At 71.5% G+C, this 42,437-nt stretch carries 43 protein-coding genes; 21 read left to right on the top strand and 22 right to left on the bottom strand.

From position 1 onward, the window contains the following. Positions 1–202 precede the first annotated feature (202 nt). Positions 203–808, top strand: coding sequence for a TetR/AcrR family transcriptional regulator (locus J7E86_RS19460; RefSeq protein ID WP_251019377.1), 606 nt, complete (start codon positions 203–205; stop codon positions 806–808). A gap of 12 nt (positions 809–820) precedes the next feature. Here J7E86_RS19460 and J7E86_RS19465 read toward each other — a convergent pair whose 3' ends face one another. Both J7E86_RS19465 and J7E86_RS19470 read right to left on the bottom strand, forming a co-directional pair. Then, positions 821–1,864: a DeoR/GlpR family DNA-binding transcription regulator gene (locus J7E86_RS19465; RefSeq protein WP_285439728.1), complete on the bottom strand. Its 1,044-nt coding sequence runs from the start codon at positions 1,862–1,864 to the stop codon at positions 821–823. Between the two features lie 92 nt (positions 1,865–1,956). Next, the gene (locus J7E86_RS19470) at positions 1,957–3,414 is read right to left on the bottom strand and encodes an NAD(P)H-quinone dehydrogenase (protein ID WP_215082981.1); all 1,458 of its coding nucleotides are present in this window, start codon (positions 3,412–3,414) and stop codon (positions 1,957–1,959) included. A 166-nt stretch (positions 3,415–3,580) separates the two neighbouring features. Here J7E86_RS19470 and J7E86_RS19475 point away from each other — a divergent pair, with 166 nt between their 5' ends. From J7E86_RS19475 to J7E86_RS19485, 3 genes are all read left to right on the top strand, one after another. Then, positions 3,581–4,018: a gamma-glutamylcyclotransferase gene (locus tag J7E86_RS19475; protein WP_116213584.1), complete on the top strand. Its 438-nt coding sequence runs from the start codon at positions 3,581–3,583 to the stop codon at positions 4,016–4,018. 122 nt (positions 4,019–4,140) lie between these two features. Continuing rightward, positions 4,141–4,962 carry a purine-nucleoside phosphorylase gene (locus J7E86_RS19480; RefSeq protein ID WP_215082982.1) on the top strand — a complete coding sequence of 274 codons (822 nt, stop codon included), beginning with the start codon at positions 4,141–4,143 and terminating at the stop codon, positions 4,960–4,962. 320 nt (positions 4,963–5,282) lie between these two features. Further along, a complete protein-coding gene (locus J7E86_RS19485) occupies positions 5,283–6,950 on the top strand; it encodes a phospho-sugar mutase (protein WP_308312646.1) in 1,668 nt (555 codons plus the stop codon). Between the two features lie 93 nt (positions 6,951–7,043). Here the strand turns inward: J7E86_RS19485 and J7E86_RS19490 are convergent, their stop codons facing one another. Continuing rightward, positions 7,044–7,694, bottom strand: coding sequence for a PH domain-containing protein (locus J7E86_RS19490; RefSeq protein WP_215082984.1), 651 nt, complete (start codon positions 7,692–7,694; stop codon positions 7,044–7,046). Between the two features lie 202 nt (positions 7,695–7,896). On the opposite strand from J7E86_RS19490, the gene deoC reads away from it, so the two are divergent. From deoC to J7E86_RS19505, 3 genes are read left to right on the top strand one after another with little or no spacing between them, the layout of a single operon-like run. Beyond that, a complete protein-coding gene (deoC, locus tag J7E86_RS19495) occupies positions 7,897–8,880 on the top strand; it encodes a deoxyribose-phosphate aldolase (protein ID WP_215083013.1) in 984 nt (327 codons plus the stop codon). Between the two features lie 5 nt (positions 8,881–8,885). Beyond that, positions 8,886–10,337, top strand: a complete 1,452-nt coding sequence (locus J7E86_RS19500) for an aldehyde dehydrogenase family protein (protein WP_215082985.1) — start codon at positions 8,886–8,888, stop codon at positions 10,335–10,337. After that, on the top strand, positions 10,337–11,227 hold the full coding sequence (locus J7E86_RS19505; RefSeq protein ID WP_215082986.1) for an aldehyde dehydrogenase family protein: 891 nt from the start codon (positions 10,337–10,339) through the stop codon (positions 11,225–11,227). The genes J7E86_RS19500 and J7E86_RS19505 overlap by 1 nt, the downstream gene beginning before the upstream one ends. 282 nt (positions 11,228–11,509) lie before the next feature. On the opposite strand, the gene J7E86_RS31195 is transcribed toward J7E86_RS19505, so the two are convergent. Continuing rightward, positions 11,510–12,199 (bottom strand): hypothetical protein, encoded by a 690-nt coding sequence (locus tag J7E86_RS31195; protein ID WP_251019379.1) that lies wholly within the window; start codon positions 12,197–12,199, stop codon positions 11,510–11,512. Positions 12,200–12,292: 93 nt separating this feature from the next. On the opposite strand from J7E86_RS31195, the gene J7E86_RS19515 reads away from it, so the two are divergent. Together J7E86_RS19515 and J7E86_RS19520 are read left to right on the top strand one after the other, a co-directional pair. Next, positions 12,293–12,949 (top strand): uridine kinase, encoded by a 657-nt coding sequence (locus J7E86_RS19515; RefSeq protein WP_215082987.1) that lies wholly within the window; start codon positions 12,293–12,295, stop codon positions 12,947–12,949. Positions 12,950–12,966: 17 nt separating this feature from the next. Beyond that, positions 12,967–13,440 (top strand): OsmC family protein, encoded by a 474-nt coding sequence (locus J7E86_RS19520; RefSeq protein WP_215082988.1) that lies wholly within the window; start codon positions 12,967–12,969, stop codon positions 13,438–13,440. A gap of 130 nt (positions 13,441–13,570) precedes the next feature. Here the strand turns inward: J7E86_RS19520 and J7E86_RS19525 are convergent, their stop codons facing one another. After that, a complete protein-coding gene (locus J7E86_RS19525) occupies positions 13,571–14,317 on the bottom strand; it encodes a SigE family RNA polymerase sigma factor (protein WP_215082989.1) in 747 nt (248 codons plus the stop codon). A gap of 192 nt (positions 14,318–14,509) precedes the next feature. Here J7E86_RS19525 and afsQ1 point away from each other — a divergent pair, with 192 nt between their 5' ends. The 5 genes from afsQ1 to J7E86_RS19550 all read left to right on the top strand — a co-directional run bounded on the left by afsQ1 (position 14,510) and on the right by J7E86_RS19550 (position 18,314). Next, on the top strand, positions 14,510–15,187 hold the full coding sequence (gene afsQ1, locus J7E86_RS19530; protein ID WP_184743397.1) for a two-component system response regulator AfsQ1: 678 nt from the start codon (positions 14,510–14,512) through the stop codon (positions 15,185–15,187). Between the two features lie 88 nt (positions 15,188–15,275). Further along, complete coding sequence (locus J7E86_RS19535; RefSeq protein ID WP_251019380.1) at positions 15,276–16,751, top strand: HAMP domain-containing sensor histidine kinase; 1,476 nt, start codon at positions 15,276–15,278, stop codon at positions 16,749–16,751. Next, positions 16,748–17,353: a hypothetical protein gene (locus J7E86_RS19540; RefSeq protein WP_308312647.1), complete on the top strand. Its 606-nt coding sequence runs from the start codon at positions 16,748–16,750 to the stop codon at positions 17,351–17,353. Before J7E86_RS19535 ends, J7E86_RS19540 begins: the two co-directional genes overlap by 4 nt. A gap of 89 nt (positions 17,354–17,442) precedes the next feature. Further along, positions 17,443–17,997, top strand: coding sequence for a VanZ family protein (locus J7E86_RS19545; RefSeq protein ID WP_215082991.1), 555 nt, complete (start codon positions 17,443–17,445; stop codon positions 17,995–17,997). Between the two features lie 104 nt (positions 17,998–18,101). Then, positions 18,102–18,314 (top strand): PspC domain-containing protein, encoded by a 213-nt coding sequence (locus J7E86_RS19550; protein WP_215082992.1) that lies wholly within the window; start codon positions 18,102–18,104, stop codon positions 18,312–18,314. Positions 18,315–18,407: 93 nt separating this feature from the next. Here J7E86_RS19550 and J7E86_RS19555 read toward each other — a convergent pair whose 3' ends face one another. Together J7E86_RS19555 and J7E86_RS19560 are read right to left on the bottom strand one after the other, a co-directional pair. Further along, entirely contained in the window at positions 18,408–18,782 is a 375-nt protein-coding gene (locus J7E86_RS19555) for an ATP-binding protein (RefSeq protein ID WP_215083018.1), read from the bottom strand. Between the two features lie 167 nt (positions 18,783–18,949). After that, on the bottom strand, positions 18,950–20,086 hold the full coding sequence (locus tag J7E86_RS19560) for an adenosine deaminase (RefSeq protein ID WP_215082993.1): 1,137 nt from the start codon (positions 20,084–20,086) through the stop codon (positions 18,950–18,952). A 103-nt stretch (positions 20,087–20,189) separates the two neighbouring features. Between J7E86_RS19560 and J7E86_RS19565 the strand changes: the two genes are divergently transcribed. Beyond that, the gene (locus tag J7E86_RS19565) at positions 20,190–20,969 is read left to right on the top strand and encodes an alpha/beta hydrolase (RefSeq protein ID WP_215082994.1); all 780 of its coding nucleotides are present in this window, start codon (positions 20,190–20,192) and stop codon (positions 20,967–20,969) included. Between the two features lie 19 nt (positions 20,970–20,988). On the opposite strand, the gene J7E86_RS19570 is transcribed toward J7E86_RS19565, so the two are convergent. Then, positions 20,989–21,999 carry a LysR family transcriptional regulator gene (locus tag J7E86_RS19570; RefSeq protein ID WP_215082995.1) on the bottom strand — a complete coding sequence of 337 codons (1,011 nt, stop codon included), beginning with the start codon at positions 21,997–21,999 and terminating at the stop codon, positions 20,989–20,991. A 62-nt stretch (positions 22,000–22,061) separates the two neighbouring features. Here J7E86_RS19570 and J7E86_RS19575 point away from each other — a divergent pair, with 62 nt between their 5' ends. Further along, the gene (locus J7E86_RS19575; RefSeq protein WP_215082996.1) at positions 22,062–23,402 is read left to right on the top strand and encodes an MFS transporter; all 1,341 of its coding nucleotides are present in this window, start codon (positions 22,062–22,064) and stop codon (positions 23,400–23,402) included. A 267-nt stretch (positions 23,403–23,669) separates the two neighbouring features. After that, positions 23,670–24,269: a hypothetical protein gene (locus tag J7E86_RS19580; RefSeq protein ID WP_308312648.1), complete on the top strand. Its 600-nt coding sequence runs from the start codon at positions 23,670–23,672 to the stop codon at positions 24,267–24,269. 69 nt (positions 24,270–24,338) lie between these two features. On the opposite strand, the gene J7E86_RS19585 is transcribed toward J7E86_RS19580, so the two are convergent. The 3 genes from J7E86_RS19585 to J7E86_RS19595 all read right to left on the bottom strand — a co-directional run bounded on the left by J7E86_RS19585 (position 24,339) and on the right by J7E86_RS19595 (position 26,114). Further along, positions 24,339–24,938 carry a Uma2 family endonuclease gene (locus J7E86_RS19585; protein WP_215082997.1) on the bottom strand — a complete coding sequence of 200 codons (600 nt, stop codon included), beginning with the start codon at positions 24,936–24,938 and terminating at the stop codon, positions 24,339–24,341. Between the two features lie 97 nt (positions 24,939–25,035). Next, positions 25,036–25,227, bottom strand: coding sequence for a DUF397 domain-containing protein (locus tag J7E86_RS19590; RefSeq protein ID WP_215082998.1), 192 nt, complete (start codon positions 25,225–25,227; stop codon positions 25,036–25,038). 8 nt (positions 25,228–25,235) lie between these two features. Beyond that, positions 25,236–26,114: a helix-turn-helix transcriptional regulator gene (locus J7E86_RS19595; RefSeq protein WP_215082999.1), complete on the bottom strand. Its 879-nt coding sequence runs from the start codon at positions 26,112–26,114 to the stop codon at positions 25,236–25,238. A 256-nt stretch (positions 26,115–26,370) separates the two neighbouring features. On the opposite strand from J7E86_RS19595, the gene J7E86_RS19600 reads away from it, so the two are divergent. Both J7E86_RS19600 and J7E86_RS32090 read left to right on the top strand, forming a co-directional pair. Next, on the top strand, positions 26,371–26,949 hold the full coding sequence (locus J7E86_RS19600) for an ATP-binding protein (RefSeq protein ID WP_215083000.1): 579 nt from the start codon (positions 26,371–26,373) through the stop codon (positions 26,947–26,949). Then, entirely contained in the window at positions 26,946–27,263 is a 318-nt protein-coding gene (locus J7E86_RS32090; protein ID WP_374223828.1) for a DUF6255 family natural product biosynthesis protein, read from the top strand. The genes J7E86_RS19600 and J7E86_RS32090 overlap by 4 nt, the downstream gene beginning before the upstream one ends. Here J7E86_RS32090 and J7E86_RS19605 read toward each other — a convergent pair. Next, the gene (locus J7E86_RS19605; RefSeq protein WP_215083001.1) at positions 27,188–27,718 is read right to left on the bottom strand and encodes a hypothetical protein; all 531 of its coding nucleotides are present in this window, start codon (positions 27,716–27,718) and stop codon (positions 27,188–27,190) included. The two genes, J7E86_RS32090 and J7E86_RS19605, sit on opposite strands and share 76 nt — an antisense overlap. A gap of 256 nt (positions 27,719–27,974) precedes the next feature. Here J7E86_RS19605 and J7E86_RS19610 point away from each other — a divergent pair, with 256 nt between their 5' ends. Next, a complete protein-coding gene (locus J7E86_RS19610; protein WP_215083002.1) occupies positions 27,975–28,829 on the top strand; it encodes an alpha/beta fold hydrolase in 855 nt (284 codons plus the stop codon). Next, entirely contained in the window at positions 28,820–30,085 is a 1,266-nt protein-coding gene (locus J7E86_RS19615) for a hypothetical protein (RefSeq protein WP_215083003.1), read from the top strand. Before J7E86_RS19610 ends, J7E86_RS19615 begins: the two co-directional genes overlap by 10 nt. Before the next feature lie 253 nt (positions 30,086–30,338). Here J7E86_RS19615 and J7E86_RS19620 read toward each other — a convergent pair whose 3' ends face one another. The 10 genes from J7E86_RS19620 to J7E86_RS19665 all read right to left on the bottom strand — a co-directional run bounded on the left by J7E86_RS19620 (position 30,339) and on the right by J7E86_RS19665 (position 42,294). Further along, positions 30,339–31,622 (bottom strand): thymidine phosphorylase, encoded by a 1,284-nt coding sequence (locus J7E86_RS19620; RefSeq protein ID WP_215083004.1) that lies wholly within the window; start codon positions 31,620–31,622, stop codon positions 30,339–30,341. 94 nt (positions 31,623–31,716) lie between these two features. Beyond that, positions 31,717–32,112, bottom strand: a complete 396-nt coding sequence (locus tag J7E86_RS19625) for a cytidine deaminase (protein WP_215083005.1) — start codon at positions 32,110–32,112, stop codon at positions 31,717–31,719. Then, the gene (locus J7E86_RS19630) at positions 32,109–33,395 is read right to left on the bottom strand and encodes an ABC transporter permease (RefSeq protein ID WP_215083006.1); all 1,287 of its coding nucleotides are present in this window, start codon (positions 33,393–33,395) and stop codon (positions 32,109–32,111) included. Before J7E86_RS19630 ends, J7E86_RS19625 begins: the two co-directional genes overlap by 4 nt. Continuing rightward, positions 33,392–34,507, bottom strand: coding sequence for an ABC transporter permease (locus J7E86_RS19635; RefSeq protein ID WP_215083007.1), 1,116 nt, complete (start codon positions 34,505–34,507; stop codon positions 33,392–33,394). The genes J7E86_RS19630 and J7E86_RS19635 overlap by 4 nt, the downstream gene beginning before the upstream one ends. Beyond that, positions 34,504–36,096 (bottom strand): ABC transporter ATP-binding protein, encoded by a 1,593-nt coding sequence (locus J7E86_RS19640; protein ID WP_215083016.1) that lies wholly within the window; start codon positions 36,094–36,096, stop codon positions 34,504–34,506. Before J7E86_RS19640 ends, J7E86_RS19635 begins: the two co-directional genes overlap by 4 nt. Before the next feature lie 240 nt (positions 36,097–36,336). Next, positions 36,337–37,362 carry a BMP family protein gene (locus tag J7E86_RS19645; protein WP_215083008.1) on the bottom strand — a complete coding sequence of 342 codons (1,026 nt, stop codon included), beginning with the start codon at positions 37,360–37,362 and terminating at the stop codon, positions 36,337–36,339. A gap of 142 nt (positions 37,363–37,504) precedes the next feature. Continuing rightward, a complete protein-coding gene (locus tag J7E86_RS19650; RefSeq protein ID WP_215083017.1) occupies positions 37,505–38,764 on the bottom strand; it encodes an amidohydrolase in 1,260 nt (419 codons plus the stop codon). A 124-nt stretch (positions 38,765–38,888) separates the two neighbouring features. Beyond that, entirely contained in the window at positions 38,889–40,040 is a 1,152-nt protein-coding gene (locus J7E86_RS19655; RefSeq protein ID WP_215083009.1) for a hypothetical protein, read from the bottom strand. 11 nt (positions 40,041–40,051) lie between these two features. Next, positions 40,052–40,978 (bottom strand): N-acetylneuraminate synthase family protein, encoded by a 927-nt coding sequence (locus J7E86_RS19660; protein WP_215083010.1) that lies wholly within the window; start codon positions 40,976–40,978, stop codon positions 40,052–40,054. 59 nt (positions 40,979–41,037) lie between these two features. After that, positions 41,038–42,294, bottom strand: a complete 1,257-nt coding sequence (locus J7E86_RS19665; RefSeq protein WP_215083011.1) for an acylneuraminate cytidylyltransferase — start codon at positions 42,292–42,294, stop codon at positions 41,038–41,040. Positions 42,295–42,437: the final 143 nt, after the last annotated feature.

Consider the following 42,437-nt stretch of genomic DNA (forward strand, 5'->3'; position numbering starts at 1 on the left):
GCGAAATCAAGGACTGACACCCTCACGTCACCCTTCCGTGGGCCCCGGCCGGATCACTCCGGCCGGGGCCCACGGCGTGTGCGGGGCCGTGGGATCCGGCCGCCTGCCGCCCGCCCGCCACGTCACGCCCGCCCCGCCTGGCATCCTTGGGGCGCGGGACGAAGGCCGCCGCTGGCGGCCACTGAGCGGGAGGACGGACGGAATGGCGACCGATACGGCGCAGACGTCACCACGGCCCATGCGCGCCGACGCACGGCGCAACTACGAGCGGCTGCTCACCGAGGCCCGTACCGCCTTCACCGCACACGGCACGGACGCCTCCCTGGAGGACATCGCCCGCCGCGCGGGGGTGGGCATCGGAACGCTCTACCGCCACTTCCCCAACCGCACGGCGCTGATGAGCGCCGTCTTCCAGGGCGAGCTCGACGGACTCCTCACTCGTTCGCGTGAGCTGCTGGCCTCGCCCGAGCCGTGCCGGGCCCTCGTGGACTGGCTGCGGGCCATCGTGGCCCATGCCAGTACCTACCGAGGGCTCTCACGGGCCCTGATGGCCGCGCAGACCGACGAGGCGTCGGCGCTGTCGCGGTGCAGCATGCCGCTGCGGGACGCGGGCAGCAGGCTGCTCGCCCGCGCCCAGACGGCCGGCGCGGTACGGGAGGACGTGGACATCGTGGATCTGATGCAGCTGACCAACGCCATTTCGCTGGCGGCGGAGCAGTCGCCGGACGATCCCGGACTGGCCGACCGGCTCCTGCTCCTGACCCTCAGCGGCCTGAAGACGGTGACCTCACACCCCGGGAGCGCCTGAGGTCACCGGGAATCACCGCCTCCTGGGGGCGAGGTCGGCCACCCGCGCCGACGAACCGTCGCCCAGGGACACCGCACTGCGGAGCTGGGGCCCCGGCTGGCCTCCCTGACCGGGCCCGGGAGGCTGACCCGGCCCCATGGGATGCGTACGGCGCTGACCGGGCAGCGGCGGGACGTCCCGGCGCCGCGAGGGCGGCCCGGCCTCCCCGCCGCCCGGGACGCCCGTCGGCCCCGAGCCCGACCCCGCGCCGGGCCCGGCGACCGAGATGTGAACGCCCTGGTCGGCCAGGGCCTGGAGCTCCGTGGCGGCACGGCCCTCGTGCGCGGGAGGCTCGTCCGTCACCAGCCGGGTGATCACGTCGGTCGGCACCGTCTGGAACATGGTGTCGGTGCCCAGCTTCGTGTGGTCGGCCAGCACCACCACCTCGGCGGCGGCCTGCACCAGCGCCCGGTCCACGCTCGCCGAGAGCATGTTGGACGTGGACAGGCCGCGCTCGGCCGTCAGCCCGCTCCCGGACAGGAACGCTCTCGTCACCCGCAGCCCTTGCAGGGACTGCTCGGCCCCGCTGCCCACCAGGGCGTAGTTGGAACCGCGCAGGGTGCCGCCGGTCATGACGACCTCGACCCGGTTGGCGTGCGCCAGGGCCTGCGCGACGAGCAGGGAGTTGGTGACCACGGTCAGGCCGGGTACGCGCGCGAGCCGGCGGGCCAGCTCCTGCGTGGTCGTACCGGCGCCGACGACGACGGCCTCGCCCTCTTCGACGAAGCTCGCCGCGAGATCGGCGATGGCCGTCTTCTCCGCGGTCGCTAGATGGGATTTCTGCGGGAAGCCGGACTCCCTGGTGAAACCGCCCGGCAGCACCGCACCGCCGTGCCGGCGGTCGAGCAGTCCTTCGGCCTCCAGCGCCCGCACGTCACGCCGCACGGTCACTTCGGAGGTCTGGACGACGCGGGCGAGCTCACGGAGCGAAACCGCTCCGTTGGCCCGCACCATTTCGAGGATCAATTGACGACGTTCTGCAGCGAACACGAAACCGACAGTAACGCCAACGACCATCCGTTTTCAGCAGCTTGCAGCAATTAACGGAAGTTGTCCGCTACTGAACGCAAGAGGTGGTATAGAGGCACTCCCGCGAACACCCTGCGTGACTACGCCTCGTGCTGCCCCTGCTGCGTCTTGCGGGTGTGCAACTGCCGCGCCACCTCGGCGAGGGAGCCGGACAGCGAGGGGTAGACGGTGAAGGCGTTGGCGATCTGCTCCACGGTCAGGTTGTTGTCGACCGCGATGGAGATGGGGTGGATCAGCTCGCTGGCCCGCGGCGCGACCACGACACCGCCGACCACGATGCCCGTGCCGGGGCGGCAGAACATCTTGACGAAGCCGTCCCGGATGCCCTGCATCTTCGCGCGCGGATTGCGCAGCAACGGCAGCTTCACCATGCGGGCGTCTATCTTCCCGCTGTCGACGTCGGCCTGGGTGTACCCGACTGTCGCAATCTCCGGATCCGTAAATACGTTCGCCGATACAGCCTTGAGGTTCAGCGGGGCCACCGCGTCACCCAGGAAGTGGTACATCGCGATCCGGCCCTGCATCGCCGCGACGGACGCCAGCGCCAGGACACCGGTGCAGTCTCCGGCGGCGTAGACGCCCGGAGCGCTGGTCCGCGACACCCGGTCGGTCCAGATGTGCCCGGACTCCTTCATCCGGACGCCGGACTCCTCCAGGCCGATCCCCGCCGTGTTGGGGATGGATCCGACGGCCATCAGGCAGTGCGTGCCCGTGATCACCCGGCCGTCGGCCAGCGTCACCTCGACCCGGTCCCCCACGCGCTTGGCGGACTCCGCCCGCGAGCGCGCCATGACGTTCATGCCGCGCCGCCGGAAGACGTCCTCCAGGACGGCCGCGGCGTCGGGGTCCTCACCGGGCAGCACCCGGTCGCGCGAGGAGACCAGGGTCACCTTGGAGCCCAGCGCCTGGTACGCGCCGGCGAACTCGGCACCGGTCACACCGGAGCCGACCACGATGAGCTCCTCGGGGAGCTCGTCGAGGTCGTAGACCTGCGTCCAGTTGAGGATCCGCTCGCCGTCCGGCAGGGCGTCCGGGATCTCCCGCGGGTGCGCGCCCGTGGCGATCAGCACCGCGTCCGCGACGAGCGTCTCCTCGGTGCCGTCGACGGCCTTGACGACGACCTTGCGCGAGCCGTCCGGAGCCTGGTGCGGCTCCAGCCGTCCGCGGCCCCGCAGCACGCGTCCGCCCGCCCGGGTGACGGACGCCGTGATGTCGTGCGACTGGGCCAGCGCGAGGCGCTTGACCCGTCGGTTGACCTTGCCCAGGTCGACGCCCACCACGCGCGCCGCCTGCTCCAGATGCGGCGTGTCGTCGGCGACGATGATCCCCAGCTCCTCGTACGAGGAGTCGAAGGTCGTCATCACCTCGGCCGTCGCGATGAGTGTCTTTGAGGGCACGCAGTCGGTGAGCACCGACGCCCCGCCCAGACCGTCGCAATCGACGACGGTCACCTCCGCGCCGAGCTGCGCGGCGACGAGCGCCGCCTCATAGCCGCCGGGTCCGCCACCGATGATCACGATCCGAGTCACGTACTCCATTGTCCCGCACCCATCAAAGCGACTTCTCCCGGGGCCTCCCTCGGGACATACGTACCTCAATACGTACGTCCATCCGTGCGAGGACCGGCAGGAGGTTCCGGACGAACCTCCCTTCGAGCCTGCCATCCCAAATGCCGTTCCGCCTCACTCCCGTACCCTCGGAGCCATGTCGCTCTACGCCGCGTACGCCGGCAACCTCGACGCGCGGCTGATGTCCCGCCGCGCACCGCACTCGCCCCTGCGCGGCACGGGCTGGCTCGCCGACTGGCGACTGACGTTCGGCGGCGAGCAGCTGGGCTGGGAGGGGGCGCTGGCCACGGTCGTCGAGGCGCCGCGCTCCCAGGTCTTCGTCGCGCTCTACGACATCGCTCCGATGGACGAGGACTCGATGGACCGTTGGGAGGGTGTCGGCCTCGACATCTACCGCCGGATGAGAGTGCGCGTGCACACCCTGGACGGCGAGGAGCCCGCCTGGGTCTACGTGCTCAACGGCTACGAGGGCGGCCTGCCCTCCGCGCGCTACCTGGGCGAGATCGCCGACGCGGCCGAATCGGCGGGCGCGCCGCACGACTATGTGATGGAACTGCGCAAGCGGCCCTGCTGATGTTCCGGCCCGGCGGCGCGCCGATGACGAATCGGTCTCGTCACATGCCACAAAGCAACAATCGGAACACCGTGACCAGCGACATCTACGCGCGTAGGCGAAGAGCGGCTACCCTCGTCCGCGTGAACGCATCAGTTACTCCGGACATCCAGGCCGACCCGTACGCCGCGGCCGACACCGCCGCCGCCCGTCTGCGTGAGCTCACCGGCGCGGAGACCCACGACGTCGCCCTGGTCATGGGCTCCGGCTGGGTACCCGCCACCGAAGCTCTCGGCACCCCCGAGATCGAGTTCCCGGTCACCGAGCTCCCCGGCTTCCCGCCGCCGGCCGTCGCCGGCCACGCGGGCACCATCCGCTCGTACAAGGTCAACGACAAGCGCGTGCTCGTCTTCCTCGGCCGCACCCACTACTACGAGGGCCGCGGCGTCGCCGCCGTCGCCCACGGCGTCCGTACGGCGGTGGCCGCGGGCGTCAAGACCGTCGTCCTGACCAACGGCTGCGGCGGCCTCCGCGCGGGCATGCGCCCCGGCCAGCCGGTGCTGATCAGCGACCACATCAACCTCACGGCGACCTCGCCGATCGTCGGCGCGAACTTCGTCGACCTCACCGACCTGTACTCCCCCCGCCTGCGCGCCCTGTGCCAGGAGGTGGACCCGACCCTCGAAGAGGGCGTGTACGTCCAGTTCCCCGGCCCGCACTACGAGACCCCGGCGGAGATCAAGATGATCCGCACGCTCGGTGCGGACCTGGTCGGCATGTCGACCACGCTGGAGGCCATCGCGGCCCGCGAGGCGGGTGCGGAGGTCCTCGGCATCTCCCTGGTCACGAACCTGGCCGCGGGCATGACGGGCGAGCCGCTGAACCACGAAGAGGTCCTGCAGGCCGGCCGCGACTCCGCCACGCAGATGGGCGCGCTCCTGGCTTCGGTCCTCGACCGCATCTGATCGCAGAAGTACCTTTCCGCCCTCGGCGGGAGTAAGGGTGTTTGCAGGGCCGCTGAGCTTCACGCCTCGCAAACACCCTTACGCGTACCCGGCCCGCAGATGTAGGACCGGCGGGAGGGGGCGGGGCGGGGCGGGCCCGGCAAGGGGCGTAAAGCGTGATTTGCGGGCGGGGTTCAGGGCAACGAATGAGCATTGAGCAGCGCCCGTAAATCATGCAGCCCCGTAGGGCCCACCCCGCCCCGCCCCCGACCCACGACGCGCCCGCACCCCCCGAACCACAGCACCCGGCACATTTTTCTGACCCCTCCGGAGGAGAACCCGTGGAGCGAGACCTCATCGCGCAAGCCAAGACGTGGCTCGCCGAGGACCCCGATCCCGACACCCGCGAAGAGCTCGCCGCGCTCATCGACGCCGGGAACACCGCCGAGCTGAGCGTCCGCTTCGGCGGCACCCTCCAGTTCGGCACCGCCGGCCTCCGCGGCGAGCTCGGCGCCGGCCCCATGCGCATGAACCGCGCCGTCGTGATCCGCGCCGCCGCCGGTCTCGCCGCGTACCTGAGGAAGCAGGGCCACGCCGGCCGCACGGTCGTCATCGGCTACGACGCCCGTCACAAGAGCGCGGACTTCGCGATCGACACCGCGGCCGTCATGGTCGGCGCGGGCCTGAAGGCCGCGATCCTGCCGAAGCCGCTGCCCACCCCGGTCCTCGCCTTCGCCATCCGCCACCTCGACGCGGTCGCGGGCGTCGAGGTGACCGCGAGCCACAACCCGCCGCGCGACAACGGCTACAAGGTCTACCTGGGCGACGGCTCCCAGATCGTGCCGCCGGCCGACGCGGAGATCGCCGCCGAGATCGCGGCGATCGCGAGCCTGGACGACGTGCCCCGCCCGTCGGCCGGCTGGGAGACGCTCCACGAGACGGTCGTGGAGGCGTACCTGGAGCGTACGGACGCGGTCCTGACCAACGGCTCCCCCCGTGACGTCCGCGTCGTCTACACGCCCATGCACGGCGTCGGCCGCTCCGTGCTGACCGCTGCCTTCGAGCGGGCCGGCTTCCCGGCGCCGACCGTGGTCGCGCAGCAGGCCGAGCCGGACCCGAACTTCCCCACGGTCGCCTTCCCCAACCCGGAGGAGCCGGGCGCGATGGACCTGGCGTTCGCCACGGCCCGCGCGGCCGGGCCGGACATCGTCATCGCCAACGACCCGGACGCCGACCGCTGCGCCGTCGCGGTGCCGGACGCGGACTCCGTCGAGGGCTGGCGCATGCTGCGCGGCGACGAGGTGGGCGCGCTGCTGGCGACGCACCTGGTCCACAAGAAGGCGCAGGGCACGTTCGCGACGACGATCGTCTCGTCGTCGCTGCTGTCGCGGATCGCGGCCGCCGCGCCGGGCGCCGCGTACGAGGAGACGCTGACGGGCTTCAAGTGGCTCGCCCGCGTCGACGGCCTGCGCTACGCGTACGAGGAGGCACTGGGCTACTGCGTCGACCCGGAGGGCGTCCGCGACAAGGACGGCATCACCGCGGCCCTGCTGGTGGCCGAGCTGGCGGCGGAGCTCAAGGAGTCCGGCCGCACGCTGACCGACCTCCTGGACGACCTGGCCGTCGAGCACGGGCTGCACGCCACGGACCAGCTGTCGGTGCGGGTCGAGGACCTGTCGCTGATCTCGGACGCGATGCGGCGCCTGCGCGAGCAGCCGCCGACGGTCCTGGCGGGGCTGCGGGTGACGTCGGCGGAGGACCTGTCCAAGGGTTCCGAGTCGCTGCCGCCGACCGACGGCCTGCGGTACCACCTGGCGGGTGACACGGCCGGGGAGGTCTCCGGCGCCCGTGTCATCGTCCGCCCGAGCGGCACCGAGCCGAAGATCAAGTGCTATCTGGAGGTCGTCGTCCCGGTGGCGTCCGCGATCGCCCTGACGGACGCGCGCGCGAAGGCGACGAACGTCCTCACGGCGATCAAGACGGACCTGTCGCGGGCGGCGGGAATCTAACGAGGTCCACTACCTCGAGCGCCGGGCGGGCCGGAAATCCAGCCCGTCCGGCGTACGGCGTCCGGCGACGGGGCCTCAGGCCGCAACGGCGCCTCAGGCCACCGCGACCAGCACCACCATCAGCACCAGCCCCACCAAGCACGGCACGATCAGCTCGTAGGCCCAGCGCACCACCGGCGCCCCCTGCGCCCCCTCGCGGGACGCGTTCCGCTCCGCGAGCTCCCGCAGGTCCTCGATCGCCTGGTCCGAGGGCGCCCGCAGCGACTCCTCGGCGCCCAGCGCCGTGGCCGCGCTGCCCTCCAGCCCCTCCGCGATGGCCTGGTTACGCCGCCGCGCCGCCGTCTTCCGCCGGCGCAGGGAGACGGGGATGGACCACAGCTGGTACTTCGCGCCGCCCGCGAGCACCTCGCTGGAGTAACCGGCGCGGACCCCGTCCACGCTCGCCCACGGCAGCGTGATCGTACGGAACGGGTTGCGCACCAGCAGCCGGTCCTGGCCCGCCCAGACCGCCGGCCGCAGCGTGAAGGCGATGACCAGCGGCACCACGCACAGCAGCCCGGCGAGCGCCAGCCACGGCGTACGGCCGGCGCCCCGTACCACCGCGTCGCCGCCCAGCCAGGCGGCGAGGCCGAGCAGGAGCACGCCGCTCGCGATGCCGGCGGATGAGCGGTAACACCGGTCGGCGTACGCGGGGTCCGGTGCCTGCGGGGGCGGTGTGGCGGAGGAGTCGTCCGGGCTCGTCATGGGCCGATTGTGCACCACACCCGGACGGGGCCGGCCGCCGCGCGGTGGACGGTTCGCCGCCAGGGGCCCGCGGCCCGCGGTCCGTACGGCCGTGGCCCGCCGCTTCGCCCGCCGCGAGGCCGCCGCCGCGAAGTCGTTATCCAAAGCGGCCGGGCGAGGGGGTGACACGCGCTACGCGCGTAGATATGCTCATCTGGTGACCATGCCCACCACAGTTCCCGCACACGGCAATGACGCCGCGGGGCGGCTGACGGAGCTGGCGGACGTGACCGCCTCCGACAGCGCGCTGCGCCGCTTCCTGCACGGCCTCCCGGGCGTCGACGCGGTCGGGCTGGAAGCCCGCGCCGCCTCGCTCGGCACCCGCTCGATCAAGGCCTCGGCGAAGGCCCGGGCCATCGACCTGGCGATCTCGATGATCGACCTGACCACGCTGGAAGGCGCGGACACCCCGGGCAAGGTCCGGGCGCTCGCCGCGAAGGCCGTCCACCCCGATCCCACCGACCGTACGACACCCACGACCGCCGCGGTCTGCGTCTATCCCGACATGGTGGCGACGGCCAAGGCCGCGCTCGCCGGCTCGGACGTGAAGGTCGCGTCCGTGGCCACCGCGTTCCCGGCCGGCCGTGCCGCGCTGCCGGTCAAGCTGGCGGACACGCGCGACGCGATCGAGGCCGGCGCCGACGAGATCGACATGGTCATCGACCGTGGCGCGTTCCTCGCCGGCCGCTACCTCGACGTCTTCGAGGAGATCCGGGCCGTCAGGGCCGAGTGCGCCGACCGGGCCCGCCTGAAGGTGATCTTCGAGACCGGCGAGCTGTCGACGTACGACAACATCCGCCGCGCCTCCTGGATCGGGATGCTCGCGGGCGCCGACTTCATCAAGACCTCGACCGGCAAGGTCGCGGTCAACGCCACCCCGGCGAACACGCTGCTGATGCTGGAAGCCGTCCGCGACTTCCGCGCGCAGACGGGCGTCCAGGTCGGTGTGAAGCCGGCCGGCGGCATCCGCACCACCAAGGACGCGATCAAGTTCCTGGTCCTGGTCAATGAGACCGTGGGCGAGGAGTGGCTGGACAACACCTGGTTCCGCTTCGGTGCCTCCAGCCTCCTGAACGACCTGCTGATGCAGCGGCAGAAGCTGAGCACCGGGCGCTACTCCGGTCCCGACTACGTGACGGTGGACTGACCGACATGGCATTTGAATACGCACCCGCACCCGAGTCGCGCGCGGTCGTCGACATCGCCCCGTCGTACGGCCTGTTCATCGACGGCGAGTTCACCGACGCCACCGGCGGCAAGGTCTTCAAGACCATCAGCCCCTCCTCCGAGGAGGTGCTCTCCGAGGTCGCGCACGGCTCCGCCGAGGACGTCGACCGCGCGGTGAAGGCCGCTCGCAAGGCGTTCGAGAAGTGGTCCGCGCTGCCGGGCGCCGAGCGCGCCAAGTACCTGTTCCGCATCGCGCGGATCATCCAGGAGCGCTCGCGCGAGCTGGCCGTCCTGGAGACCCTGGACAACGGCAAGCCGATCAAGGAGACCCGCGACGCGGACCTCCCCCTGGTCGCCGCGCACTTCTTCTACTACGCGGGCTGGGCGGACAAGCTCGACCACGCCGGCTACGGCGCCAACCCCCGGCCGCTGGGTGTCGCGGGCCAGGTCATCCCCTGGAACTTCCCGCTGCTGATGCTGGCCTGGAAGATCGCCCCGGCGCTCGCCACCGGCAACACCGTCGTCCTCAAGCCGGCCGAGACCACTCCCCTGTCGGCGCTGTTCTTCGCGGACATCTGCCGCCAGGCCGGCCTGCCCAAGGGCGTCGTCAACATCGTCACCGGTGACGGCACCACGGGTGCCGCGCTCGTCGGTCACGAGGGCGTGAACAAGGTCGCCTTCACCGGCTCCACGGCGGTCGGCAAGGCCATCGCCCGTACGGTCGCCGGGTCGGACAAGAAGCTCACCCTGGAGCTGGGCGGCAAGGGCGCCAACATCGTCTTCGACGACGCGCCCATCGACCAGGCCGTCGAGGGCATCGTCCAGGGCATCTTCTTCAACCAGGGCCAGGTCTGCTGCGCGGGCTCGCGCCTGCTGGTGCAGGAGTCGATCCAGGACGAGCTGCTGGACTCGCTCAAGCGGCGGCTGTCCACGCTGCGCCTGGGCGACCCGCTGGACAAGAACACCGACATCGGCGCGATCAACTCCGCCGAGCAGCTGGCCCGGATCACCGAGCTGGCCGACAGTGGGGTCGCGGAGGGCGCCGAGCGCTGGGCGCCGGCCTGCGAGCTGCCGGAGAACGGTTTCTGGTTCGCGCCGACGCTGTTCACGAACGTCACCCAGGCCCACCGGATCGCCCGCGAGGAGATCTTCGGCCCGGTGCTGTCGGTGCTGTCCTTCCGCACCCCGGCCGAGGCGGTCGCCAAGGCGAACAACTCGCAGTACGGCCTCTCCGCCGGCATCTGGACGGAGAAGGGCTCGCGGATGCTGGCCGTCGCGAGCAAGCTGCGCGCGGGTGTCATCTGGGCCAACACGTTCAACAAGTTCGACCCGACCTCGCCCTTCGGCGGCTTCAAGGAGTCGGGATTCGGCCGCGAGGGCGGCCGCCACGGCCTGGAGGCGTACCTCGCCCCGTCGAACCCGAAGGGTGAGCGTTGATGAGCACCGTTGAGCGCTTGACTGTCTTCAAGACCTACAAGCTGTTCGTCGGGGGCAAGTTCCCCCGGTCCGAGAGCGGGCGGGTGTACGAGGTGACCGACTCCAAGGGCAACTGGCTGGCCAACGCCCCGATGTCCTCGCGCAAGGACGCCCGTGACGCGGTCGTCGCGGCCCGCAAGGCCGTCGGCGGCTGGTCCGGCGCGACCGCGTACAACCGCGGCCAGGTCCTCTACCGCGTCGCCGAGATGCTGGAGGGCCGCCGCGACCAGTTCGTCGCGGAGGTCGCCGACGCGGAGGGCCTGTCGAAGGCCAAGGCCGCCGCCCAGGTGGACGCCGCCATCGACCGCTGGGTCTGGTACGCGGGCTGGACCGACAAGATCGGCCAGATCACCGGCGCGGTCAACCCGGTCGCGGGCCCGTTCTTCAACGTCTCCGCCACCGAGCCGACCGGCGTCGTCGCCGTGCTCGCGCCGCAGGAGTCGTCGTTCCTCGGTCTGGTCTCCGTGATCGCCCCGGCGATCGCGACCGGCAACACCGTCGTCGTGGTGGCCTCCGAGAAGGCCCCGCTGCCGGCGCTGTCGCTGGGCGAGGTGCTGGCCACCTCCGACGTCCCCGGCGGTGTCGTCAACATCCTGTCGGGCCGTACGGCCGAGATCACCCCGTCGCTGGCCGCGCACCAGGACGTCAACGCGATCGACCTCGCGGGCGCCGACGCCGAGCTGGCGAAGGAGCTGGAGATCGCCGCGGCGGACAACCTCAAGCGCGTCCTGCGTCCACAGCCTGTGGACTGGGCCGCGGCTCCCGGCACGGAGCGCATGACGGCCTTCCTGGAGACTCGGACGGTCTGGCACCCCACCGGCTCGCTGGGCGCCGGCGGCTCGTCCTACTGAGCCTCCTCGCGTACGACGACGGCGGCGGTTCCCCTCACCGAGGGGAACCGCCGCCGTCGTCGTACGCGCGCCAGGCCGTGTCCGGCGGATCATGTGAGCGAGCACTGCGGGCCGTGTCGTGCGCACCACCGCTGCGCGGCGGTGTCCTCAAACGCCGGACCGGCTGAAAGCGGCTGAGCCCAGCGAAATCAAGCCCGTCCGGCGTTTGAGGACACGCCCGCAGGGCGCCCGCCGCCGCAGGCGGCGAAGAGAGCCCGCAGCCGGAGATCCGCCGGATACGACCTACCGCCGATCCGGCGCGGCCAAAGTGGCGACCGTGTGCTTCACCGACAGGTCCTTGAGCGAACCGCTCTCCTTGGCCGGCAGGCGGGCCGGCTTGGGCGCGGTCGGGGCCGTCAGGGTCTTGAGCGTGGCCGGCACGGACAGGTCCTTCAGCGAGCCGCTGCCCTTGTCGCCGGGGGAAGTCGCGGCGTGGGCCCGCCCGGTCTCCGGTACGGCCCTGACCGGCGCCTGGCCCTTGGCCGGGGTGCGGGGGGACGGGGCCTCGGCCCGCGGGCCCCTCAGCGCCTCCAGCCGGTCCGTCACCGAGAAGTCCTGCAGTGCGGCGCCCTTGGTGATCGGCTCGGTCAGCACGGAGGTGCTCACCGGCCTGAAGTCGGAGACCTGGGTGCCGACCGAGTTGTCGAAGGGGTCGCTGCCCGTACCGGCGAGCGGGTTCAGGCGCAGTGTCTTCATCGGGGTGAACGCGCCCTCCGACGACGCGCCCAGCGCCGTGTCGAGCCCCTGGGTGGCGGCCGGCAGCGACATCGTGCCCAGCGTGGTCTTCGGGGGGTGCGGCAGGGCGTTCGCGGCCCCGGCGCCGCTTGCGACGACGGCGGCCCCGGCCGACACGGTCAGGCCGAGGCTCATCAGGCCGCGCCGGCCGGCGAGCGAGGAGCGAGCGGGGCGTGCGTGTCGTGCGTGCGAGGCCATGGCCACCTGCCGGGTCGGGAGTCGTGCCGATCGACAACGCACCGTAGTGGAGCCGTGACGCTGGGCGCACCTTCCGACCCGGGGGGATCCCCCATGCGGCCCAATGCCTCACACTGGTGTCCCGTGACTCCCCACTTGACCCCCGCGCGCGTCATCCTGCTCACCGGACCTTCCGGTTCCGGAAAGTCGTCCCTCGCGGCCCGCACCGGGCTGCCGGTGCTCAACCTCGACGACTTCTACAAGGAGGGGACCGACCCGACCCTGCCGGTCCTCGCCGACGGCTCGGGCACCGACTGGGACTCGCCGCTGTCGTGGGACGCCGACGCGGCCCTGCGCGCGATCGACGAGCTGTGCCGTACGGCCCGGACGCACGTGCCGGTGTACGACATCGGCACCAGCTCGCGGACCGGGGAGAGCGCCCTGGACATCGGCCGCACCCCGCTGTTCATCGCGGAGGGCATCTTCGCCGCCGACATCATCGACCGCTGCCGCGACCTCGGCGTCCTCGCCGACGCCCTGTGCCTGCGCGGCCGGCCGGCCACCACCTTCCGCCGCCGGCTGCTGCGCGACCTGCGCGAGGCCCGCAAGCCGGTGCCCACCCTCATCCGCCGGGGCCTGCGGCTGATGCGCTCGGAGCGTGGCATCGTGGCCCGTCAGACGGCGCTCGGCGCCCACGCCTGCGGCAAGGAGGCCGCCATGGGCCGGATCGCCGCCGCGGCCGCCGGGCGGCGCGAGAGCGCACGCGTCTGACCGATCAGGAGGGGAACATGACCACGCTCCACACCTATGAGACGACCGTCACCTGGACGGGGAACCAGGGCAGCGGCACCAGCGGCTACCGCGACTTCAGCCGTGATCACGAGGTGGCCGCCCCCGGGCGGCCGGTCGTCCTCGGCAGCTCCGACCCGGCCTTCCGCGGTGACGCGAGCCGCTGGAATCCCGAACAGCTCCTGCTGGCGGCCATATCGGAGTGCCACCTGCTCTGGTACCTGCACGTGTGCGCGGTGGCCGGCGTCGTCGTGACCGCCTACACCGACGACGCGCGCGGCACGATGCGGGAGACGGCCGACGGCGGGCACTTCACCGAGGCCGTGCTGCGGCCGCGGGTCGAGGTGGAGGCCGCGGACATGACCGGCAAGGCCCTCGCCCTGCACGACGTCGCCCACCGGTCGTGCTTCATCGCCAACTCCGTGAACTTCCCCGTCCGGCACGAGCCGGTCGTCACCGTCCGCGCGGCGTAACATCCCCGGCGCCGGCTCCGGGCGCCGTACACGCCGGAGCGGGCCGGTACAGGCCCCCCGCCTGTCCCGACCCGCTCCATCCCCCCCCCGTGGGCCCCCTGCGCTCCCCCCGAGCGCCCCCCACGGTCCTTCAGGCCACCAGCTCGCCGAACGACTCGCGAACCCCCCGCTCGGAGCCGATGACCTCGTCTTCGCGCAGCCGGCGCAGCGAGCGCCAGATGCTGCTCTTGACCGTGCCGACGCTGATGTCCAGGATCTCGGCGATCTCCGGGTCCGTACGGCCCTCGTAGTAGCGCAGGACGAGCATCGTGCGCTGCAGTTCGGGCAGCCGGGCCAGGGCCTGCCAGAGCACGGCGCGCAGCTCGGTGCCGCGCATCGCGTCCGTCTCGCCCACCGTCTCCGGCAGTTCCTCGGTCGGGTACTCGTTGAGCTTGCGCCGGCGCCAGGCGCTGATGTGCAGATTGGTCATCGTGCGGCGCAGGTATCCGCCGACCGCGGCCTTGTCGGTGATCCGGTCCCAGGCGCGGTAGGTGGAGAACAGCGCGCTCTGCAGCAGGTCCTCCGCCTCGTGCCGGTCACCGGTCAGGTGGTACGCGGTCGCGTACAGGGAGGCCCGGCGCTCCTGGACGTAGGCGGTGAACGCCGCTTCGGCGTCCGCCTTCTCCGTCCGGGACGCGCCCTTGCCCTCCCCCGGGGCCCCCGTGGCCTCCCCGTACGCGATCGCGTCGATCGCCACCATGTACGGCGGCCGTACACGTCCGGTGCCGCGGGCGCACCCCCGCCCGCCCACGGCACCGGACTTCTCCGAGCCCCGCCCGGCGTCGTGCAGGCGCGTGCGAATGACTGCGCTGGTCGTGGTGCTGTGCAGTGTGTTCATCTCGCGCCCCCCGTCGGTCGGAGCCAGCTCGGTCCGTTGGTTCCGGGCCGTTCGCTGCCCGATGACGCAAAGCCTGCCGGGCCAGTTTCATCGCGTTGTCCGCCGACTGTCACAGCCCTGCAACAGGCCGGGGCGCCGGGCGGCGGGAGCCTTCGGTCGAACCACCTGCCCGACGTAGGCCAGAATGACCGCGTGCCTTTCCTGTTGCTGATCGAGGACGACGACGCCATCCGCACGGCTCTGGAGTTCTCCCTGTCCCGCCAGGGTCACCGTGTGGTGACCGCGGCGACGGGCGAGGACGGTCTGAAACTGCTGCGCGAGCAGCGGCCGGACCTGATCGTGCTGGATGTGATGCTGCCCGGGATCGACGGTTTCGAGGTGTGCCGGCGCATCCGCCGCACCGACCAGCTGCCGATCATCCTGCTCACCGCGCGCAACGACGACATCGATGTCGTGGTGGGTCTGGAGTCCGGGGCCGACGACTATGTGGTCAAGCCCGTGCAGGGCCGGGTGCTGGACGCCCGGATCCGCGCGGTGCTGCGCCGCGGCGAGCGGGAGTCCAGCGACTCCGCCTCGTTCGGTTCCCTGGTGATCGACCGGTCCGCGATGACGGTCACCAAGAACGGCGAGGACCTCCAGCTGACCCCGACCGAGCTGCGGCTGCTGCTGGAGCTCAGCAGGCGGCCGGGGCAGGCGCTGTCGCGCCAGCAGCTGCTGCGGCTGGTGTGGGAGCACGACTACCTGGGCGATTCGCGGCTGGTGGACGCCTGTGTGCAGCGGCTGCGCGCCAAGGTCGAGGACGTGCCCTCCTCCCCGACCCTGATCCGCACCGTGCGCGGCGTCGGCTACCGCCTGGACGCCCCGCAGTGACCGCCCCCGCCCGCCACAACAGCACAGAGAGCGCACCGTGACACAAGAGCCCGGTCGAGCACGGGGCTGGGCGGCGCCCCGGAACGTCATGAAGCTCAGCATGCGGTGGATCAGCCTGCGGCTGCGGCTGATGCTCGTCTTCGCGCTGGTGGCCCTTGCGGCCGCCGTCTCGGCGTCCGCCATCGCGTACTGGCTCAACCGCGACGCGGTCCTCACCCGCACTCAGGACGCCGCGCTCGACGACTTCCGCAAGTCGTTGCAGGACAACACCGGTTCGCTGCCGCTGAACCCGACCTGCCAGGAGCTCCAGGCGGCCGCGGACCGGATGGCGGCGACCTCGCAGAAGTACGAGGTGCTGCTGATGGGCACGTCCGGCAGCGGCTGCGCGGCGCCCTCCGACCGTGATCTGTTCACGCTCAGGGTCGTGCCCGCGTCGTTGCGGGCCGCCGTCGAGCGCGAGCGCCGGATCGACGACTCCAACCGCTACGCCTACCACCTGTACTGGCAGCGGATCACCTTCGGCGGCAAGCCGTACCTGGTCGGCGGCGCCAAGGTGATCGGCGGCGGCCCCACCGGCTATCTGCTGAAGTCCCTGGAGAACGAGCGGGCCGACCTCAACTCCCTGGCGTGGTCGCTGGGCATCGCCACCGGCCTGGCGCTCATCGGCTCCGCCCTGCTCGCCCAGGCGGCCGCCTCGACGGTGCTGCGGCCCGTACAGCGGCTCGGCGACGCGGCCCGGCGGCTCGGCGAGGGCAAGCTGGACACCCGGCTCCAGGTGTCGGGCACCGACGAGCTGGCGGACCTCTCGCGGACGTTCAACAGGACGGCCGAGTCGCTGGAGAAGCGGGTCGAGGAGCTCAGCGCCCGGGAGGCGTCCAGCCGTCGCTTCGTCGCCGACATGTCGCACGAGCTGCGCACCCCGCTGACGGCGATCACCGCGGTGACCGAGGTGCTGGAGGACGAGGCCGACAACCTCGACCCGATGATCGCGCCCGCCGTGCAGCTGGTGGTCAGCGAGACCCGCCGGCTCAACGACCTGGTGGAGAACCTGATGGAGGTCACCCGCTTCGACGCGGGCACCGCCCGCCTGGTCCTGGACGACGTCGACGTCGCCGACCAGGTCACCGCCTGCATCGACGCCCGCGCCTGGCTGGACGCGGTCGAACTGGACGCCGAGCGCGGCAACGTGGTCCGGCTCGACCCCCGCCGTCTCGACGTCATCCTCGCCAACCTCGTCGGCAACGCCCTCAAGCACGGCGGGTCGCCCGTACGGGTCTCGGTGCGGACGGTGGACGACTCGCTGCGCATCGACGTGCGCGACCACGGCCCCGGCATCCCCGAGGACGTCCTGCCGCACGTCTTCGACCGCTTCTACAAGGCGAGCGCCTCCCGGCCGCGCTCCGAGGGCAGCGGTCTGGGCCTGTCCATCGCCCTGGAGAACGCCCACATCCACGGCGGTGAGATCACCGCCGCCAACTCCCCCGAGGGCGGTGCGGTCTTCACGCTGACGCTGCCGCGCGACGCCTCGCGGCTGACCGACGAGGCGGAGGAGGGCGGAAAGTGAACCCCGCAGCCCGAAGGATCCGGACCGCCGCCGTGGCGCTGGCGCTGCTCGGCGCGTTCCCCGCGCTCTCCGGCTGCGGGATCCGCGGCACCGCGGTGCCGGTGGACGCCGGCGGCGCGCCCTCCCGCGCGTCGTGCGTCGTACCGGCCGACCGGAGCGCGCCCGGGGGCCTGGCCACCGTGACCATCCAGCTGACGTGCACCTCCCAGCTGGTGCCCGTCACCCGGCAGGTCTCCCTGCCGGACAAGCCGGGCGACACCGTGGTGGTCGCCCGCGCCCTCCTCGACGAGCTGCGCGAGTCGCCGTCGAACGAGGAGGCCGCGGCCGGGCTCACCTCCTCGGTACCGCAGCGGCTGACCGTGGCCGGGCCGCGGCCGGGCGACCCGGGCGGCACGCTGCGCCTGGGCCGGGAGCCCGAGGAACTGCCGCAGGTCGCGCTGGCCCAGGTGATCTGCACGTACGCCGGTACGGCCGCGGCCGACGGCAAGGACACGGTCGTCCTGGGCGGCCCCGGCGAGGAACGGCCCCGCGCCTACGGGTGCACCGACGCGATGCGCGGTCACCCCGACACCGCGGAGATCAAGGGCACCCGGATCCCCTGACGGTCGTCACGCGCCGTCACCGTGCGCCGTCGCGACTCTCCGTCGCCGCCGGCGGAACCGCGCGACCGGCGCACGGCGTCCTGTGGGGCGTGCAGGGTCATGGTTACGGCGGTACGCCCGCCCTCCGATACCGCTACCGCTTCGCGGGGTGCGTGCTGCTCGTCGCCCATCTCCTGGCCGTCGGCTGGCTGGCCCTGCGCCCGCTGACGGCGCCCTGGGTGGCCGCCGCGCACCTGGAACCGCTGGCGACGATCCGTGCCGATCTGGCGCTCGGCCCCTGGGGTGCGGCGCGCGCGATCGGCGCGGCCGTGCTGCCGCTGGCGCCGCTGGGAGTGCTGCTGCCGTGGGCGAGGGGCCGGGTGTGCGCGTCCTCGCTGGGCTCGCTCACGCGCACCGTCTTCACCGCCGCGATGATCTCCCTGGTCCTCCAGGTCGTCCAGAGCGGCGTCATGGGCCAGGTGCTGAACCTGGACGCGCTGCTGCTCAATGTGACGGGTGTGGCGCTCGCGCACCTGGCCGTGGTGCCCGCCGTACGGGCCCGCCTCCGTCGCGGCGGTGACGGCGGACGGCCGGAGCCCCTACGCCGCGAGGAGGAGATGCCGGGGATGACCCCGACGATCCCCAGGGTCCGGATCGCCCCTTAGGGCGACGCCCGGGCAGGGCCCGCGACCGTAACGTGGAGTCACCGGGAAACGCTCCCGCCGGTGCCGCGAAGACGGCGCCGGGTCCACGACGAGGAGTCACCGTCATGTCCGCTCCGCTGGTCCGGCCCCGCCACCACAGGATGATCGCCGGAGTCTGCGCGGGCCTCGCCCAGCGCTATGGAACCTCCCGCACCACGATGCGCGTGATCTTCCTGGTCTCGTGCCTGCTGCCCGGCCCCCAGTTCCTGCTCTACCTCGCGCTGTGGCTGCTGCTGCCGAGCGAGAAGAACGCCGGCGGGTCCGCGCCCGCGTGGTGATGTCGCGGTAGGCGCGGGCGGACGGCGCACGCGGCGGGCCGCGCACCCCGGTGCGGGACGCGCGGCCCGCCGTCGCGTTGCGGGATCCGTGGCTCAGCCGCCGGCGCCCGGAATGGAGAGGTTGCCCAGCGGCAGACCGCCGAGCAGACCGCCGTTGCCCTTGGTGTCGGCCGGCAGCTTCGGCACGGCCGGGAGGTTGGGTGCCAGGGCCATGTCGGCGGCCTTGGACGGGGCCTCCAGGATGCCGCCCTGGATCGCGCGGTCCGTCGCGGAGACCAGGGGCCCGCCCGCGGGCGCGAGCTTGGCGGCCTGCTGGACGGGGAGCCCGCCCATCGTGGTCTTGGTGGTGCCGGCGATCGACTCGAAGGTGCCCGCGGTGCCCGCCGCCGACGCGCTGCCCGCCGCCGTGGCGGCGAAGGCAATACCGAGCGCGGCAACACCGAGGGTCTTGATGGTTCCCTGCTTCATCTGAATTCTGTCCTCGCGACGGGGGATTTTGAGCGGGCACTGCAACTTAGTCGCGAGTTCCGGGCCACCGCAATCAATGACACGGCCGGGACAGAAACCGTCCCGGCCGTGGTCACGGTATTCCCCGTGGATTCACCGTCCGTGGCGACGGTGTACAGATGTGCTGGTCAGGCGGTTTCCGTCACCGTCTGCCGGAACAGCCATTCCGACTTGAGCTCGGCGTATCCCGGCTTGATGACGTCGTTGATCATCGCCAGACGTTCATCGAATGGGATGAACGCGGACTTCATCGCGTTGACGGTGAACCACTGCATGTCGTCGAGACCGTACCCGAATGCCTTCACCAGGTGCTCGAATTCCCGGCTCATGCTGGTGCCGCTCATCAGACGATTATCGGTATTCACCGTCGCCCGGAAATGCAGCTTGCGCAGCAGGCTGATCGGGTGCTCCTCGTACGAGGCGGCCGCACCGGTCTGGAGGTTCGAGGTCGGGCACATCTCCAGCGGAATGCGCTTGTCCCGTACGTACGACGCCAGCCGGCCGAGCTTGACCGTGCCGTCCTCGGTGATCTCGATGTCGTCGACGATGCGCACGCCGTGGCCGAGCCGGTCCGCGCCGCACCACTGGAGGGCCTGCCAGATGGACGGCAGGCCGAACGCCTCACCCGCGTGGATGGTGAAGTGGTTGTTCTCGCGCTTGAGGTACTCGAAGGCGTCGAGGTGGCGGGTGGGAGGGAAGCCCGCCTCCGCGCCCGCGATGTCGAAGCCGGTCACGCCCGAGTCGCGGTAGCGGTTCGCGAGTTCGGCGATCTCCAGCGCGCGGGCGGCGTGCCGCATCGCGGTGAGCAGGGCGCCGACGCGGATGCGGTGGCCGCTCGCCTTCGCCCGGCGCTCGCCCAGGCGGAAGCCCTCGTTCACGGCCTCGACGACCTCTTCGAGGGAGAGCCCGCCCTCCAGGTGCTGCTCGGGGGCGTAGCGCACCTCGGCGTAGACGACGCCGTCCTCCGCCAGGTCCTCCGCGCACTCGGCGGCCACCCGGACGAGCGCGTCGCGCGTCTGCATCACGGCGCAGGTGTGCGCGAAGGTCTCCAGGTAGCGCTCCAGCGAACCGGAGTCGGCGGCCTCCCGGAACCAGACGCCCAGCTTGTCCGGGTCGGTCTCCGGCAGACCGTCGTAGCCCGTCTCGCGGGCCAGGTCGACGACGGTGCCGGGGCGCAGTCCGCCATCGAGGTGGTCGTGCAGCAGCACCTTGGGCGCACGACGGATCTGCTCGGGAGTGGGGTGGGAGGAGGTCTCGGTCGTCATCTCGGCACTCTAACGCCTACGCGCGTAGACGGCGGCGAACGATACGGAACGGTGACCCATCGACGGGGTGGACACCACGCGGCCTTCTGCCATCGTTTCTGCCATGTCTCAGCAAGCGATGCCGCAGCGGGACCCCGGAGCTCCGGGAAGCGGGGCCGCGAGCCTCGGAAAGCCGCTGGGCGCCGGGCATTCGGTGCACGGCGTAGCCCTGTTGCTGCCGGCCGGCCACGCCGCCGGAACCCGCCGCCCCTCGGCCCTGACCCTCGCCGCGCAGCGGCCGCTGGCCCGCCGGCTGGCCCGGGCCGGCGCGGCGGAGGGGCTGGTCACCCACGTCGTCCGCTACCGCCGCCGCGGCTGGAACGACGCCGCGGCCGACCCGGTGCGGGACGCGGAGTGGGCCGCGGACGAGTCCGTACGCCGCTACGGCGACGTGCCGGTCTGCCTGGTCGGCACGGGCATGGGCGGCCGGGCCGCCCTTCGCGCCGCCGGGCACCCGGCCGTCACGTCCGTCCTGGCCCTGGCGCCCTGGCTGCCCGAACGGGATGCCCACCTCACCCCCGACCCGGTGCGCCAGCTCACGGGCCGGCGCGTGCTCCTCGTCCACGGCACCAACGACGAACACACCGACCCGGACCTCTCCTTCCGCCTCGCCGAACGCGCGAAGAAGGTCAACCGCGACGTCTGCCGCTTCGAGGTCCACTCCGACGGCCACGCCCTCCACCAGCACCGCTCGGAAGTCCGCGCCCTCACCGTGGACTTCGTCCTCGGCTCCCTCTTCGGCCGCCACTACGCCCGCCCGGTCGCGGACGCACTGGCGGCTCCCCCGCCGCTGGGACTGAGGATGCCGCTGGCTTCGGGGTTCGGGTCGTCGCTGGGGTATTGAGGGCGCGGAAGGCGCACCCCTACCGCGGCAGCAACTGCCCCCGCCGGGACAGCAGGAAGCGTTTGAACGCCGCCACCGGTGGGGTGTCGGGGTGACCGTCCAGCCAGGCCACGCCGATCTCGCGGATCGCGCGCGGTGCCGTGACGCTCAGTTCCACCACTCCCGGGCGCGCCACCGCCGGCGGTGGGAGGAGGCCGACGCCGAGGCCCGCGGCCACCAGGCCGCGGAGGGTTTCGGGGTCCTCCCCCTCGAAGGCCACCTTCGGGGTGAAGCCCGCCTCGGCGCAGAGCGCGTCGGTGATGCGGCGCAGGCCGTAGCCGGGTTCGAGGGTGACGAACAGCTCCGTGGCCGCCTCGGCGAGGCGCACGCGCTTGCGGGCCGCGAGCGGGTGGTCGTCGGGGACGACCAGGCGGAGCTTCTGCTCGTCCAGCCGGCGGGCCGCGAGGTCCGGGGCGTCGGGCAGCGGCGAGGTCAGGCACAGGTCGAGGTCGCCGTAGCGCAGCCGTTCCAGCATGGCCTCCCCGTAGCCCTGGACGAGCTGGAACCGTACGCGCGGATGGTCGGCGCGGAAGGCGCGGATCAGCTCGGGTACGGTCTCCGAGCCCAGGGTGTGCAGGAAGCCGAAGGCGACCTTGCCGCTGGTGGGGTCGGCGTCGGCCTGTACGGACTCGGCGGCGCGCTCGACGTCGGACAGGGCCCGCTCCACGGACGCGAGGAAGGCCCGGCCGGCCGCGGTGAGCGAGAGCGTCCGGCCGTGGCGGGCGAACAGCGCCACCCCCAGGTCGTGTTCGATGCGGGCCATCGACCGGCTGAGGGTGGACTGCGGCATCTGCAACTGCTGCGCGGCGCGGGTGACGTGCTCGTGGCGGGCGACCGCCACGAACTGCGCGAGGCGCGGAGTGAGCGTGGCCGCCCAGGAATCCGCCTTGATGTCGGGAGCGTCAGGGGTTGTCGAGTTGTCAAAATTCCGGGTCACGCTTTCGTTGCCGATCGGTGACAGAGACGGCCCTGGCCTGCGGTCATGCTGCATGGGATCGATTATCGCGTTTTTGTGCATTGGACGCATGAGCGGTGCGTGCATACGGTCGGGACATGCCTCCTGCCGATACCGGGGCATCCGTCGTCATCACGCGATCGGGTGCCGCCGCACTGTCGTCCCTCACCACCTCCACCGACTCCGCCGCCTCCGCTGTCTCCCCCGATGACAGCAAGCTGGTGCCCGGCGGTCCCGGCTACCGCCGTACGAGCCTCGCGCTCTTCGCCGCGGGTGTCGCCACCTTCGCCCTGCTCTACTCCACGCAGGCCCTCCTTCCCGCGATCTCCGACGACCTCGGGGTGACGCCGGATCAGGCGAGCTGGACCGTCTCCGCCGCGACCGGCGGCCTCGCCCTCGCCGTCGTGCCGCTCAGCGCCCTGTCCGAGCGCTTCGGCCGGCGGACGATGATGACCGCCTCCCTGTGCGTCGCCGCGTTCGTCGCGCTGCTCGTACCGTTCGCCCCCGACCTCGGCTGGCTGGTGGCCCTGCGCGCCGTACAGGGTGCCGCGCTGGCCGGGCTGCCGGCGTCGGCGATGGCCTACCTCGCCGAGGAGGTCCGCGCGAAGGCGCTGGTCGGCGCGATCGGCCTGTTCGTGGCGGGCAACAGCCTCGGCGGCATGTCCGGGCGCATCGTCGCCGGCTGGTTCGCCCAGGCATGGGGCTGGCGAGCGGGTCTCGCCGCGGTCGGGGTCCTGGCCGTCGTGTGCGCGGTCGCCTTCCGGGTGCTGATCCCCAGGGCCCGGCACTTCACGCCGACGCCCGTCTCCCCGCGCGCCCTGGCCCGTACGGTCCGCGGCCACCTCTCCGACCCGCTGCTGCGCCGGCTGTACGCGATCGGCGCGCTCTTCATGACCGTCTTCGGCGCGGTCTACACGGTCATCGGCTACCGCCTGGCGGAGGCGCCGTTCTCCCTGCCGCAGGGTGTCGTCGGCTCGATCTTCCTGATCTACCTGGTCGGTACGGCCTCCTCCGCGGCGGCCGGCACTCTCGTCGGCCGCCTGGGCCGGCGCGGCGCGCTGTACCTGGCGGTCGGCACCACCACGGCGGGCCTGCTGCTCACCCTGACGGACTCGCTGCTCGCGGTCCTGCTGGGCCTGGTCCTGATCACGGCCGGCTTCTTCGCCGGCCACGCGGTGGCCTCGTCCTCCGTCAGCCGCGCCGCGAAGACGGGCCGCGCCCAGGCGTCGGCCCTCTACCAGACGGCGTACTACCTGGGCAGCTCGGTCGGCGGCACGGTGGGTGCCGTCGCCTTCCACCTCGCCGGGTGGGACGGCACGGTGCTGCTGGGCCTGGTGGCGATGGTCGCGGCGGCGTCGATCACGCTGTACGCGACGCGGAAGGCGCTGGTGGAGCGGCGGCGGCTGAGCCCAGCCACATCAAGCCCGTCCGGCGTTTGAGGACGCGCCCGCAGGGCGCCCGCCGCCGCAGGCGGCAAAGGCCGCAGGCGGCAAAGGCCGCAGGCGGCAAAGACAGCCCGCGGTCAGCGGCACCGTGGCGCAAACCTGACGCCCCCTCATACCAGGTCGCGCTCATCCCGGTTGGCCTTCACGGCCTGTGACGCGCTTCTCACACCGCGGTCGTACGGGGTGACTTTTCTTCCCGCGTCCGGTGTCCTTGCCCATCGACAGATGTGAAGTGCACATGCCGATGAGGACGGGTGTGAAGTGGGCAGACAACTGCGCCAACTGTGGAGCACTACGGCAAGGGCGGTCGCCCGGAGCAGGGTCGCCGCGCTCGTAGGAGCGGTCGCGCTGATCGCGACCGTACTCACCGGCGCCACCACCGGCACGGCCAGTGCCGCGACCGGGGCGTCGCAGGCCGCCGGCGGGTGGTCCTGCTCCGGGGCGCCCGTTCCGGCCGGCTACGTGATCACCAATTACGACCGCAACGGGTGCCGGGGCGCGGGCGCCTGGTACCAGCAACCCGTACGCGACGGGATCTGGACCTGCTCGGGCTCGCCCATCGTGACCGGTTACGTCATCAGCAATTACGACCGCAACGGATGCAGCGGCATCGGCGCCTGGTACCACCAGCTCGCCCGCGACGGCATCTGGACCTGCGCCGGCTCGCCGATCGTGTCCGGCTACGTCGTCACGAACTACATGCGCCCCGGCTGCAACGGCATCGGCGCCTGGTACCACCAGCTCGTCCGCAACGGCATCTGGACCTGCCCCGGCTCCCCGATTCCGCCCGGCTACCGCAGCACGACGTACTCCGCGAGCATGTGCGGCGGCCTCGGCGGGTGGTACACGGTGCGGGTCTGATCCCGATCACGCACGCGTGCGTCTGCGCGCGTGGCAAGGGCACCGCGTATTCCGCGGTGCCCTTCGCCATTACATGGCGGGAAAGACACCCGTGTCGATCGCGATGCCGAACGGCTCGGGAAGGTGGATCTCGTCGCCGAACTTCCCCGCCTGAAGAACCCGGTAGACGTCGTCCTTCGGCTCACCGTAGAGGGTGATGGTCGGGCCTCCCAACGCCCACCTGTCGACAAGAAGGTAGAGCGGTACGCCGGCATGGGCGTACGCCGCCGGCTTGCTGACCCTGTCGTGCCGGAGGCTGGACTTCGACGTGATCTCCGCGACGAACGCCGAGGCCGACGCGGGGATGTAGTGCTCGGACTCGGACAACTCGACCAGAGCAGCCTCCGGCGCCACGGTCAGATCCGGGATGAAGACGCCACTCCGTGACGGCACCGAAACGGCGAGGGTCTGATAGATGCCCCAGTCCTCAGGGATCGCGGTGTACAGGGAGCGCTGAAGCTTCCCGGCGATGACGTTGTGCTTGTTGGCAGGCGCGGGTGACAAGGTAATGAGCCCCTCAATGATCTCCGCCTTCCAGCCCTCGGGAGGGTCGAGCTCCTCCCAGGCACGGACGAGCTCATCCCAGCCGCAGCCGTTATCCGGCCCGTGGTCGACAGTGAGTGCGCTCATGGCGATCCCCTCGATCGTTATGTCACCGCATCCCAGCATGCCGACGGGATCGGTGGGGGTCCACCGATCCCGTTCACCCGTACGGGGAATCTCCGGCTCAGAGGGTGAGCCTGCCGGCTTTGACGCTACGGAGGAGGGTGGCAAGCGTGGCCGCCGTGGTCGTGATTATTCGGGCGGGTTGATCGCTCTCGCGGAAGCGTATGAGGCCGCCGGGGGCGGGGGCGACTTCTACGCATGAGCCCTCCCCGCCGACACTGAATGAGGACTTGCGCCATGCGTGTTGAGTCATACCGCCGCCTATCGCAGTTCGTACAAAACGTGCTGGAGCAAGCGCAACGAGTCCTGGGCCTCCACGCGCTCAGGCGCTGCCTCCGGGTCGATGGGGGCGAGGGCCAACGAGGACAGTCGCTCGAACATTCTGGCGTAGTCGGCGATGGTTTCTCCATCCCCAATGAAGTCCGCACCCGTCGGGTGCTCCCGGTACAAGGTGTCCAATTCCGGAGTCGCAGCGCCCAAAAGGACGAACGAGCGGACGAAAGTGGAGTACGGACCCATCTCGAAAGGGAAGACCTGCACGGTCACATGAGGCAAGCGAGCGATCTCGATAAGTCTCAGCAACTGATCGCGCATGGTCTTTGTGCTACCGACCCGCATGCGGAGCCCCGACTCGGGGATGATGGCGTGATAACTGTGCAGCCCTGCCAGGACGCGCTGGCGATCGAGCCTGAAGCTCACCCAGCCGTCGAGCTTCCTGTGATCGCTCTCGACACTTGAGATCACGGCACGCGCATAGTCCTCGGTCTGGAACATGCCCGGGATGACCGCTGATTCGTGAGATCGGATGCTGGTTGCCCGCGACTCCAACTCCGCCAGGTCGAGAGCCCGGCGGGTCTGCGTGTCCTTGTAGTCGTCCCACCATCCCTTGCCCCGATCATGGGCCAGGGCCATCAGCGCCTCGAAATGGGGCCCGTCCTCGCACCCGTAGGCGCGTAGCAACTTGTACAAGCCGTTCCGCGGCACGTCCACGCGTCCAGCCTCCATGTGGCTGACGCGAGAGCGGTCCGCGTCGAGCAGTGCGGCGACTTCGTCGCCGGACATCCGCGCCCGAGTCCGCAACTTCCGCAACTCTGCCCCGAGACGGCGCTGACGTTCACTGGGGCTGTTCCTGGGTGGCATGCGCTTCCTCCGCCTAAGAGATGCGCGCAGTTTTGCGCTCAGGCCGCGCGCCGGTCCATCAGCTCACCCCCGCGTCACCCTTGCGAGTGGCATTCCCCGGACACAGTTGGACCGTATGCACCCCTGCCCGTACCGTCGGGGCGATCCCTCCGACCCGCGTCGGACGCGGAAGTGCACCTGACCCACCGGGAGTTGGTCAGGCAACGCCACCACGGACGGCCGCCGCCCACGGACACCGGCACCCTCAGGAGACGTCATGGAACCCTCCCCAGCCTCGAACTGCTCCCTCGCCTTCCCGCCGCACCCCGCGTGGGTCCGTACCGCCCGCGAAGCGGTCCGCACCCTTCTTCTCTCGTCCTATCGGACCGACCTCACCGATACCGCCGTGGCCCTCACCTCGGAGGCCGTCACGAACGCGGTCAACGCCTGCCGGGCGAAGCGCTGCACCAGCCCGGTCACGCTCCACGCCGAGTGGACGGACACCGGTCGTCTGCGCGTGTCCGTCCACGACGGCGCGGGCGGGCTGCCCGTGCGGCGGCCCGCCGTGTCGCTGGAGGACGAGTCGGGGCGTGGCCTGACGCTGATCGCCGCCGGGTCGGACGCCTGGGGCGTCTGCGCGCACGGCCCCGGCCCGGGAAAGATGACGTGGTTCACCGTGGGCGTACCGGCGCCGTGCACGGAGAAATCCCCCGTCGGGTGCACGGACTGCGTGGAACTGGAGGCCGCGCGCCGGGCCGCCGTGGCGGACGGCGACGAGGAGAGGATCGTGGACGCGACCGTAGCCCTACGCAGTCACTTCCGTGGTGCCCACATCCTGCCGGTGATGCAGCGGTGAAGGGCTCCGACTGCCACCACCAGCGTGGCTGGACGCACGCGTTGGGCGGAGCATCCCGCTGCGACGAGTGCGGCGTACGGCGCTTCACGGAGTACGGGGCCGTACGGCCCCCCGGGCTGCCGCAGGCAATGACCCCGCGCCCCCGGGACCGGCGCGCGGCGGACAGGGCTGCCGCGCTGAACGTCGTCGCCGCACGGGTGCGCGGCGCGTCCGGTGGTCGTTCCCGGGGGCGGCGGTCTCAGGTGATCGCGAGTGTCGTCACTCCGGTCGCGCCGGTGAACCCGGTGCCGAGGCATTGCAGCGCCCCCGGCTGAGGGAGCGTGATGATCTGTACGGCGGTCCTGCCCTTGTAGCGGCCCTCCGTGACCGTGCCGGTGAGCGTGGTGATGACCTGGCCGGCCACGGCGGTGCTGCTGCCGGTGGCCTTGATGACACTGGTGTCGCCCGTGCTCCACTTGATCGTCCGCCGGTCCTCGAATCCGTCGAGGAGGTCATTGCAGCCGGCGAAGATCGTGAACCGTTCCCCGTACGACCCGCTCGTCACCTCGTGCGCGCTGTCGAGGCAGGGGCTGAAGCGGCCCTCGGTCGTGATGTCGATGTTCCGCGCGGCGAGGGTGACGCCCGGGTGGTAGGTGACGGACTCGGTTCCCTGGCACTGCACGTGTGCGGGTGAGTGGGCGTGGGCGGGACCCGTGGCCGGCGCGGCCGTGCCGAACACGGCGACGGCTGCCAGGGCTACGCAACGCATCCACGATCTGCTGACGGCCATGACCGGTCTCCTTCGCGCTGAGAGGCGTGAGGTGTGCGATGCCCCGCTTGCCTACCTGTGAGACCGGCTCGCGGCAGTGACGGGCAGGCATCCGCGGTCGCGATGCGGCGCGCGTGGGCATGGGCACGCCCCGCCCTGCGGGGAACCGCCCGCTGTGCGGCTCGCCTCGGGAGTGGGAGCGGTTCTCCGAAAGCCTTGCCGTAAGTAGTGTGGTGGTGACCTTCCGACACCGCCCCGCCACCGGCCCTGGAGTGGAATGGACGCCCTGAAGATCGGCACTCTGGTGGTACCGGGTGCGAGGCTTCACTTCGAAGTGCGCGGCGGCGGCCCGCTGTTGTTGCTGATCCCCGGCGGAAATTCCGACGCGACCGTATTCGATCGATTGGCGGCCGTCCTCGCGACGGCTCATCGCGTCGTCTCCTACGATCCGCGGGGCTACTCCCGCAGCCCGCTCGACGGTCCGCCGGTGGAGCAGAGGATCGAGGTGCACGCCGACGACGCGTACCGTCTGCTGAGCCACGTGGCCGTCGCGGGTGAGCCGGCGCAAGTGTTCGGCAGTTGCTCGGGCGGGCTCGTCGCGCTCGAACTCGCGGTGCGGCACCGGGACCGGGTGCGGTCGGTGGTCGCGCACGAGCCGCCCGCGATGGGGCTGCTTCCGGATGCCGCGAGGTACCGGGCCCTGTTCGACGATGCCCACGAGACGTTCCGCCGCGAGGGCGTCGCGTCGGCTCTGCGGAAGCTCGAACCTCTCTTCGGCGGCCGGCCGGCGCCGGTGCTGCCGGAGGCGCACGACAACAGCGCGTTCTTCCTGGAGCACATGGTCCGGTCGTCCACGCGCTACGTTCCCGATCCGGCCGCGCTCGCCACCGTGGCGGAACGGATCGTGCTGGCAGGCGGCCACGATTCGCGCGCGGACGTCATCCACCGGCCGGCGGCCGTCCTCGCGGAGCGGCTCGGTCACGAGCCGGCGGAGTTCCCCGGTGGTCACGTCGGCTACGTGAGGTATCCGGCCGAATTCGCCGAGCGGCTCATCGACGTACTGGCCGCCGCGCCCCGCCACCGCGACGTTTCCGCACGCCCGGCGACAGAGGGGCCGACGGCATGCGCATAGTGATGGGGGCCCAGAACTGCGGCTTCGGTCCGGCGGCCGAACTCGTCGCGGTCTCCCGGCTGCTCACCGGTCACGAGCGGATATTCGTGGGCGACGGCGTGGCGGCGGCGTTCGCCCGCCGGAACGCGGACGCCTTCGACGACATCCGCGAGGGCACGGGAATCCACGACACCACCGGGGCCGGGTCCGCGGCGATCGACGACCTGCTGAAGGCGAGCGACCAGGTCGTCTCGGTCATGGACGCCGATCTGGTCGTGCGGTCCGTCGTGGCCGGGCGGCCGGTGGTCATGGTGGACAGCCTGCTGAGCTTCTGGCAGCTCGGACGTCCGCTCGCCGTGATCCGCGACCTGTGCGAGAGCCTGCCCCGCTCCTCCTTCTCGGCCGCCGACCGGCACCTGGGCACACTCTCACCGCACGAACGCGTCGTCGCGGCCCACCTGCTCGCCACTCACAGCGTGGTGCAGAACTTTCCGGGTGCCACGGAACGGATGGCCGAGCTTGTCGCTCTCGGCAGCGGTGCAGGCCCCGCGATGCACTTGACGGGCTCGATCGTCGACGTGGACGGCCTGCGGAACCTCCCGCCCGCCGCGGAACCGGAATACGACCTGCTGATCAATGTCGGTGGATTCAAGAACTTCCTGCTGGACTTCGACGTCCACAACGACTACATGCGGCTGCTCCACCGGTGGATCGCCGATCTGCTGCGCGACTGGGGCCGGTTCAGGCGCGTGCTGGTCTGCGGCGGCCCCTTCGGCGAACACCGGGAGCGGGACGTATCGGTCGCCGGCCGGCGGGCCAGTTGCCGCTTCCTGGCTCAGCGCGAACTGCTGCGGCATGTGGCGAGTACGCCCCATTACCTGCTCGCCCCGGGACTCACAGCGCTCCACGAGTCGTTGTCGCTCGGCCGGTTGCCCCTGGCGATCCATGAGCAGCACTACGCGCACGTCTTCACCGTACGGCGGCTGGAGGGCACGCACTTCGGCCGGATGGCCGCCCGCTTCGCGGATGTCCTGCCCGGTCACCACGTGCCCGAGGACGACTTCGCCGGGACCGCGGCCCTGGTGGAGATCGCCGGCCGCGTCCGGGAGGACGACGAGCTCTACGCCGGATTCCGGCGGACGTTCAACGAGCGGATCGAGCACTACCTCTCCCTCACCCCGGCACAGCGGCGGCAAGGCGTCGGGGAACTGCGGGAGGCACTCGCCGGTGATCCGCTCTCCTCGGTGCTGGCGAGGGTCATCGCTCCCCCACGCTAGGCCGTGGCCGGCGGGTCGCCGGTCTTCGGCCGCGCGCCGTCCTTGCCGCCTGCGGCGGCGGGCGCCCTGCGGGCGCGTCCTCAATCGCCGGACGGGCTTGATTGTGGCTGAGCCCAGCGGAAATCAAGCCCGTCCGGCGATTGAGGACGCCACCGCGCAGCGGTGGTGCGGACGAGACGGCCCAGCAGCGCTGGACGAGGAAGGCCCCCGCCTCGGTGAAGCGGGGGCCTTCCTCATGCGCTGACGCGTCGGTTCAGGCGATGCGGTCCAGCACGATCGGGTTCGCGGTGAACGCCGTGCCCTCGGCGGCGATGTCCACGCTGCCCTCCAGGGCCGACAGCGCGTAGTCGAACTTCTCCGGGGTGTCCGTGTGGAGGGTCATCAGCGGCTGGCCCGCGACGACCTTGTCGCCCGGCTTGGCGTGCATCTCGATGCCCGCGCCGGCCTGGACCGGGTCCTCCTTGCGCGCGCGGCCGGCGCCCAGGCGCCAGGCGGAGACGCCCACCGCGTAGGCGTCCAGCTTGGTCAGCACACCGGTGGACGCGGCCGTGACCACGTGCTGCTCGCGGGCGACCGGGAGCACCGCGTCCGGGTCGCCGCCCTGCGCGATGATCATGCGGCGCCAGTGGTCCATGGCGGAGCCGTCCTTGAGCGCCTTGGCCGGGTCGGCGTCGGGCAGGCCGGCCGCCGCCAGCATCTCGCGGGCCAGGGCGAGGGTGAGCTCGACGACGTCGGCCGGGCCGCCGCCGGCGAGGACCTCGACGGACTCGCGGACCTCAAGGGCGTTGCCCGCGGTGAGGCCGAGCGGGGTCGACATGTCGGTGAGCAGGGCCACCGTCTTCACACCGTGGTCCGTGCCCAGGCCGACCATCGTGGAGGCCAGCTCGCGGGCGTCCTCGATGTTCTTCATGAAGGCGCCGGAGCCGACCTTCACGTCCAGGACGAGCGAACCCGTGCCCTCCGCGATCTTCTTCGACATGATCGAGCTGGCGATCAGCGGGATCGCCTCGACCGTGCCGGTCACGTCGCGCAGCGCGTAGAGCTTCTTGTCGGCGGGGGCGAGGCCGTCGCCGGCCGCGCAGATGACGGAGCCGACGTCGCGCAGGACGTCCATCATCTCGTCGTTGGAGAGCAGCGCGCGCCAGCCGGGGATGGACTCCAGCTTGTCGAGCGTGCCACCCGTGTGGCCGAGGCCGCGGCCGGAGAGCTGCGGTACGGCCGCGCCGCAGGCGGCCACGAGGGGGGCCAGCGGGAGGGTGATCTTGTCGCCGACGCCGCCGGTGGAGTGCTTGTCCGAGGTCGGGACGGACAGGGACGAGAAGTCCATGCGCTCGCCCGACTTGATCATCGCGGCGGTCCAGCGGGCGATCTCGGCCCGGTCCATGCCGTTGAGCAGGATCGCCATCGCGAGCGCGGACATCTGCTCGTCGGCGACCTCACCGCGCGTGTAGGCGTCGATGATCCAGTCGATCTGCCCGTCGGTCAGACGGCCGCGGTCGCGCTTGGCGCGGATGACGGAAATGGCGTCCATCAGCACATTTTCCTTAGGTTCGTGCGTCCTCAGTCTTCCCGGGTCCGGAAAGTGACCCGGACGGGCTGAACATCAGCCCGTCCGGCGCTTGAGGACATCTTCAACGATTCAGGTCAGCGGGCCCAAACGCATCCGGCAGCAACTCCGACAACGGACGGACGCCCGATGTCGTGTCCACGGCCAGCTCCGGGCCGCCGTGCTCCCACAGCAGCTGACGGCAGCGGCCGCACGGCATCAGGATGTTGCCGTTGCGGTCGCAACAGGTGAAGGCCGTCAGGCGGCCGCCACCGGACGAGAAGAGGGCCGAGATCAGGCCGCACTCGGCGCACAGGGCGACGCCATAGGCGGCGTTCTCGACGTTGCAGCCGGTGACGGTGCGGCCGTCGTCCACCAGGGCCGCGGCGCCCACGGGGAAGTCGGAGTACGGGGCGTAGGCCCGGGACATCGCGTCCCGGGCCTGCGTCCGCAGCTCCTCCCAGTCGGGGGAAGAGGTCACTTTCCTTGGCCCTTCCGGTAGGGCTTGCCGTTGGCCTTGGGCATCCTCAGCCGCTGCGCGGAGAAGGCCAGGACCAGCAGCGTCACCACGTACGGGGTGGCGTCGACGAACTCCAGCGGCACGGTCTTGGTCAGCACGTACCAGAGGATCAGCGCGGCACCGAAGGCGCCGGAGACGATCGCGGCCCGGATCTTGCCGGTCTTCAGCCGCCAGGCGGCGAAGCCGATCAGCAGCACGGCGAGGAGCAGCAGCAGCGCGTGGACGGTCGGGCCGCCGGAGCGCAGCTGGAGGCTGTCCATGAAGCCGAACAGGCCGGCGCTCATCGCGACGCCGCCCGGCCGCCAGTTGCCGGAGATCATCGTGGCGAGGCCGATGTAGCCGCGGCCACCGGTCTGGCCGTCGGAGTACATGTGGGTGCCGATGGCGAGGAACGCGCCGCCGAGGCCCGCGAGGGCGCCGGAGACGACCACGGCCGCGTACTTGTAGGTGTAGACGTTGACGCCGAGGGACTCGGCGGCCACCGGGCTCTCACCGCAGGAACGCAGGCGCAGACCGAAGGAGGAGCGCCACAGCACGACGAACGTGCCGACGAACAGCAGCGCCGCGACGATCGTCAGCCAGGGCACCTCGGAGACCAGGCCGTCGAGGATGCCGGCGAGGTCGGAGACGAAGAACCAGTGGTGCTTCTCGATGTCGTGCAGCCAGTCGGACAGGCCGGGGATGGAGAAGTTCGGCATGTCCGCCATGACGGGCGACTGCTTGTCGTTGCCGCCCGCCTGCTGGGCGGCGCTGCCCTCCGCGCCGAACCACAGCTTGGCCAGGTACTGCGTGATGCCGAGGGCCAGGATGTTGATGGCCACACCGGAGATGATGTGGTCGACGCCGAAGGTCACGGTCGCGAGGGCGTGCACGAGACCGCCGAGCGCGCCGCCGACGACACCGGCGAGCGCCGCGGCCCACGGGCCGTGCTGCCAGCCGATCCAGCCGGCGCAGAAGGTGCCGAGCATCATCATGCCTTCGAGGCCGATGTTGACGACGCCCGCGCGCTCGGCCCACAGCCCGCCGAGGCCGGCGAGGCCGATCGGCACGGCGGCGGCGAGGGCGCCGCTGAACTGACCGGAGGAGGTCAGGTCGGTGACGCTGGTGATCTGGCGCAGCGCGGACAGCAGCAGCAGCGCGCCCGCGATGACCAGCAGGACGACCGGGTAGGACAGCTTGCGCCGTCCGGGCTTGTTCTTGCCGCTGAGCGCGTTGGAGACCGCGGCAGTGAAAGTGGTACTCACGCGGAAACCTCCGCCTTGTCGCTCTTACGGGCCTGGGCGGCGAGCTCCTCGCCGACCTTCCGCTGCTGGGCCTTGAGGCCGTACCGGCGCACGATCTCGTAGGCGATGACGACGCACAGGACGATGACGCCCTGGATCACGCCGACGACCTCCTGCGCGTAACCCTCGAACTCCAGCTGGGTGCCGGTGCGCTCCAGGAAGCCCCACAGCAGCGCGCCGAGCGCCATGCCGATGGGGTGGTTGCGGCCGAGCAGCGCGATGGCGATACCGGTGAAGCCGATGCCGGTGGGGAAGTCGGTGCCGTAGTTGTACGAGACACCGAGCAGGGTCGGCATGCCGACGAGGCCCGCCATGGCGCCGGAGAGCACCATCGAGGTGATCACCATGCGCTTGACGTTGACGCCGCTGGCCTGGGCGGCCGACTCGGACTGGCCGACGGTGCGCAGGTCGAAGCCGAAGCGGGAGCGGTTCAGGACGAACCAGTACACGAGTCCGGCGAGGGCCGCGATGACGACGAAGCCGTAGATGGGCTTGGGCGTGGTCGGGATCTCGAAGAAGTGCGCGGAGTCGGGGAGGTAGGGCGTGTGGATCAGGTTGCCCTCCTTCTCCGCGAGCCGCCCGTCCTGGAGGAAGTAGCCGATCACCGAGGCGCCGATGGCGTTCAGCATGATGGTGCTGATCACCTCGCTGACGCCGCGGGTCGTCTTGAGCAGGCCGGCGATGCCGGCCCAGATCGCGCCGACGATCATCGCGACGATGATGATGACGGGGATCTGGATGATGCCCGGCAGCGTCAGGGCGCCACCGACGACGGCGGCGAAGAAGGCCGCGATGCGGTACTGGCCGTCGACGCCGATGTTGAAGAGGTTCATCCGGAAGCCGATGGCGACGGCCAGCGCGGACAGGTAGTACGGGGTCGCCTTGTTGATGATCCAGACCTGGGAGTCGGCCTTCGAACCGAAGTCGACCATGACCTGGTAGGCGTTGAAGGGGTCCTTGCCGGTGGCCGCGATGATGATCGAGGTGATCACCAGCGCGGAGACGATCGCCAGGATCGGCGCGGCGAAGCCCAGGATCAGCTTGTTCTTGTCGAACTTCTTCACGAGGCTCATGCTTCGTCGCCCCCTTCCCGCTCCTCGTCGTTCTCCACGTGCTCAAGGTGGCCGGTAGCGGCGCCGGTCATGGCCGAGCCCAACTCCTCCGGGGTGATGGTGGCGGGGTCCGCGTCGGCGACCAGGCGGCCGCGGAACATCACCCGCAGGGTGTCGGAGAGCCCGATCAGCTCGTCCAGGTCGGCGGAGATCAGCAGCACCGCCAGGCCCTCGCGGCGCGCCTCGCGGATCTGGTCCCAGATCTGCGCCTGCGCGCCGACGTCCACGCCCCGGGTGGGGTGCGCGGCGATGAGCAGCTTGGGCAGGTGGCTCATCTCGCGGCCGACGATCAGCTTCTGCTGGTTGCCGCCGGACAGGGAGGCCGCGGTGACCTCGATGCCGGGGGTCCGCACGTCGTACTCGCGCACGATGCGCTCGGTGTCGGCGCGGGCGGCCTTGTTGTCGAGGATGCCGCGCCGGCTGTTGGGCTTCTCGGTGACGTGGCCGAGGATGCGGTTCTCCCACAGCGGGGCTTCCAGCAGCAGGCCGTGGCGGTGCCGGTCCTCGGGGATGTAGCCGATGCCGTCCTCACGCCGCTTGCGGGTCGGCGCGTGGCTGATGTCGGTGCCGTCGAGGGTGATCACACCGCCGTCGGGGTCGCGCATGCCCATGATGGCCTCGACGAGCTCGGCCTGGCCGTTGCCCTCGACGCCCGCGAGGCCGAGCACCTCGCCCTTGTGGATGGTCAGCGAGATGCCGTCGAGCACCGAGCGGACGACGCCGTCGGGGTCGGTGGCGAACAGCTTCAGGTCCTCGACCGTCAGCATCGGCGTGTCGGTGACCGTCGACTCGCGGGTCTCGGGCGAGGGCAGCTCGCTGCCGACCATCAGCTCGGCAAGCTGCTTGGGGGTCGTCTCGCTGGGCACCGCGGTGCCGACCGTGGTGCCGCGCCGGATGACGGTGATGTCGTCGGCGACCGAGAGCACCTCGCCCAGCTTGTGCGAGATGAAGATGACCGTCAGACCCTCGGCCTTGAGCTCGCGGAGGTTGTCGAAGAGCGCGTCGACCTCCTGCGGGACCAGAACGGCGGTGGGCTCGTCGAGGATCAGGGTGCGGGCGCCGCGGTAGAGGACCTTGAGGATCTCCACGCGCTGGCGGTCGGCGACGCCGAGGTCCTCGACCATGGCGTCGGGGCGGACCCCGAGGCCGTAGGCGTCGGAGATCTCCTTGATCTTCGTACGGGCCTTGTTGCCGATGCCGTGCAGCTTCTCGGCGCCGAGGACGACGTTCTCCAGGACGGTGAGGTTGTCGGCCAGCATGAAGTGCTGGTGCACCATGCCGATGCCGCGCGCGATCGCGTCGCCGGGCGTGTGCAGGGTGACCTGCTCACCGTCGAGCTCGATGGTGCCCTCGTCCGGCTTCTGCATGCCGTAGAGGATCTTCATCAGGGTCGACTTGCCGGCGCCGTTCTCACCGCACAGGGCGTGGACGGTGCCACGCCGGACGGTCAGGTGGATGTCGTGGTTGGCCACGACGCCCGGGAACCGCTTGGTGATGCCCGCGAGTTCTACTGCGGGGGCGGTACTACTGGTACTGCTGGACGCTTTGATGGCGCACTCTCCTCGGGGAAGGGAGCGGGAGGAAGCCGGGGCGGGGCCGGGCGGGGACCGGCGGAACTCCGGGCTGGGCGGGGGCGACGCTACCGCGTCAACGAAAAGCTACGCGCGTAGCGTTGGCGCGTATGTACGGGCCCGGCGGAGAGGGGTACTCCCTCGCCACCGGGCCCGCGGCCGTACGAGCGGTCGAGGACCGGTCAGCGGCGGATCAGGCCGGCCGTGGCCGGCCCCGGATCACGGGGCGATCTTGACCTTGATCTGGCCGTCCGCGATCTTCTTCTTCGCTTCCTCGATCTGGGCCTTGATGTCGTCGATGTGACCACCGGTGGTGGCCAGCGACACGCCGCCGTCCTTGAGGAGGTACTTGTGCTCACCCGTGAGCGGCTTGCCGTCCTTGACGCTCTTGATGAGGTCGAAGACCGCCACGTCCACGTTCTTCACGACGGAGGTGAGGATCGAGTCCTTGTACTTGGCCAGGCCCGGCTGCTGGGCCTGGTCGGAGTCCACGCCGATCGCCCAGGCGCCCTTCTGGCCGGCGATGGCCTCGATCGAGCCGTTGCCGGAGAGGCCGGCCGCGGTGTAGATCACGTCGACGCCCTGGTCGAGCATGCCCTTGGCCTTCTCCTTGGCGGCCGCCGGGTCGTTGAAGCCCTTGTCGTTGTTCGGGTACAGGTACTGCGAGATGACCTCGACCTTGGAGTCGGTGTCCTTCGCGCCCTGCTCGAAACCGGCCTGGAACTTCTGGATCAGAGCGTTGTTCACACCGCCGATGAAGGCGACCTTCTTGCTCTTGGACTTCAGCGCCGCGGCGACACCGGCGAGGTACGAGCCCTCGTGCTCACCGAAGGTCATGCTGTCGATGTTCTTGCCCGGGGCGACGGAGTCGACGACGCCGAAGGTGACCTTGGGGTATTCCTTGGCGACCTTCTCGATCGACTTCGAGTAGTTGAAGCCGACGCCGATGACGGGGTTGTGGCCCGCGTCGGCGAGGGAGCTCAGGCGCTGCTCGCGCTCGGCCTCGGTCTCGCCGTTCTTGGCGGTCAGCAGCTTGGCCTCGACGCCGAGCTCGGCCTTCGCCTTGTCGACGCCACGGGCGGCGGACTCGTTGAAGGAGTGGTCGTCACGGCCGCCGACGTCGAACGCCAGACCGACGCCCTTGTCACCGCCCGAATCGGTCGAGGAGCCGCCACAGGCGGTGAGAGTGAATGCGAGAGCCGCGGCGGTGATTCCCGCGGCAGTGATTGTGGATACCCGGCGCACGAAGGGGCCCCTTCACTCGAAGCGCCTCCGTCGGCGCTGGTTCGCGGGAATCGTAACGCGCGTAGATGGAGATAAAAGGGGTGGTTCGAAGCCGTTATCGGATCGTCGTTAACGGCCCTTGACCCAAATGCCAACAGATTGCCTACGGCAACCGGCCGTCCAGCAATGCCGCCGCCGTGAAGAGCTCCACGCCCGCCTGGATCGCGCTCTCATCCACGTCGAAATCACCGCAATGCAGGTCGCGGCGGGTGTTGTCGCCCACCGGGCGGACTCCCAGCCGGGCCATCGCGCCGGGGACGTGCTCCAGATACCAGGAGAAGTCCTCGCCGCCCAGGCTCTGCTCGGTGTCCTCGACGGAGTACGGTCCGCGGCGCGCCGTCATGGCGCTCCGCAGCAGCTCGGTGACGTCCGGGTCGTTGACGACCGGCGGCACCCCGCGCAGGTAGTTGATCTCGGACTTGGCGCGGTGCAGCGTGGCGACCTCGTCGATCGCGGCGTGCACCAGGTCGGGTGCGTCGCGCCAGGCGTGCAGGTCCAGGCAGCGGACCGTGCCGGACAGCTCGGCGTGCTGCGGGATGACGTTGCAGGCGTGCCCGGCCTCCAGCCGCCCCCAGGTCAGCGACAGGCCCGAGCGGGCGTCGACGCGGCGGGCGAGCACCGCCGGCACGTCCGTGGCCACCCGGGCCACGGCGGTCACCAGGTCGGTGGTGAAGTGCGGGCGGGCGGTGTGGCCGCCGGGGCCGTCCAGCGAGACCTCCAGCCGGTCGCAGGCGGAGGTGATCGCGCCGTGCTTGAGCCCGATCCGGCCGACCTCGACCTTGGGGTCGCAGTGCACGGCGACGATCCGGCCGACGCCGTCCAGCGCGCCGCACTCGATGGCGTCGAGCGCGCCGCCGGGCAGCACCTCCTCGGCCGGCTGGAAGATCAGCCGGACCGGGCGGGGCAGCAGGCCCTGCTCGGCCAGCCGGGCGAGGACCAGACCGGTGCCGAGGACGACGGTGGTGTGCACGTCGTGGCCGCAGGCGTGCGCCATTCTGGGGACGGTCGAGCGGTACGGGACGGACTTGGTGTCCGGAATGGGCAGGGCGTCGAGGTCCGCGCGGAGGGCGAGGATGCCGCGGGCGGTGGTGCCGTGCTGCCCGGCGACCCGTCCGGCCGTCTCCCGCGCGGTGTCCCGGCCGATGTCACAGAAGAGCCCGGTGCCGGTGGAGAGCGTACGGGGGACGAGCCCCGCCTTCTCCAGCCTCGCTTTGACCGCCGCGGTGGTGCGGAACTCGCGGTTGCCCAGCTCGGGGTGCATGTGCAAGTCCCGGCGGAACGCGATGAGTTCGTCACGCAGCCCGGAGGGAAGCAGTCCGGGGAGCTCACCGTCGACGGTTTCGGGTGCGGCGTCCAAAGGCATCAGATGGTTCACGTAGTGAAGGGTAGAGCCCTCAACCCCGCAACTGCCCCCCGATCAAGAAAAGTTCAGCCGCATGGATGGGCCATCCGAGGGGTATGACCAGTATTTACGGACGCAAGCGGAGTCATGGGGCCGTCAGTGGTCTGGCCGGAAGTCGTCGCACATCCGGCGCGGTATCGGTCACCTCGGTGAGGAACCCCTCCGCCCGGGGCGAGGGGCGCTCGGTGAGCCACAGCGGATCGATGTCGCAGACGGCGACCGTGACGCCGGTGCCGGCGAGGGCGAGCGGCAGCGTGTGCACCACGGTCGAGGGAAAGCTCAGGACCGTTCGGCCGATCGGCCCCCGACGGGCGATCAGCTCCAGGGGCAGGTCGGGCCGTACGACCTCCAGGCCGATGCCGGTGGCGATGCGGCGCAGCTTCTCGGTGCTCTCGCGCCGGTGGGCGAAGTAGCGGGTGGCGCCGTGGGCGGCGGCCAGGCCGGCGACGGCCTCCAGATAGCGCTCGGGGTCCACGACCCCGGTCTCGACCAGGGAGGTGCCGACGACGTCGGTGCCCCGGGTCAGCCGGGGCGGGCCGAAGGCGGAGCGGGTCCAGGCGAAGTCGTTGGCGGTGACGGTCACCCCGGGCGGGGCCTCGACGGGCATGGAGGTGAACACCTCCACGCTCCGGCGGTCGTTCGGCGCAAGCCGCCGGCGCGCTGAAGCGGACACCGGCGCGAAGACGATGTCGCGCGCCCCTCGGGTGCCGCGCCGGTGCCATCGTACGAGGCGTTCGCCACGGGCCAGTTGGGAGACGAACTCCATGGTGGCCGTGCCGTCGTCCACGACCACCAGCTCCCGTGCGCGGGTGATCGTCAGCAGTAGCTGCACGTAGCGCGAGAACGGGTCCCCGATGACGACGCGCCGCGCACGGTACAGCGCCCCGGCGAGCCCGCCCACCGTCCGTACCGGCGCGCCGGGGCCGCCCCGGGCCTCCTCCCAGCGCACCTCGTGGCCCTCGTCGCGGGCCAGCTCGGCCATCCGGCGCAGCTGGCCGCGGGTCATGGGGTCGTGCGGGGCGAGCACCACGATCACCAGGGGGGCCGGGGTGGCCGTCCCGGCGCGGTGGTCGCGCTGGCGCGGCACGCCGTGGCTCAGCGGCCGTCGTCCGGGCGGCGCGCCACCCGGACGGCGGGTCGCGTACGCCCATTCGAGGACGTTCAGCAGCTGCACCGGGCTCTCGACGAACGCCAGCGTGGGGGCCGGGCCGGGAGGCGGCCCCTCGGGCGGTGTCACCTGGGCGCCCGTCAGACCGTGGCGGGCTGCCGGTCGCCGCCCTCGGCGACGACGCCCGTGACGCGGCGCAGCTTGCGCATCGGCGCGAGCTCGCTCTCGTAGACCCTCTTCACCCCGTCACCGAGCGACTCCTCGACCACGCGGATGTCGCGGACGAGCCGCTGGAGGCCGCCGGGCTCGACGGAGGCGGCCTGGTCGGAGCCCCACATGGCCCGGTCGAGGGTGATGTGCCGCTCGACGAAGGTGGCGCCGAGGGCGACGGCCGCGAGGGTGGTCTGCAGGCCGGTCTCGTGACCGGAGTAGCCGATGGGCACGTTGGGGTACTCCGCCTGGAGGGTGTGGATCATCCGGAGGTTGAGCTCGGCGGCCTTGGCGGGGTAGGTCGAGGTGGCGTGGCAGAGCAGGATGTTCCCGCTGCCGAGCACCTCGACGGCGTGCCGGATCTGCTGCGGCGTCGACATGCCGGTGGAGAGGACGACGGTGCGGCCGGTGGCCCGCAGCGCGCACAGCAGTTCGTCGTCGGTGAGCGAGGCGGAGGCGACCTTGTGGGCCGGGAGGTCGAACTTCTCCAGGAAGGCGACGGCCTCGGTGTCCCAGGGGGAGGCGAACCAGGCGATGCCACGCTCACGGCAGTGGGCGTCGATGCGGCGGTATTCCTCCTCGCCGAATTCCACCCGGTGGCGGTAGTCGATGTACGTCATCCGGCCCCACGGCGTGTCGCGCTCGATGTCCCACTGGTCGCGCGGGGTGCAGATCTCCGGAGTGCGCTTCTGGAACTTCACGGCGTCGCAGCCGGCGTCGGCGGCGGCGTCGATGAGGGCGATGGCCTTGTCGACGTCACCGTTGTGGTTGATGCCGATCTCCCCGGTGATGTAGACGGGGTGGCCGGGGCCGGCGATCTTGGTGCCGAGGGGGCGGGTGCGCAGAGCGGGGGTCATGTGAGGCGGTTCCTTCGGGTGTGGGATCAGCGGGAGGGTGGGGTCGGTCGGTCCGCCGGTCAGAGCGAGGGGCCGAGGAGCCAGGAGGCGATCTCGCGGAGGGCGCCGCTGCCGCCGGGCGCGGAGGTCACGGCGCGGGCGGCGCCGCGGACGGCGTCGTGGGCGCTCGCGACGGCGACCGGCCAGCCGACGAGGCCGAAGCAGGGCAGGTCGTTGACGTCGTTGCCGACGTAGAGCACGCGGTCGGGTGCGACGCCGTGCTCCTCGCACCACTGTTTGAGCGCCCGGTCCTTGCGGTCGACGCCGTGCAGGACGGGCACCTGGAGCTTGCGGCCGCGCGCGGCGACGACCGCGTCGGTCTCGCTGGAGAGGATCAGCAGGTCCAGTCCGGCGCGGCGCAGCGCGGCGACGCCGAGCCCGTCGCCGCGGTGCACGGCGACGATCTCGCGGCCGTCGGCGTCGATGAGGACGCGGTCGTCGGTCTGGGTGCCGTCGAAGTCCATGACGACGGCGTCGACGTCCTCGCGCGTGGGGAGGACGGCGCCGGCGGCGGACCCGTCGAGGATCGGCGCGAGGGCGCGGGCGCGGGCGAGGTCGTGCGGATCGTCGACCTCCAGCACGCGGGCGGCGTCGGTCCGTACGAGCTCGGTCCGCCCGAAGAAGCGGTGCCGGGCGGTCCGGAAGCCGTCGGCCCGCATGGCGTAGGCGGCGCCGGTCTCCAGCAGGTCCTGCGGGCGGTCCTGGCGGCGGGGGCGGTGGGCCTTGTCGTGGTTGACGCCGCGGGCGCCGGCCGGGGCGGTCGGCGGGACGGCGGCCCAGGCGGGGACGCCGGTGGCCACGCGCGCGTGCTCCTCGTGTGCGGCGCCGGTCTCCTCCCGCCAGACGAAGCCGTGGAAGGGCGCCACGGTCAGCGCGCTGTCGGCGCCGCCCTCGACGACCGCGGCGGCGACGCCGTCGATGTCCTCGCTGCTGAGGAAGGGGCTGGTGCACTGCACCAGGAGGACGGCGGCGACGCGGGTGCCGTACCGCGCCTCGTACGCCTCCATGGCGTGCAGCACCGCCTCCTCGCTGGTGGCGGTGTCGCCCGCGATCGCGCCGGGCCGCTGGACGACGACCGCGCCCGCGCCGCGCGCGGTGGCCGCGATGCCGGGGTCGTCGGTGGAGACGACGACATCGCTGACCAGGCGGGCCGCGCGGCACTCGCGGACGGCGCGGGCGACCAGGGGGACGCCGCCGACGGCGGCGAGGTTCTTGGCGGGTACGCCCTTGGACCCGCCGCGGGCGGGGATGACGGCGAGGACGGCGGCCGGGGCCATCGGGGCTCCTTCGGTTGCGGTGCTCACAGCTCTCCCAGGCGGCGGATGACCGGGGCGACGCGCTGGACGCCGTGGCGGTAGGCGCCGCGCGCGGCCTCGCGCACCGCGCGCCGCAGGGCGCTGGGCTCGGCGACGTCGTCCCC

It is taken from the genome of Streptomyces sp. ISL-11 (assembly GCF_018614525.1).
In the GTDB taxonomy this organism is placed as follows: Bacteria; Actinomycetota; Actinomycetes; order Streptomycetales; family Streptomycetaceae; genus Streptomyces.

What these genes read in the sequence shown, in the direction of transcription:
- J7E86_RS19505 (WP_215082986.1), top strand. Translation starts at nt 10,337, where the DNA reads ATGAGCACCGTTGAGCGCTTGACTGTCTTCAAGACCTACAAGCTGTTC.
- J7E86_RS19665 (WP_215083011.1), bottom strand. Translation starts at nt 42,294, where the DNA reads ATGGCCCCGGCCGCCGTCCTCGCCGTCATCCCCGCCCGCGGCGGGTCC.
- J7E86_RS19460 (WP_251019377.1), top strand. Translation starts at nt 203, where the DNA reads ATGGCGACCGATACGGCGCAGACGTCACCACGGCCCATGCGCGCCGAC.
- J7E86_RS19560 (WP_215082993.1), bottom strand. Translation starts at nt 20,086, where the DNA reads ATGACGACCGAGACCTCCTCCCACCCCACTCCCGAGCAGATCCGTCGT.
- J7E86_RS19490 (WP_215082984.1), bottom strand. Translation starts at nt 7,694, where the DNA reads ATGACGAGCCCGGACGACTCCTCCGCCACACCGCCCCCGCAGGCACCG.
- J7E86_RS19475 (WP_116213584.1), top strand. Translation starts at nt 3,581, where the DNA reads ATGTCGCTCTACGCCGCGTACGCCGGCAACCTCGACGCGCGGCTGATG.
- J7E86_RS19535 (WP_251019380.1), top strand. Translation starts at nt 15,276, where the DNA reads ATGAAGCTCAGCATGCGGTGGATCAGCCTGCGGCTGCGGCTGATGCTC.
- J7E86_RS19470 (WP_215082981.1), bottom strand. Translation starts at nt 3,414, where the DNA reads ATGGAGTACGTGACTCGGATCGTGATCATCGGTGGCGGACCCGGCGGC.
- J7E86_RS19585 (WP_215082997.1), bottom strand. Translation starts at nt 24,938, where the DNA reads ATGAGCGCACTCACTGTCGACCACGGGCCGGATAACGGCTGCGGCTGG.
- deoC (WP_215083013.1), top strand. Translation starts at nt 7,897, where the DNA reads ATGCCCACCACAGTTCCCGCACACGGCAATGACGCCGCGGGGCGGCTG.
- J7E86_RS19595 (WP_215082999.1), bottom strand. Translation starts at nt 26,114, where the DNA reads ATGCCACCCAGGAACAGCCCCAGTGAACGTCAGCGCCGTCTCGGGGCA.
- J7E86_RS19570 (WP_215082995.1), bottom strand. Translation starts at nt 21,999, where the DNA reads ATGCAGCATGACCGCAGGCCAGGGCCGTCTCTGTCACCGATCGGCAAC.
- J7E86_RS19590 (WP_215082998.1), bottom strand. Translation starts at nt 25,227, where the DNA reads ATGACTCAACACGCATGGCGCAAGTCCTCATTCAGTGTCGGCGGGGAG.
- J7E86_RS31195 (WP_251019379.1), bottom strand. Translation starts at nt 12,199, where the DNA reads ATGGCCTCGCACGCACGACACGCACGCCCCGCTCGCTCCTCGCTCGCC.
- J7E86_RS19650 (WP_215083017.1), bottom strand. Translation starts at nt 38,764, where the DNA reads ATGCCTTTGGACGCCGCACCCGAAACCGTCGACGGTGAGCTCCCCGGA.
- J7E86_RS19660 (WP_215083010.1), bottom strand. Translation starts at nt 40,978, where the DNA reads ATGACCCCCGCTCTGCGCACCCGCCCCCTCGGCACCAAGATCGCCGGC.
- J7E86_RS19575 (WP_215082996.1), top strand. Translation starts at nt 22,062, where the DNA reads ATGCCTCCTGCCGATACCGGGGCATCCGTCGTCATCACGCGATCGGGT.
- J7E86_RS19565 (WP_215082994.1), top strand. Translation starts at nt 20,190, where the DNA reads ATGTCTCAGCAAGCGATGCCGCAGCGGGACCCCGGAGCTCCGGGAAGC.
- J7E86_RS19610 (WP_215083002.1), top strand. Translation starts at nt 27,975, where the DNA reads ATGGACGCCCTGAAGATCGGCACTCTGGTGGTACCGGGTGCGAGGCTT.
- J7E86_RS19520 (WP_215082988.1), top strand. Translation starts at nt 12,967, where the DNA reads ATGACCACGCTCCACACCTATGAGACGACCGTCACCTGGACGGGGAAC.
- J7E86_RS19635 (WP_215083007.1), bottom strand. Translation starts at nt 34,507, where the DNA reads ATGAGCCTCGTGAAGAAGTTCGACAAGAACAAGCTGATCCTGGGCTTC.
- J7E86_RS19615 (WP_215083003.1), top strand. Translation starts at nt 28,820, where the DNA reads ATGCGCATAGTGATGGGGGCCCAGAACTGCGGCTTCGGTCCGGCGGCC.
- J7E86_RS19600 (WP_215083000.1), top strand. Translation starts at nt 26,371, where the DNA reads ATGGAACCCTCCCCAGCCTCGAACTGCTCCCTCGCCTTCCCGCCGCAC.
- J7E86_RS19515 (WP_215082987.1), top strand. Translation starts at nt 12,293, where the DNA reads ATGCGGCCCAATGCCTCACACTGGTGTCCCGTGACTCCCCACTTGACC.
- J7E86_RS19605 (WP_215083001.1), bottom strand. Translation starts at nt 27,718, where the DNA reads ATGGCCGTCAGCAGATCGTGGATGCGTTGCGTAGCCCTGGCAGCCGTC.
- J7E86_RS19555 (WP_215083018.1), bottom strand. Translation starts at nt 18,782, where the DNA reads ATGAAGCAGGGAACCATCAAGACCCTCGGTGTTGCCGCGCTCGGTATT.
- J7E86_RS19465 (WP_285439728.1), bottom strand. Translation starts at nt 1,864, where the DNA reads ATGGTCGTTGGCGTTACTGTCGGTTTCGTGTTCGCTGCAGAACGTCGT.
- J7E86_RS19525 (WP_215082989.1), bottom strand. Translation starts at nt 14,317, where the DNA reads ATGAACACACTGCACAGCACCACGACCAGCGCAGTCATTCGCACGCGC.
- J7E86_RS19500 (WP_215082985.1), top strand. Translation starts at nt 8,886, where the DNA reads ATGGCATTTGAATACGCACCCGCACCCGAGTCGCGCGCGGTCGTCGAC.
- J7E86_RS19550 (WP_215082992.1), top strand. Translation starts at nt 18,102, where the DNA reads ATGTCCGCTCCGCTGGTCCGGCCCCGCCACCACAGGATGATCGCCGGA.